The organism is Ktedonobacteraceae bacterium (assembly GCA_035653615.1).
GTDB lineage: Bacteria > Chloroflexota > Ktedonobacteria > Ktedonobacterales > Ktedonobacteraceae > DASRBN01.
Map to the genome: position 1 here is coordinate 115,344 of DASRBN010000030.1, position 57,671 is coordinate 173,014.

A 57,671-nucleotide genomic window follows, 5' to 3' on the forward strand; every position below is an offset into this window, starting at 1 on the left:
AAGGATCGAGTAACTGTGGCAGCCAGATGTGTCCTGACTATAGCATGAGCTACACTTATAGCGCCGCGAATAACGGCAATACCGCGCAGACCGGTCAAATAGACCTGTCCGATGGTGGCACAATCAATTTAACGACTACTACCAGTGTCACCTTCAATCTCGTCCTCTCATTCGGACAGAATGGTGGTGGCAATTCCGCAACGACAAATGCCGAACAGACGCTGAACGGCACGTTGGGCGATAACTCGAATATGCTTGCCACCTACGTCTCACAGTGGAATACGTTCGATAACAGTCTGAATATTCCGCCCGCGGTTGGCAGTACCCAGGCGATACAGCAGGCCCGCCAGCAGGAATATTATCTGGCGGCAAACACGCTCAAGGCGGCGCAGGATAAGCAGACGGGTGCTTTTGTGGCCGGCCTGGGTACGCCGTGGGGCGAGTCGAACGGTGATAGTGATGCAGGTGGCTATCACCTGGTGTGGGAACGCGATATGTATGAATTTGCCAGCGCATTGATCCTGGCGGGTGATACCGCCGATCCGAAGCGTGCGTTACTATGGGCATTCAACAGCCAGCAGCAGTCGGATGGGCATTTCCCACAGAATAGCTATGTCAGCGGGGTTCCATACTGGAACGGCATTCAGATGGACGAGCAGGCTTTCCCCATCATCCTGGCCTGGAAACTGGGCGTTACCGACAATACCAACTACCAGAATCATATCAAGCCCGCCGCGAACTATATCGTAGAACATGGTCCGTGGACCGGTGAGGAACGATGGGAGGAGAACGGTGGCTACAGCCCATCGACCATCGCGGCTGAAATTGCCGGGCTGGTCGCCGCGGCCTCTATCGCCGGAACCAACGGCGATACGGTAAACCAGGCGCGCTACCTTAACTATGCCGATTATTATCAGGCAATGGTACCCGACTGGACGTTTACGACCAGCGGTTCGCTCGGCGGAGGCTATTACTTCGAGCGTATCGACGATGATGCTAATCCCAATGATGGGCATAACCTGACACTTGCCAACGGCGGCGGCACCTATGACGAACGCTCGATTGTCGATGCCGGTTTTCTCGAACTGGTGCGCCAGGGGGATATGCCCGCCAATTCTCCCTATGTCACGCTGTCGTTGCCCGTGATCGATTCCACTATCAGCCAGGTCGTGAACGGGAACCGTTACTGGTATCGTTACAATCACGATGGCTACGGGGAACATTCCGATGGCTCCGACTATAATGGTACGGGTATAGGGCGGCTCTGGCCGATCTTCTCAGGCGAGCGCGGCATCTATACCATCGCGACGGGTGCGAGCGCCGATGCGTATCTGACGGCCATGACGGCTGCTGAGAATGGCTCCGGCATGATACCTGAACAGGTCTGGGATAATGCAGCCCCCAGTGGCTACACGCCGGGAACGCCGACCAAATCGATGGACCCGCTCAACTGGGCCATGGGCGAGTTCATCACGCTGCTGATGTCCGCGAGCAGCAATAGCATCGCCGATGTCGCTTCTATTGTTTCGAGCCGCTACGTGACGAATGCCTACCAGCCACATGCCGGCTGGACGGTTGACTACGACAGCAGCCAGCTTTACCAGGGCAAAGCGCTCACCATCTTCTACAACGGCTACCTGAGTTCAGGCAGTCACGTTTACCTGCATTGGGGTGAAAATAACTGGCAAAATGTTGTGGCTGTTGATAAGCCGATGGTCAGGCGCGCGGATGGCTTCTGGCAGACGACGATCAGCGTGCCTACCGATGCCACGCAGATCAATTTCGCTTTTGACAACGGCTCGGGCAGTTGGGATAACAATGGGGGCGGGAACTGGAACGTCTCGATTGGCAGCGCAGGCCCATCACCGGCGCTTGCTACCCCGGTCATGAGCTTTCCCTATGTGCCGGTGCAAGGCCAGCAGGTTAAGATCATCTATAATGGCTCACTGGCGGGCAGTGCAACCAGCATGACCATGCACTGGGGCTATAATGGCTGGAACAGCCCTACCGATGTTGCCATGACGAAGCAAAACGACGGCTCATGGCTGGGCGTTGCTTTTCTGCCGCAGGCTGCTAATCAGCTAAACATGGCCTTTTATAATCAGAGCGGCGTCTGGGATAATAATGGCGGCAGTAACTATAACATGAGCGTGTCGCAAAGGTGAGCAAATAGTTGGTATCATAGGTGTTAAGATACCATGCAGAACGACCACCAGGGTATGCCTCTATCCCACACGCTCCGTATAGGGTAGGGGCGTATCCTGGTGGTCGTTCTGCATGGATGCTGTACTGAGGGACTCCCAATTTTTTTGTCGTATAATGCGCAATGTAAGACAAAGCAATAAAGATTGGTAGGTATTGATACGTGTTTTATCGCTTACTGAAACATCTGGTTGGTATCTGCTTTAACCTCCTGAATTTCGTGCTTGGCGGAAACCTGCCCCCATTAGGATGTGTGACTGTGATTGTGGAAGAGCAAGGGCGTTACCTGCTTATCAAGCGCCCCCGTGGAAAATTGTCGTTCCCGAGCGGTTTCATACGTTGGCGTGAATTGCCTATTCAGGCAGCAAGGCGGGAGTGTTTTGAAGAGACGGGCTTGCGCTTGCAGATTGAGCCTGAAGATCTTATCACCTGTTACGCGCACATTGGGCAGCACATCGATACATTGAGTACGCTAACACTTGTCTATAGTGGCAAAGTCACCGGCGGCAGGCTACGCGGAAGTATCGAGGGACAGGCTTACTGGCTGGATGAGAAGGAGATGAGGAAAGACCTGGAGAGGCGCAGCGAAATATTACTCGTAGATTATTTACAGTTTCGTGCGAGGCGTGCGGAAGCTCATAATTCCGGTGCGACCTTACAAGAATCGGTAAAGGAGAGTTCCCATGATAGCGACGTTGAAGGCCCGGTTAGGCGAGAAGGTTAGCGACGATCCGGCAATTCTGGAGTCGCATGGCAAGGATGCCAGCTATCCTAGAATGATACCGCCGCTGGCAGTAGTCTATGCCGGGTCGCTAGAAGATGTACAGGAGACGCTGGCATGGTGCCGCGAAAATCATATACCGCTCATTCCATATGGCTCCGGTAGCAGCCTTGAGGGACAGATTATTCCTCATGTTCCGGCGATCACCCTGGATTTTTCGCGTATGAAGCGCGTGCTTGAGATCCGCGCGGAAGATTTTCTGGCGGTGGTTGAGCCTGGCATTACGCGTGAGGAGCTCGAAAAGGAGTTGCAGGATACGGGCCTGTTTTTCCCGGTAGACCCGGGTGCCAATGCCTCGCTCGGTGGCATGGCGGCAACCAATGCCAGTGGCACCACTACAGTTCGCTATGGTGGCATGCGCCAGAACGTCGCGGAACTGGAGGTCGTGCTGGCAAATGGGCAGGTGCTGCGCTTAGGCCGCTCTGTGCGCAAGACCAGCAGCGGTTATGACCTCAAGGATCTGTTCATCGGCTCAGGCGGAACGCTTGGCATCATCACGCGTCTCGTCCTGCGCCTGCATCCCGTGCCGGTGTTTATCCATACCATGCGCGTCTTCTTTCCAGGGCTGGAAGAGGCGGCTCATGCGGCTTATCGTATCATGGCCAGCGCGCTGCCGGTTGCGCGACTCGAATTGCTCGACGAACTCAGCCTCAAGTTTATCAATCAGGATTTAAAGCAGCATTATCTGGAGAAACCGGCGCTCTTCCTGGAATTTCACTCTTCGGTTGCCGAGGCCATCGAGGAGGAATCGCACCTGGCCGAGAAACTGGTAAAAGCGTCAGGCGCGCTGAATATTCATGTGGCTCGCAACGCGGAGGAGCGCATGACGCAGTGGGAGGCTCGTCACCAGTTCTACTGGGCGTTCGTGCATTGCAATCCTGACCGCCTGTACTATACGACCGATGTTGCCGTACCGCTTTCTCGCGTACCTGAACTGGTGGGATATGCTCAAGAATTGTTGCGGGAAATGCACCTGGAGGGTAGTATTGTTGGTCACGTCGGCGATGGCAATTTCCATACCCTCGTCGCCACGTTGCCCGAGGGCTATCACCTGGCCGAAGAATATTCCGCGCGACTCGTCGAACGTTCTTTGGCTCTGGGCGGCACCGCAACCGGAGAACACGGGGTTGGATTAGTAAAGAAGCGGTTTATGGAGGCCGAGCATGGTCCAGCGCTTGAATGGATGCGGCAGATTAAGGTGCTCTTCGACCCCGATGGGATATTAAATCCAGGGAAGATGCTGTAGGTAATATAATTTCGATTCCCACCGGGAGGTCGTGAAAGGGTCCAGTTCCTGCCGCCTCTCCATAGGGAGGGAGCGTATCCTGCAAATCCGAGAAAGTCCGGTGGAGAGGCAATAGACAGCTTATGGTATAATCTCTGTGATATATGATTAGTGGTTTTGGCAATGCGCTCGAAGGACTATCACTCACGGGAAGCAAACGGGTTTCGTATATGCAGCGTAGTGGAGTATCTGAGAGGAAGAGAAGCATTGAAAGATTCTCCGTATTTAAGGAAAACTGTTTGTCCAGGTCTACCCCCGGCTATTCTTCACCGTGATGCACTGGTGCGTCGGCTCAGCGACGCTATTATCGGACCTGCATCCGCACCGGCGGGGAATTTTCCCTACAAACTCGTCTTGTTACATGCTCCGGCGGGCTATGGCAAAACAACGCTGCTTGCCGATTTCTCCCGGAGGAACATTCTCAGGCGCTCCCTTTACTGGCCGCGGCAGAGGAGGTCATTGCCGGTCAATTATCAGAATCTGCTGAAGGCGCGTTTCTAACCTTGCAAGCAGAAATTATGCTGCAGCGCGCACGTGTGTTGTCGCGCCGTGGTGACTATCAAGAAACACAAAAACTCTGCCAACAGGTGATCGCAGCTCTGCCGGAGGGCGAAGTGAAGCTGCAAGTAGCAGCCCATATGCGTTTAGGGGTATGCGCAGCTATATTATGTAATTTTCCCATGGCAATTTCTCATTTACAGAAGGCCCTGCAACTGGGAGATGCAGAGGCAAATCCGGGGCAGGTAGCAGATGCGCATGCCACATTAGGGAACGTCTATGGATTAATGGAGAAGCCCGCTCTTGCTGACTATCATAAGTCACGTAGTATGAGCCTGCGTCAGGGAACGAATGATGTCTGGGGGAAAATCTACGATCTGATTCGGTTGGGAGTTAGTCAGAAGGATCAGGGCATGTATGCTGACGCGGAAGCTACGCTGATGCGGACGCTGGCAGAATCCAGATCCCTGCATTTTTTAGGCGGGCAGGCTTATTCCCTGGATAACCTTGCGGAACTTTACCAGGAGCAGGGATTCTATGAGCGGGCGTTGAAGGCAGGCGAGGAAGCGGTGGCTCTTGCAAGACAGGTGAAAGACGATATGTATTTGCTCAATGGCCTGCTCTGTGATCTGGCTATGACCTATCTTTACATGGGAGACGCGGTAACAGCCAATTTGCTGATAGCCCAGGTAGAGTTGCGCAATTCTGCTCGTGAAACTTTTGGTGATGAACGGATAAACTATGAACTCGCGTATAGTACGATACTACTCTACCAGCATCGGTATGATGATGCCAGAGCCAATCTACTCACCCTTACTGCAGTGCTGGATTCAATTGGAATGAAGCGGGAGCTTCTGCTGGCACTGATTCGCCTGTCGGCCTGCTATCTGGCACAAAATCAGCCCGGCAATGTGGTACTCTATTTGAAACAGTTTGCTTCGTTACTTGCTACGAGTGAACCCTATGTGCCGCTTGTTTACAGTGAGCTGCGTCGTTTGCCACTCGTGGAGCAGGCTATCAAGACTTTCCCGGAATTGTCCCAACTGCGCACATTACTTCACCTGGAAGCTGAGACGCAAGAAGCAAAAGATACTTCCGAGACGCGCTTACCGGTGACGCAGCCACTAACCGCACCTGGTGCCCGGCAACTCCGCATCCTGGCATTAGGTGAACCGGCGGTATTCATTCGTGAAAAACCCGTTACGCGCTGGCGTATGGCACGAGCAATGGAGCTCTTCTTTTTCCTGTTCGACTGTGACCGCCCGGTGCGCAAAGAGCAGATCCTTACCGCTCTCTGGAGCGAAGTTGATGAGCAGGTAGATCGCACATTTCACTCCACGATCTATTATCTGCGCAAGGTGCTGGGCGAGTCCTGCCTTGTCTCCAAGGGTGGAAGCTATTGGCTTGACCTGGCTTCTCCATATGGAAGCGAAATCTGGTATGACGTTGCCAGGTTCCAGGAAAGCTACGAGCGTGCGAAACAGGCGCTTGCCAGGAACGATGAGGATGGAGCGCAAGAGGCATTTGAAGCCATGATAACCCTCTATCGCGGCGATTATGTGCAGTCGTTCTATAGCGATTGGTGCCGCGCCCGACGCGATGAACTACGCCGCAACTATCTCGATGCGCGACACCATCTGGCGCATATCGCCTGGCGTAGGGAACAGTATGATGCAAGCGCCGAACACTGGCGGCAAATGCTGGCCCTGGACGATTGTCTCGAAGAGGCTCACTATGGGCTGATGCGCTATTATCTGCACGCCGGCAAGCGTGGTTTAGCCTTGCGCCAGTACCAGCGCTATCGTGAAACCTTACAACAAGAACTTGGTGTCCAGCCAGGTCCGGCCATCCAGGGGCTTTATCAACGCCTCGTCACCACTTCTTAGAGCGCGGTTCACCTGCCTTGGGCAACCTACTGAGGGTAGGGGCGATCCTGGTGCTGGCGGCCGCCCAGGAATTCCATCTGCTTTAAGCCCCCATGAAATGACGCTGCCCTTCTTCGAAATCTTGCCAACTGCGAAGAACCTGCGAATTTTCCACCAAAAAAACCTCCAACTGCGAAGAATCTGCGAAATCGATGCGAATGATGCGTTGAACCATGTCATGTATGCTTCCCCCAACGGAACGGAGAGGTAACGCTCAAAAGTAACGTTTGAGTAACGGTATGTGCTCTATACTCTCCTCAAGATGAATGACAACACGAATGTGCTGAAGAATACCGGGTTATTCTTCAGCAAGGATGCGAGAAGGAGTACATGAGCGTGGATACATCCAACCTCCAGCATCGATCACACCTGTTTACAGTCCGCATCTGGCAAGAAGAGGTCGGAGCAGGTCAGACAGAACTGCGAGGCAAAGTGCAATTATTGACCAGCGGCGAAGTGCGCTACTTTCGCGAATGGAGCGCGCTGGTACCACTCCTGCACGCGATGTTGTCAGAATCTCAATCAGAAGAGCAGCAATTACATACTCACCTCTCACCTGTTCACGATGGAAATGAGTTAGTATAAACACTCGAAAAGGAAAGGTGAAGGTGTTCAGATGGCAAGCGTAAGAACAATGCAAATTGTAGGTATCGTTCTCATGGCTGCTGGATGGGGATGGGCAGGAGCGAACTTTACCCCCAGCGGCTCAGACTGGTGGAATTATTTTCTCCATACCGTCCCTATCGTGATCTTGCTGGTCTTCAGTCCTTGTCTTTTTAGCGTTTCAGATGACCCTGAAGCGCCTGGTTCGAATGGCGAATGGGCAGGCATCGGCCTGAGCATTTTTGCCGGCATCAGTCTCCTGGGTTTAAGCGTAGGCATTATCTTCGGAGCGATTAACCCGAATGGAGCCTTCGGCGTAGCCACATCCGGAGATTGGGTGGTCATTGTTGCTCTTATCCTGGGTGATCTTCTGTGGTTAACGGCGCAGTTCTCTTCTCGCCCTCATCGTGCGGAGATCGAATCAGCGAGCAACTAGCATTCATAGGAATCGTAAAGTACAGCTCCCCGGCAGGAATCCTTGTCGGGGAGAGGCAGGCAAAAAACAAGAGAAAGGTATGGAAAACATATGAAGACATTTGAATCCGAAAACGAGCAAAAATTCAATGCAGAACAAAAAGTTGTTATGGACGTGAGGGATATCACAAAAAGTCTCCCCCTCGGTCGGGAGCGAATCGAGATACTCAAAGGGATCAGCTTCCAGATTATGAGCGGGGAGTTCGTTGCCATCGTCGGCCCTTCCGGTTCGGGCAAGAGCACTTTGCTGGGGATTATCGCCGGGCTTGATAATCCCACGACTGGCCAGGTATTCATCGATGGCGTCGATATCACGCGCATGAGTGAGGGCAGGCTGGCAACGGTACGCAACAGCAAGATCGGCATGGTCTTCCAGGCGTTCAACCTCATCCCGACGCTGACGGCGCAGGAGAACGTCGAGGTTCCGCTCTATGTTGGCAGGCATAAAGGCTCTCCCTCTGCGCGGGCGCGTGAATTGCTGACCCTGGTTGGACTCTCTCACCGCTTCGATCATCGACCCAACCAGCTCTCCGGCGGCGAGCAGCAGCGCGTAGCGATTGCGCGCGCATTGGCTACCGACCCGGCCCTGGTGATTGCAGATGAGCCGACCGGCAACCTGGATGCACGCAATGGTGAAAACGTCCTCAAACTGATCGCCGATTTACGCGCCCAGACCGGCAAAACCTTTATTATCGCTACCCATGATCCGGTCGTTGCTTCACATGCCGACCGCGCCATTCGCATCGTCGATGGCAAGATCGCCGAGATCGACCCGTCTCTGGGTGTTATCACGCAATAACTTTTTCTAAAAAACGCTTGCCTGCCGGAGTACGGCCAGCAGCCAATTTACCGGCAGGCCGGTACAGCTAAATACTATAAAGGAGAAGACGAACATGAAAGCATCTGTGTTCTTAAATTACACCACACGCTCTCTGCTGCGCGGCGGACAGCGTACTCTACTGGCGGTGTTTTGTGTAACGGTGGGTGTTATGGCGGTAGTGGCCCTGCAACTGGTGGGTTACATGCTGCAAAATTCGCTTTCGGGCAGCGCGCGCGAGGCCAACGGCGGCGATATCGCGATTATGGCGCAGGGCGCTCCGCTCAAGTCCAGCGACCTGGCTTTCTTCAACAGGCTCAAGGACGATGGCACGATCACGAACTACAGCGCCATTATTCAGGAGAATGGAACACTTAACAACGCGGCCTCTTCGGTGCAGTCTTTCAACATCGAGGCCGTCGATCCCAACAACTATCCATTGGTCTCATCGCCATCGTTTGTCGCGCCTTCCAATGGGAGTGTTGCCGGGCTGCTGGCCAATGACCAGGTGATTGTCACGCAGAATTTTCTCTCGACCTACCATAAGCAATTGGGTGATACCTTCAACGTGTACGTCAAAACGTACACGGGTACGGGCCAGACGATACCGGTAAAAATTGCCGGGGTAGTGGCTAATACAGGTCTGTTCGCGCAGGCCGGCAATCTATTGCTCATCTCGGCGTCCGACTACCTGGCATCTGCCCCCGCTTCACCGGCGGTCTATACGCTCGTAGATGTCACAACGGCGGATCAGGCTCATACTGATATGGCGGTCAAGGCTATCAGCGCGCAATTCTCGCTCGTTGGCATTCAGACGGCTACAGATGTGCTCAAGTCTCAGCAGTCTACGATTGACCTGGTTAGCAAATTCCTGAAGATCACAGGTTTGCTCGCGCTACTGATTGGCGGAGCTGGCATCATCAATACCATGCAGGTGCTGCTCTCACGGCGCAAGACCGAGATCGCGATGCTCAAGACGGCAGGCTATCATCGCCGGGACCTCTACTTGCTCTTCGGACTGGAAGCTGGACTACTGGGACTGGTTGGCGGCATTATCGGAGCTATTGCCGCTATAGGCGTCAGCTACCTTGTTCGCATCGTGGTACAAAACACCGGCACCAACATACCTTTCGTACTCAATCCGGGCCTGATACTCGGCGGCGTAGCAATCGGCTGCGTAACGGCGCTGATCTTCGGACTTCTGCCCATCGCCCAGGCGGCCAATATTCGCCCATTGAGCGTGCTGCGCGAGCTTGAGAATAAGAGCGCGGGCGGGCGCATTATGACGGTCATCTTGCTGGTGTTGTGTTCGATCCTCTTCTGCCTGCTGGCAATCGTCATTCTGGATAACAATATCGTGCTTGGGGTAGCGGTCACGTATGGAACGTTCGTGTTCCTGCTGCTGCTGGCCGGCATCTTCGGTCTGATTGTACTGGCCGTGAGCAAATTGCCGGTTCCTGAACATGTACACTTTATCCAGGTGCTGCCGTTGCTGTTGGGCATAGGCGTCTCGGTGCTGTTGTACCAGTTCGTGCCAATATTCGGCATTGTCCTGCTGCTTCTCACATTGCTGGGCGTTGGCCTGGTATTCCTGCCGAAGCGTCAGAAGGTCAATGTGAAGATGGCCCTGCGCAACCTTGGACGGCGGCGAGCGCGCACAACGGCAACCCTGCTGGCTATGTTTATCGGCATCTATGGTATTGGCTTAACCGTGGGTATCGGCCAGGACCTCAGGTCGGTGATCATTGACACGCTGAAACAGTATACGCCATATAATCTTGTGGCGACGACTACCGGCAACGATACGAAAGCTCTTGCAGCGCACTTAAACAGCATTCCGGGACTCGATGGGAGCCGCGAGGATCCGTTCACCGCGACTATTCCGGTTGCGATCAACGGCCAGCCCGTTCAGCAGGCGCTTCCAAAGGGTATAAATGGTCAGCAAGATCTCAGTATGCTGGGTGGAATTGAGGGCTATGACCTGGCGCATACCGTTCCCGCGCAGCAGATTGTCAGAGGTCGCAACCTGAATGCCGGCGATGCCAATAGCAACAATGTGCTGGTCAGCCAGATCATGACCAACCAGGGCTGGGCGCAGATGAACCTCAAAGTTGGCGATACCGTGACGCTGATGAGCCTTGACGGCAAGGTGCGCAAGACGGTGACAATCGTCGGCATCGTCTCGATCCCGACCAGTTTTGAGACCCTGGGAGAAGTGCTGGCTCCGGCATCGCTCGTAAACGAGCTCAGCCCGGCAAGCGCATCGAAGACGACCGTATTCTACCTGAAGGTTGCGCCGGAGCAGTTCGACGCGGCGTTGAACGAGCTGAATCGCATCGCGCCCAACGCCTCGGTGCAAAATCTGAGCGATGCCGGTGTCTCTTTCTTGCAGAACGTGACGAGTTTCCTGGATGTGGTGATAGCGGTTTCCCTGCTCTCACTACTCGCCGGAGTGATCATCATCGCCAATGCGGTAGCCCTGGCAATGCTGGAACGCAGGCGCGAACTGGGTATCCTCAAATCGGTCGGCTACACCAGCGGCACAATTATGAGCCAGGTGCTGATTGAGTTCGGCATCACCGGAAGTATTGGCGCGATCATCGCGACGCTGCTATCTGCCGGCGGTGTGACGATAAGCAGCAAGATATTCTCGCAGAATAACCTGACGCTCAACATGCAGCCCATCGTTATCGTCAGCATGATTGTCGGCCCGCTGCTGCTGGCAGTGATCACTGCGGCGCTGGTTGCCTGGAACGCGGTGAGGGTGAGGCCGCTGATGGTGCTGAGGTATGAGTAGGACTGGTGTGTGGTAGTGATTGGGGATAGGATAGGGTATAATCAGGTCGGTAAAGAACATATGCAGGCAGAAGAACTCTTCAATCAAAACATTGAAGAGTTCTTCTGCCGATATTGCGAGGAGAAATTAACTATGGCACAAGATTTGCTTTCTCCCTGGGCCTACTATCGAGGCTGGGATGTCTACAATGATCATCTCGTCAAAGCTATCGAACCGCTGACTTCGGAGCAACTGGCACTCACAATCTCCCCCAATTTGCGTTCCGTTGGCTCGCTGGCACGACATATTGTACACATACGCGCTAGCTGGCTATACAATCTGATGGGCGAGGGCGGTCCAGAAGTAAAGGCCATCGCTGATTGGGGCTACGAGGGCGATGTGCCACCGGCAGACGAACTGGTGCGCGGTTTGACGGTTACCTTTCGGGCCTGGAAAGAATGCCTGGAGCGCTGGACGCCAGAAGATCTGGAATATGTCTTCAGGGGGGACCGGTGGGGCCGGCCATACGAACTTTCGCGCCAGTGGGTGATCTGGCATGTCATTGAACACGATCTTCACCATGGTGGCGAACTCTCATTTTCACTCGGCGCCCATGGTCTCGCTGCGCCCGATATCTAGAGCCTGTTCGAGAAGTTCGGAAACCTCTGATGCTACAGCTGTTTTCCCGACACCTGGAGGGCCGGTAATGATCAGAATTGGAACCTTCATTTCCATCTAACGATTCCTCTTGTTGTTGTTATCTCTTTGCTGATAATTCAGAGGCGGCAAGAGGTGAAGGAGTTTAATCAGGAAGGTCATAAATACCCCATCTGCTCAGCAAGAGGCGCTGCCTGTTGGAGTATCTCTTGTGCCTCTGCCTCCTGCCCGGCATCCCATGCTTTCAAGGCTGATTCGAGGAGCGTTCTCAACTCTTCGGAAGGTGGTTGCTGCGTGGAATCGAGGAGCATCCGCACGTAATCTATCGCTTCTGTAAAATTTCCCCTGGTAGTTGCCACACCAGCAAGGGGCCAGATAGCTACCCATTGAAACGAATTGGTCGGCTGGCGGCCTTGCCTGTTCTCCAATGACGTCTTTCCGCAGGCCTCGGCGCCTGTCAGATTGCCGTCACGCCAGGCTAACCAGGCTTGATGGCCCTGAATAATCGCGCTATTCCGCGCCTCCGGCATAGCCAGTGAGCGTGCGACCACTTGCCGCACCTCTTCGACTTTTCCTCGTCGTCGTAGGATGATGGCCAGAAAGGTCAGGCACCGTACCAGCAGGGGAGTGCTTCCAATCTCTTCGGCTAGCTTCATTGCCATGCGCATCTGTTCTTCGGCCTCTTCGAGTTGTTCAGAGAATAGCAGGCCGTTTGCGAGCACAAAGTGGCCGAATCCTATCAAATCCTTATTGCCTGTTTCTAGAACGGTCGCCAACCCTTGACGGCGATACGCGAGCGATTGTTCTGATCCCATGTAGCGATTGCGCCTGCTATCGCGTGCTATCACTGCCTGAAAGAAACGCCCGCGCTGCTCTGCTGTACCATGTTTTTCCACAATGTCCTGGGCTTTTTCGATGATAGCCGTCATTTCATCCACGGAACCACGCAGTGGAAGAAGCTGGTCGATCTGAAGATCAATCCACTCGTTCAACCACTCACTGCTGGATTTATCTTCTGCCTGATCTAAGACTCGCTCTGCTTCTTGAAATATTTGACGTGCATTGTCATTGAACGTATCCAGAGGGTTGTCGGAAGCAAGTTTCCAGGCGACTGCTATCCTGCGTAAGAGGCGGGCTTGCCAGATGTACTCATGCGCCGGTATCCAGTTCATGGCATGTGCATAGGCCTGCCTTGCCTCCTCCTGCCGTCCCGTTATCGCGAAGATTTCCCCCATGGACTTATATATCCAGGCTGCCGTTTCCCAGTACTTCTTCCTCCAGGAATTTCCTATTGTACCTGCTTCAAGTAGGGCAGTGGCTCGTTCAAATGCTGCTAGAGCTTCGGCATTCGCATAAATGCCCATACTATACTCACCGGCACGTCGATAATAAGGAATGGCTCGTTCTGGAAGCCCTGCCTGTTCATAGTGAAATGCAACCTGGCCGCTGACGCCATCCACTTCTTCTTCGAATACTGCTTCAAGCGCTTCCGCGACGCGGCGATGCAGGAGACGCCTGTGGGCCGGACTTAATGCATCATAAGCCTGCTTGCGCAGCTTATCGTGACTAAAGTCATAGGCCTGGTCCATGCTACCACCCTGTTCGCGCACGATATGCCGCTGCCATAATTCATCCAGTCCGTGTACCACCGCGTCCTCGCTCTCCCCGCTCGCTTTTACGAGAACATCGAATGTAAAGGCGCGCCCGATAACGGCTGCGACATTTGCTATTTCACGGGCAAGTGGGGAAAGTTGCGCGAGTCGAGCTGCCAGCACACTCTGGACGGTGGGTGGAAGCGTTGAAGCTGCCTGTGAAAGAAGTGCGAGTGAACTTCTGGCGCTAGATTGTTCTTTTTCATTTTGTTCCAATGTCCCTGCTCGCGCCATTTCCACCACGAACAAGGGATTGCCTTCCGTCTCAGCGTAGAGTTGATTGATCATAGCGGGTTCAAGTGGGTGACCCAGGACATGTTCAGCTAGGGAGGTCGTCTCGGTAGTATCAAGTGGCCCGAGTGCGATTTCTGTGACCATGCCGTCTCGCTGCAATGTTCCCAGAAATGCTTCCAGGGGATGGCCGGGCATGATTTCCTCGGCGCGTACCGTGCTCATGAGGAGCAATCGCGCACTCTTGTCGAAGCGCAACAGATAATGGAGCCATTCCAGAGTCTCGTTGTCGCACCATTGCAAGTCATCAAGCAGGAGCAACAAGGGCTGGCGGGCATTCAATACAGCGCGAGCAAGCGCTTCAAAGAAATGCCGGCGTTGCCATCCCTCGGTCATAGCAGCGGGACGAGCGAGTTTAGGCCGTGTAGCAAGTATCTCTGGTACCAGCCGTGCAATCTCAGTGAGCCAGGCAGGGTCAAGGGCTGGTAGACCGGATTGGATCTCATTCGTTTGCAGCCACGTGGTGACAGGGGCGTAAGCCAGTTGTCCAATTGCTGGGTAGCAGCGAGCGCTTGCCGCCGTCATGCCCTGCCGGCTGACCCATGCCACCATCTCCTCGGCCAGTCGTGTCTTGCCGATGCCCGCCTCCCCTGAGAGAATCACAACATGCGGATGTCCACGTGCGGCCTTGCGCCAGACCTCCTGAATCTGGCGCCACTCCGACTTCCGGCCAAGTAATGGTGCCTCCGTTCCTCTTGAAGCGAGCGAGCCTGTAGGCACTCTAAGAGAGTTCTCCGATTCCAGTAGCGACTCATAGAGCGCGCGCGTTACCTGGCCCGGCTCGGTTCCGAGTTCGCGTTCCAGTACCTGGGCGCAGGTATGGTAGACACGCAGCGCGGCGGCGCGATCACCACGCAGAGCATGAAGGCGCATAAGCTGCCGGTAGGTCGCCTCATGCAAAGAGTCCAGCCGCAGCAGTTGCTGAGCGACCTGGATCGCCGCATCATAATCGCGTTCCTCCTCAAGAAGAGCTAGCAGGCGTTCTGCTGCTGAAAAAAACAATTGGCGGAGACGATCACGTTCGGGCAAAATCCACTCGTCGTAGCAGCTAGGCAATAGATCGCCGCGGTAAAGGCTAACGGCGTGTTCTAGCGCGTGCCGCATCAAGGTCATATCTTTGCGCTGTTCTGCCTGCGCAAGTTGTTGTTCAAAATCCTGCACATCCAGCGTCCAGTTTGCCCCTTCTGCTGGCCGCCAGTAGAGGCTTTGCCTATCTGCGTCTAGAAAAGAATCGATATCGGGCAGAGCCTGGCGCAACTGATGCAACAACTTGCGCAGGCTGGAGTGCGCTCGTTCCTCAGTCGAATCCGGCCACATAAGAAAGGCCAGGTGCGACCGGTCCTGGGGTGCGTTACGATGCAGCACCAGGTAGGCGAGTAATGATTGCAATTTGGGGCTATTGATGGTCAGCACGGGCGTGTCTTCCGAGAGCAGCAGGAAGTCACCCAGCAGGTGGATATGAAGAGTAGGCATCACCGTAAGCTTCAAATCCTTTCTCAAGCCCAATAGTCGGCGTATTTGGGTTACTTGATAAGCTAGCGCCAGTATATCACATTTTCTTGATGTTAGTTAACCCTGCATGTTATGCCGGAATCGTATGTTCCTTGCCATCATATGACCAAACATCGGATTCACTCCCGGCGCATCTTCTGAATCTTCAGGTATTACCGCTGTGTTTGCAGTAAGCATCTGCTCGCGCAGCTTTCCAACCTGCTCGGCCATATTTATGTACGAGAAGGAGGAAGAAAAGTTGTAAGGCAGGGTTTTTAGGGTGAGGTGTCATTGGTAGACAATAACGATTGAGGTAGGCTATACTATTCCAGCAATGATTTCCAGCGTGAAAAAAACTGACCATCCGGCAGACTGATATTTGTTGGATGAATCTGTGGATGTTTTTTATAAAGAAGGATATACATGCCAGTTGATTGCGATGTTTTGATTGTTGGCGGTGGTCCGGCAGGACTGGCGGCTGCTGAGACTGCCGCTAAGCAGGGTGCGCGAACGATCGTATTGGAACGCCAGAACGAAATCGGTTATCCCGTCCATACGAGTGGAGGGAGCTGGGTGAGCGATATGAAGGCGCTCGGCATCCCGGAACACCTCTATCATCCAGTAACGAATGTTACTTTTGTCTCCCCGCGTCGTGAAGTGAAGTTGCACTATGATCCCGCGGTTGCCTGCGTTCTGGATGTGCGGGGCGTCTACCAGCACCTCGCGGGCCGTGCTGTTGCTGCCGGAGCTACGTTGCGAGTCCGGCACACCGTCGAGCAGACGATTCTGGAAAATGGCAGTGTCGCGGGGGTGACGGCGAAGAACCACGTGGGTGAACGAATCACCATGCGAGCGCCAGTCACTATTGATGCTAGTGGCTTCTCGCGGCATATAGGCGTGCGAACCGAGATGGGTAAGGCATTTCATCGTTATGGTTATGGTGCCGAATATGATCTCTACGCGCCGAACTATCCGCAAGATGAATTATATTTGATTATGGGCAGTCAGTTCGCACCGCGTGGTTACGCCTGGGCTTTCCCTCGTGGCAACGGGCGCGTCCGATTAGGAGTGGGCGTGCTGCACCCTGATTGTGAAGAGGATGCGCGTGGCTACCTGGATAGCATCATGCGCGATTTACCGCAGCTGGTCGATAAATTTCGCGATGCCAGCCCGATTGAGTATCATACGGGGTTGTTCCCATCGGAGGGGCCGCTCGAACGATTCTCGCGCGATGGCTTGCTGCTGGCCGGTGATGCCGCCGGGCATGGTTCTACACTCGTAGGCGAGGGCATTCGTTTTGCGATTTATTCGGGGCAGATGGCGGGGGCCGTGGCCGCCGAAGCGATAAGGGCAAACGATACCTCGGCTGCTTTTCTGGAACGCTTCGATAAGCAGTGGCGAGCGCGCTTTGGCCGCGATATGGATATTGCCTACATGATTAATAAGCGCATCGCCAATTATAGTGATGATCAATGGGATGGCGCGCTCGACCTGATGCGCCGGCTCACCCCATCGCAGATGGCGCAGGCCTTACGTGGTGATTTTAGCGCCGGCCTGGTAATGGGGGTACTCGCGCGCAACCCTGGTCTTGTCGCCACGGGTAGCAAAAAGTTCCTTGATTTGATGCTTGAGCGCATCAACAAGCCTGCCGGGAATATCTCCCGCTAATAGCTTGTTTGAATAAGTAGATGGACAACCATATCTCAAGCAATGCTCACTTCAAGGAGTTATTTGTGCAGAACGCGACAACAAACCCGTCAACCAACGAAAACACCGAAAAGAAGATCAAGGTGTATGCCACCACGTGGTGTGGAGATTGCCGGATGGCAAAGCGCTGGTTCGACTCTCATGGTATTGCCTATGAATATATCAATATCGAAGAGGACGCCGGAGCCGCCGAATATGTCCGGCGTGTGAACGGCGGCTATCAAAGCGTGCCGACGATTATCTTTCCCGATGGCTCTATCCTGGTGGAACCCTCTCCTCGCCAGCTTGCCGCAAAGTTTCAGGATGATGATCCGGAGAGCAAAAGGAAAGATATGATCTTCTTTTAGCATGTAAAAGCGAACCGATAAAGAGGCTGACTGCAATGGTCAGCCTCTTTTCATATTTTTGTGCTAAACTGTGGGAAATTGGCACACACGGTCTCGAATGAAAGGAAAGCAGCATGGAAACTTCTCTCACCAAAGCTCAACTCCTCGCCGAATTGCGCAATGAACAGGCGGCCTGGGAAGCCTTGCTCGCCGAGATTGGGGAAGCTCATATGACGCAGCCAGAGGTCGCCGGTGGCTGGTCGATCAAGGATATCGTGGCTCACTTAACGGGCTGGCGCCGCCGCTCGGTTCGGCGCTTCCAGGCGCTTCTGAATCATGCGCCAGACTTTTCACCGCCCTGGCCGCCGGAACTGCGGGAAGACGATGAAATCAATGCCTGGATTTACGAGTCCAATCGCAACCGCCCCCTGGCAGATGTTCTCAGCGATTCGCGGGAAGTCTTCCAGCAACTGATAGATACCCTTGATGCCTTTCCTGAGGGTGAACTGCAGGACCTGCGGCGCAGGCTGGGGCTGGAAGAAGAGCAGCTCCGTGGCAGCATGCTCTTCGCTCATTTCCACCAGGAACACGAGCCAGATATGCGCGCCTGGCTGGAGAAGGTGAAAAAAGAACAGTAACTTATCAGCAAGCGATATACTTTAATCCAGGTTAAAAATCGCTAGAAGGAAGATAGCTTTATGGAAGAACGCGCTTATCTTGACCTGGCCCAGCAGGCTTCGAACACGGGGGATATGGACCCGGAATCATTTCGTGCATATGGACATCAGATAGTCGATTGGATCGCGGATTACCTGGCGCATGTGGGAGAGTATCCCGTCCTGGCGGAGACCGCGCCGGGTGATATTCGTCATGCGCTGCCCGGTCAGCCGCCGAAGGAACCGGAGGCGATGGAGACCATCCTGGCAGATTTTGAAAGGGTGTTGATGCCCGGCATTACACACTGGAATTCGCCCGGTTTCCTGGCTTATTTCGGCGTCACCGGCTCAGGCCCCGGTATTCTTGGCGAAATGCTTGCCGCTGCCTTGAATGTCAATGCTATGCTCTGGCGCACCTCGCCGGCGGCGACGGAATTGGAGCAGGTCACGCTCGATTGGCTGAGACAAATGCTCGGCCTGCCCAATCCCCTCTTTGGTGTGATTAACGATACGGCCTCCTCCGGCGTGCTCTATGCGCTGGCCGCGGCACGTGAAGCTATCCCCGGTCTGCATATACGCCAGCAGGGGATGTCGGGCCGGCCTGATGTGCCGCGCCTGCGTTATTATGCCTCGCAGGAGGCCCATTCATCGGTTGAGAAAGCCGGAATTGTGCTGGGCATTGGACAGGCCGGTTTGCGCAAAATCGGTGTTGATAGCGAGTTTCGTATGGATGTTGCGCAATTAGAACAGGCCATCCAGGAGGATATTGCCGAGGGTTGGCTACCGTTTGCGGTTGTTGCCACGGTCGGCACTACCTCTACCACGAGCGTTGACCCCGTACCGCAGATTGCGAACATTTGCGAACGGTACGGTTTGTGGCTGCACGTCGACGGCGCGTATGGTGGTTCTGCCGCCATTGATCCGTCGATGCGCTGGGTACTGGCCGGCTGCGAGCGCGCCGATACAATTATCGTCAATCCCCACAAGTGGCTCTTCACGCCGATTGATTGCAGCGTTTTCTTCACACGCAAGCCGGACGTGGTGAAAGCAGCGTTCAGCCTGGTTCCCGAGTATTTACGCAACAGCGAGAGCGCTGGCGACGAAGTGCCCAATCTCATGGATTATGGAACGTCGCTTGGTCGGCGCTTCCGCTCGCTGAAACTCTGGATGATTATGCGCTACTTTGGCCAGGAGGGGCTGGCGGCGCGCATTTCCGAGCATAACCGCCTGGGTCAACTTGTCGCCGGGTGGATCGACGAGTCGCAGGATTTTGAGCGTATGGCCCCCACACCTTTCAGCACCGTCTGTTTTCGCGCCCATCCACGGGGCATGGATGATGAAGAGCAGCTAGATGTCCTGAATGAGCGCATCATGAACCGTATTAACACTGCCGGTCACTTCTTTCTGTCGCACACGAAGTTGCATGGTAAATTTACCATCCGTATCGCCATAGGCAATATGCGTACCACGGAGCAGCATATCCTGCAATTATGGGGAGAATTGCAGGAGGCGCTTACACAGGAGATGGCGAAATGATCCCGAAGCCGCGCCATCTTGAGCCAGAGTACGGCGCTCAATTTCAGGACCGCAGCATTGTAGATGCCTACCAGTATCGCCCGCCCTACCCTACCGAAACATTCAAAATATTGGCGGGTCTGATGAGCGGCGAGTCGCGTGTGGTACTCGATGTTGGATGCGGGCGAGGAGATATCGCGCGCGAACTGGTACATTTTGTAGAACGGGTCGATGCAGTGGATTTCTCCGCCAATATGATCGAAACGGGAAAGAAGCTTCCGGGCGGTGATAATCCAAAGCTCAACTGGATTTGTGGGCCGGTTGAAGAGGTGCCGCTGGCGCCACCTTATGCACTGGTAACTGCCGGCGCCAGCCTGCACTGGATGGATTGGTATGTGGTGATGCCGCGCTTTCGCGAGATGCTTTTGCCGGACGCATTTGTGGCAATAGTGGGAACGAAAGCATCATCCGAATGGTGGGATGGTAAGATTGGGCCCATCATAAGCCGTTACTCGACGAATCGCCACTTTCAGCCTTATGACTTGATAGAGGAACTGGAAAAACGCGGCCTCTTTCAGAAAGCTGGTGAGAAAGAGACGGCTCCGGTGCTATTCGTCCAGTCCGTAGACGATTATATTGAGTCGTACCATTCCAGGAACGGCCTGTCGCGAGAACGCATGGGCGAGGAGAATGCCGCTGCTTTTGATAGGGAGGTCAGAGAAGTGGTGACTCCCATGGCGAAGGATGGCATGCTGGAATTTCAAATTTCCGGGCACGTGATATGGGGACTTCCCCAGCAGTTTGTAGGAAAGTAGAAAAGAGCTATCGCTATGAAGATGCATCCAGGCCTGCAAGACGGGCCTATCTATCTCGACTACAATGCCACCACGCCCGTTGATCCGGCGGTTGTTGAGGCCATGCTGCCCTACCTGGCCATCCATTTTGGCAATCCATCAAGCACACATGCATATGGGCACGCGACACGTGAGGCCGTGGATGCCGCGAGAAAGCAGGTTGCCAGCCTGTTGAACTGCTCGCCCGCGGAGATCGCCTTCACGGGCGGAGGTTCTGAAAGCGATAATCTTGCCATTCGTGGCGCAGCGCTGGCGCGGCGGCATTTCGGTAACCATATTATCACGCAAGCGACAGAGCACCCGGCGGTAATCAATACCTGCCATGCCCTGGAGCGGCTGCATGGTTTTCGTGTCACGTATCTGCCAGTGGACAAGTACGGGCAGGTCGATCCGGCGCAGGTTGAAGCCACAATCGATGACAGGACGGTGCTGGTTACCATTATGCATGCTAACAATGAAACCGGCACATTGCAGCCCATCAAACAGATTGCGGAGATCGCCCACCGTCATAGAGCACTCATGCATAGCGATGCCTCTCAGTCGGTTGGCAAGATTCCCACGCTCGTTGATGAGCTGGGTGTTGATTTGCTGACCGTTGCCGGCCACAAAGTTTACGCGCCCAAGGGAATCGGTGCGCTTTACATCCGGCAAGGACTCCATCTGGAACCCGCCATCTATGGCGGAGGGCAGGAGAGTGGACGCAGGGCGGGAACTGAGAACGTCGCCTATATCGTGGCGCTGGGTACAGCATGCATGATTGCGCAAGAACAACTCGCCGAGAGCCGGGACCGTATGCGGAGGCTGCGCGACCGCTTGCAGCAGCGACTGGAACAATATGTTCCAACGCGTGTATTCCTGAATGGTCACGTGACCGAGCGCCTGCCCAATACGCTCAATGTGAGCATAGAGGGTGTAGTGGGTGAAGAGGTTCTGGCCGCTACGCCTGAAATCGCCAGTTCGACGGGTTCGGCCTGTCACGAGGGCAGTACTGATCCATCTCCCGTACTGGTGGCAATGGGAATGTCACGCGCGAGAGCGCTTGGCGCCTTGCGCCTGACGTTGGGGCGCTGGACAACGGAAGATGATGTTGAGAGGGCCGCGAGTTTGCTGGCGAGAACTATAGATTCTCTCTCCAGTAAGGGGTACAATAGAGAGTAATCTGCCTACTCCGTGTAGGCAGTGCAGGCGAACCGGTTCAAGTGTTGTTGAACCTGCCATGCGAAAGGTTCCTCATAGAAGTTGCAAAGGAGCACATCTACGATGACAATAAGCGAATCTAGTAAGTATTTCCCCGCCCCAGGTGCCATTGAACATCCAGAACTGCTGAAGTATCGCTCAGAATTTCCCATTTTGCAGCGCAAAACATATTTGAATAGTTGTTCGTTGGGCGCTCTTTCGGATCGCTCCATGCAAGGACTGGCACAGTTTCAGGAAATGTGGAACGAATGGGGCGCACACGCGTGGTACGAAATCTGGATGGGAGAAATTGCCAAAGTTCGGGAAAAATTTGCCTCGATTATTGGCGCGCAGGTGAATGAAGTCGCGATTGCTCCCAGCGTCTCCTCTGCCATCAGTTCAATTGCTACCGCCCTGGATTATAGTAAGCGCAACCAGGTGGTGCTGGCCGATATGGACTTTCCCACGCTGGCCTATCAATGGCTCGTAAAAGAACGCCTGGGGGTAGAATGTCGCTTTGTTGAAAGTCCTGACCGTATTTATACGCCGCCCGAGTTGTTTGAAAAGGAGGTAAACAGCAAGACGGCGCTGGTCGCTACCTCGCGCGTCTTCTTTACCAGCGGCTATATTCAGGATGTGAAAGCGGTTGCCGATATTGCCCATAAAAATGGCGCGTATATCCTGATTGATGATTACCAGGGAACCGGTCAGATTCCTATTGATGTTCATGCCCTGGATATTGACTTCCTGGTAACGGGCACGCTCAAATGGCTGATGGGCGGCCCAGGGTTAGCGCTCGTCTATATTCGCGAGGGGTTGATACCCCAGTTGCAGCCAACCATCACAGGCTGGTTTGGACATAGAGAGCAGTTCAAGTTCAAAACGCGCGAATTCGAGTTTCGTGACGATGCGGCGCGAGTTGAGATGGGTACTCCTGCCGTCCCGACCATTTACACGGCCAATGGAGGTCTCGATATCGTGAGGGAAATCGGCGTCGAGCATATCTGTGAGAGGACGCGTTACCTCACAAATGACCTGGTTGATCGCGCGCGCGAACGTGGTTGGAATGTGCGCGCGCCCCAGCAGCCGGAACGCCGCAGTTCGATTGTGATGCTCCAGTTCGAGCGCCCTGAAGAGATTGTCGAAGCGCTGCTGGCTCGCGACATTATTACCGATTCCCGTCCAGGGTTGTTGCGAGTCTCGCCATACTTTTATAATACGATTGATGAGAATGCAATTGTAATCGACGCAATTGCAGAGATATTAGAAAAAAGGAAATAGCTACGCTGGAGAATGCCTTGAATCTTAGAGGAGGAAGTGAAGTGCTTTGCCCAAATTGTAATGCAAATAATTCGGCTGACGATCAGTTTTGCCACGAATGTGGAACTGAACTTACCAGGCCATCAACGAGCCTGGTTACCACCCGTTCTAACCTGCCCGCTATTCTGAGCAATCCACAGTTGCCGCGTGTAGCTGCCGGTGTTGGCGCTGTGGCTTTTGGGTTTGGCCTGGAATTAGTGCGCCGCAGTTTGCTGGCGCGTATGACGCGAGGATCGCGTAAGGCTACGAAATTGTTGCCAGCGCTCACCCCTGCTAACCTGCGCGAAATTTTGACGCAGCAGGATAACAGGCCGGTGAAGCTGCCCAGGGGCTATGAGATACATGAGACAGTCGTGTATATGAGCCGGGTAATTCGCCGCGAGGACTGACGTTTGATATGGGGAAGCATCCATGGCCGGTTTTATGAAAAGGGTTCGCAATAGTCGTTTGCTGCTGTTATTGCCGCTGCTTGTCCTGCTTTCGGCATGTGGTACCACTGTGGGCATTTTTGCCGGAGGTACATGGCAGGCAAGCGGGTTGCAGAATCAAAATATCCGTACCCTTACTGTGAATCCCAACAATTTGCAGGATATCTACGCGGGTGATGCGCAAGATGGGGTATTCAGCAGTAGCAATGCCGGCCAGAACTGGGTGCAGAATAATACGGGTCTGCCTGTACCAACCGGCGTTCATGCCCTTGCTTTCGATAATGCCGGGAAAAAGCTCTATGCCGCGACCGATGCTGGACTGTATGTAAGCGTGGGTGGAACTCAGCATTGGAGTAGCATTGCCGGCCCCAGTACCGGCCTGCCAACAGACAGTTTCACGGCCATTGCTTTTGATCCCAATACTGCCAGCGTCATTTATGTAGGAACGGCACATCAAGGTGTGTTCAAAAGTGCAAATAATGGAACGAGCTGGTCGAGTATCAGCGCCGGTCTGCCCACCGGAGACACGATCAATGACCTGGTCTATGACCCAAATACGCATCAGTTATGGGCTGCTACGGATATGGGTGTGTACCGGTCAGGCAATGGAGGATCGGGCTGGCAGCTGTTGAATAATGGCATTCCGGCGAGCGATATCATCAATGCCATACTCCCGGCGGATGTCAGTGGAGGGACTGCCGGGTTGATCTACGCGGGCACAAATCATGGCTTTTACCTCTCAACCGATTCTGGTGCGCGCTGGTCACAGAGCAAGGATTCGCTTGCTGGGATAGGCGTTCATGCAATTCTCACCGATTACTCCCAGGCCACCACCGTCTATATCGCGACGGATATAGGAGTATTGCGAAGTGCGGATAGCGGGCAAACGTGGGGTGGGATCGCATCCGGTATCCCCACAGACCAGGCTGTGTATGGATTGGCGCAAGGGGCAAGCGGTTATAGTCAACTGTATGCTGCATCCAGGGGCATATATATTTATCCGGGGAGCAGTGGCCCTTTCAGCATTGATCGTCTCATCCCCATCCTGGTGATTTTATTGTTCTTCTACCTGCTCTTTATGCTGATCTCACGGGGGCGACGACGCTCACGAAACATGCTCAAGCCGGAACGTATCGTTGAAAGACCCCCTGAACCGCTTGAACAATATAGAGCCGTGCCTGAAGATACGATTCAGTCGAAAAATGGGCACGTGGTTTCGCCAGGCTTAGAGGTCGGTGAGGACGGAAATGAGCATAGGGATGCGGGTGAAATAGACGACTAGCCCATCAACCACTCCGTAATGGCGCGGATGTTGTCCTCGTGAACCTGCTCGTAAAATGTGCGATCTACTGGCGCAGTTACTCCTGCAATTACTTCATCAAATGGATAGTTGATCAATTTGGATGGGTGCGCAAGATCCGCCGCCTCTGGGCGCTGGGTCTGGATCACGGCGTGGCAGCGTTGTTCGATCTCGCGCAGATAGCTCAGGTTGTCTTGCATAAGCTGTGGGTTGGTCGTCTTGCCGTGCGAACAAAGGACAACGTGTGGTTGCAAGGCGATCAGGCTCTCCAATGTGGCGAACATATAGGGCGCACCAGCGGCATTCTCTATCGAAGGAATAGGCATTTCCACGGCATCGAATGCCAGCAGCAAAGACAATTCGGGTACCCACGCAGCAACATGATCGAGGCGATGTCCCGGCGCGGGAAGAAGCTGGATGGTCAGATTACCACCGTGAATTGTGAGACCCTGGATGAACGTGATGGCCGGTGGTACAAGAGCAACACTGGCGAAGATGGGATAGCGCTTCTGGAAGTCGGCCAGTTCGTTTCTGGCCTCTGCCGATTGCAGACGCGCGCGGCAGTGTTCATGAGCAATAATTGGCGCTGCGTGCATGCCCGTGAAATAGCTGTTGCCATAGACATGATCCCAGTCGGCATGACTATTGACGCACAATACCTGGCGTCCTCTCAGTTCTTCCTGGAGCGATTGCATCATCACCGCAACATCGTCGGGGAAGAGCATCGTATCAAGAACAACCACATAGCGGTCGGTGATGATAGCGTAAGCATCGACCTCGAACCCCTCGAACTCTTCGAGCGCGGATAAACTGCGACGAAAAACGCGCACCCTTGCATCAGGACTCATCTCAGGGACAAGGAAAACCCCATCGCCATCAGGCATAGCATTGCTCACTTTCTTGCATGTTAATGGTGCGCGCCGATATAGGCTACCACGAGATAAAGTGCGAAGAGCAAGATGCAGACCAGCAAGAATGTGCCATAGCAGGTAAGAGTCCAGGCCCGTTTTGTGTTGAGTGCCTGGCGCAGTTGCTCGCTCATATCCGGCGGATCAAGCTGTAAATCAGGTATGAGCTCAACCAGGTGCGGTATCATCGCGCGAAAATCTTTAGCGTTGGTCATGCCTTCGACCAGGATGATGGTCGTGTCGTCATCCAGGTCTGCCATCAGCACTAATTTGGCCGGATTGGGGTCGCCAGGCATCAGAATCAGGCGTTTAATAGCAGAAAGTTGTACGTGTATCTCCTGGTCTTCCTCAGGCCCCGTTACAACCAGCTCGTCAAGATAAAGCTGTATCTCTTTTCCTATCCCAAACCGCACGACGCTAACTGGTATTTTTTTTACATTGTTGTCTTCAATCATTCACTATTCCAGCCCATTTTCTAGAAGGATAGTACACCGGTTCGTGCATCTTGATTGTACAGCAGATAGGCTCAGACGTCGAGAGAGTAATTTGCGGAGCTCAAATTCGCTCATCAGTACCCAAAGAGTACCAGTACCGCTTGACAGGTTACCAGTTTAAATTTTACAATTTGGACGTTAAGGTTATCAATCACAAATGAGGAGCAATTAGTCTAGTATGGCCAGGGTCGGTCTGCTGGAAGATAATGACCGGGTAGCGAAGCTCTGTGCGACAATGCTGAACTTTGCCGGTCACCAGGTTACGATTTACGGGCATCCCAGGGAATGCTTACAGGCGTTATTTGCTGGGAGGATGCAGCATAGCGAGAAACAGGCGGCGCAAGAATCGACAAAAGTATCGGTATTGCCGGTTGAAGTGCTGATTCTTGATCTTCACCTGCCCGATATTACCGGTTTAGAGGTCCTTCATCATCTACAATCTCACCCTCAAACTCGTTCTCTTCCGCTCATTTTTTGCACCGCTGCGACCGATAGTGAGGTGGCGAGTGCGCTGAAAATTGCCCCACGCGCCGGCCTGGTTCCCAAGCCTTTTAAATTGCAGACGCTGGTTTCGGCGATTTCTAACGTCTTGCAGACGGCTTAGCAATAGTTTGCCTCAAGCTATTTCTTGCTAACCGTTACGCTCGTATTCTGCTGGCAGTCCCCTGTTGAACCCTCCGGTAGAGGTTGTCAAGCAAGGGAGTAGTGAGCCAAAAAGTACTAGATGAAAAATTATTCATACAAACTTCAGGGCGCAAGTTCGTCTTTCACTGTGGAAAACACAAGAATGACGGGCAAGTCCACAGAAAACGTGGTAATGCAAGGAAGATTAGTATGTCAAAGGATTTCGGCTCTCCACAGAACTCATCTGGCTTAACAGGTTCAAGCCTCTCGTCTGAAACGCAGCAGATCATACTTGGCCGCTACCGTCTCTTGCAGCGCATCGGGCGGGGTGGTATGGGCGAGGTCTGGCTGGCGGAAGATCCACGACTGCACCGCCAGGTTGCCATCAAGACTCTGCCGGTACACAGTCAGAGCGACCAGGAATTTTTACAGCGATTCGAACGCGAAGCGCGTGCGGCTGCTGCACTTAATCATCCCCATATCCTGCCGGTACATGATTTCGGTGAGCAACCGCTAGCGGATGGGCAATCCATTACCTACCTGGTGATGCCGTTTGTGCAGGGCGGTTCGCTTGCTGACCGTATACGATGGCTCATGAATAATCGTGCCAGCATGTCGCAGCAAGAGGCCGTTCAGTTTCTAGCGCAGGCAGCTGACGCCATCGACTATGCCCACGCGCAGGGCGTCATCCATCGTGACATCAAACCTGCCAACATGCTGTTGCGAGCGGATAACTGGCTACTGCTGGCAGACTTCGGTATTGCGCGCATACTGACCGATCAGAATCGCCTGACACAGACGGGCATAGGCGTCGGCACTCCCGAATACATGGCTCCCGAGCAGGCGCAGGGACAGGCAAGTGAGGCCAGCGACAACTATAGCCTGGCTGTAATTGCCTATGAGCTCTTCACCGGACGTGTCCCGTTCCGTGCCGAAACGCCCTATGCCACAACGATTCAACATATCATGATGCCTCCACCACCACCTCGTCAGATCAATCCATATCTCTCGCTCGCCGTCGAGCAAGTGCTGCTGCAAGGGCTGGAAAAGGACCCCACGCGACGACCTCCTTCGGCGCGTGCTTTCGTAGGTATGCTGCAACAGGCTATCTCCAGTTCACCACATGAGGCAACTTATTTCATACAGGCACAGCCTCCCACAAGTGGTACACCATTTAGCAGCACAGTGCCTGCTTTCAATTCAGCCCTGGCCAGTTCGCCAAATGTGTTCACTGGCACGAATAGTGCCACGGTGCCGTCGAGCAGCGCACAGGGGAGCAGCGAGCAGGCACGCATCTCGCGGCGTAAGGTATTGATTGGTGGCGCAGCGGCACTGCTGGCAGTGGCCGGCGTAGGCGTGGGTACGTGGGAGTTTGTCTCACATCACAATTCGACAGGAAGATCGCCTGTTGTGACCGGAGCCACACACCCGAATGCGCGTTCCTCGCCAACGAGGAGCGCGGGAAGCAATGCGAAGAATCCAGATTTCGTCCTGCTCGGCCATAATAAGACCGTCTGTGGGCTGGCCTGGTCGCCGTCGCAACAGGCGACAATGGCCCTGGCCTCGGTTGGTCTTGACGGGCAGGTCATTCGCTGGACTATTCCCACGCTCTCAGGCTCTATGGTCAGTGTGCAGCCCCTTGCTACGCAGTCACCGGGCGCGCTTGATATCCTGCTGACGCTTTGCTGGTCGCCTGATGGCTCGGCTATCGCGGTAGGTAATGTACTCCCTGGCAATGGCAGCGTCGATTTCACGAATACCTATATCTCGGTCTATAAAAGCGACCTGAGCGCGAACGCTTTCGGCCTCGGCACTCCGCTCAAGGTCAGCGGTAGCAACATTATCGCCGGTATGGCCTGGGCGGGTCGCTACCTGGTAACGGGTGTGAATATTACCAGCTCGAATCCCAACAATACCCAGCTCACCTCACAATACGAACTCTTTGACCCTACAATGAGTGCTAGCGCGCTGGGAATATCCACTCTGACAGGTTATATCAACAATCCAATCCTTGATCCCTGTGTTCCGATGGTTGCTTCGCCTTTTGATAGCTCACTGCTGGCTTTCGCCTCAAACGGCGCCGATCCCAACAACGTTACTGAAGCTGTCACGATAGCAAGAATACAAGCCGGTAGGACACCAGGTTTGAAATTTGTGACGAATACATCGGCTCTGACCGGAGTATCCGGTGTCACGTGGTCAAACGATGGAGCTTTTGTCGCGGCATACAGCGATGACCACACGCTCAATGCAAGCTCTATCGCCATCTGGAACGCGAAGGACAACTATAGCCAGGTGGCGCCGCCTCAACTGCCGAATAATGTTAACACTAACCTGCGCGGATTAGCCTGGTCGCCCTCGACCAACCACCTGCTCGCGGCAGGTGATGACCGGGGCAGCATCTACATCTGGAAATTTTATCCGGGCAGCTCCGGCAATGCTTTTCCGCTGGCAACCATTCCTGGTACGCTCAAGGATGCGAAGCAGGGCAGCGCTGAGGTAACTGCCCTGGCATGGTCCAATGATGGGCAATGGCTGGCCGCGGGATACAATGACCTCAATGCGAGCATTTACGTCTGGAATAGCTCGCGCTGGCTAGGATGATGAGAAGAAGATGAGCATGTTTTCTCTAAGAGATTTGCAGGGCCGGTTGATTGGCCGCTACCGGCTCATACGCCTGTTGGGACGAGGTGGTATGGGTGAGGTCTGGCTGGCCGAAGACAGCCAGTTGCGCCGCCAGGTCGCCCTGAAGTTGCTGCCTGTCGATGTGGCAAACGGGCGCGTCTTCCTGGAAGATTTCGAACGCGAAGCGCGTGCTGCTGCCGCGTTGGAACATCCCAACATCCTACAAGTACACGATTTTGGCGAGCAACAGATCGATGCGAATACCATCATTGCCTATCTCGTCATGCCCAACATCGTAGGCGGCTCGCTACGTGATCGTATTCTCTCCGTTAACGGGCCGCTTCCACCCGGTGAGGCGTTGTCATACTTGCGCCAGGCGGCCAGTGCCATCGACTACGCGCACAGTAAGCAGGTCTTGCACCGCGACATCAAACCCGCCAATATGCTGCTGCAACAGAACTGGCTGTTCCTGGCCGATTTTGGCATCGCCAAGCTGCTCTCCAGTCCTACCTTCGCCGGTCGCACGCATAGCGGGGCAGGCACGCCCGAATATATGGCTCCCGAACAGGCGCAGGGACATGCCGTGCCAGCCAGCGATATTTACAGCCTGGCAATGACCGCTTACCTGCTTTTGACGGGCCATTTGCCTTTCCAGGGGGATACACTCACCGTACTGCGCAAGCAGGTCGAGGAGGAGCCACCCCGCCCACGTCAGTTCAATCCTGCTATACCGCTTGTGGTCGAGCAGGCGCTGCTGTGGGGGCTGGCGAAGCGACCAATCGATCGCCCTGCTTCCTGCGTCCAGCTGGTCGATGCACTGGAAGGTAAATGGCAAGGCCCGCATGCCATCACCGATGCCGAAGGAACCATTCTCGCGCCGTGGAGCAAACATTATACCGGTCGGGTCCCACTTACCTATTCCGGCCCAACCAATATGACGAATACAGTAGCTGTTGCTCAGGAAGGTGCTGCCCCGTTTATTGTGCAGACGCAGAAGGCCCCGGCTTCGCCTGTAGTATCTGGTACAGCAACAAGTAAAGCGGGTAAGAAGATATCGCGTCGCTCGCTGCTCATAGGTTCTACAGGCGCGGCGGTTGTAGCAATTGGAGCGGGCAGCGCGCTCTTCTACTACCTGCATTCGCATTCAGGCATCATGACAACGCATACTATTACTTCCGGTAAGCGTACAGTACCCGGGCCTACTCCGACTCCCATTCCTGGGCCGCAGAAGCTCATTCCAGGTATTCCCTTGCTCTCGCTGGTGGCGCACAAGGATGCCGTGGCGCAGGTAGCCTGGGATAAGACGGGACGTTACCTGGCGAGCGGAGGTAGAGACTCATCTATCTTCCTTTGGGATATCGGCACACTGCTTCCTACCGTTACCAGCCAGCGGACGCTTCTCATGCCCACACGCAGCTGGAAGCTGCCAGGCCAGGTGCTTCCCAACGCTCTTTCCTGGTCGAACGATGGGCGTATGATCGCTGCTGTAGTGCTTGATCAAAATGTCTATGTTATCAATACCAACAGCGACGCCGAGCCGCAGATTTATACGGATAGCAGCCAGTCCAACAATATTTTCACCCCCAAATATGATCTGGTCGCATGGTCACCGGTCAGTAATATATTTGCCACGCATGATTTCAACTCACCGGGCATCAAATGCTCGCTCTGGCAAGCTGGTCATCTCAACGGTCCGCAGAGTACGCTGAACTATTTCGACCCAACCGTCAGTAACAATGCTGGCTTCCTCGACGCCTTAAGCTGGTCGGTTGATGGCTCAAAGCTGGCGGGCCATACTGATTACAGCAAGGAGGTTATCTGGAATGTGGCGAGCGGGAACGTCTTGCAGACCTTCACGATGGTCAACCGGCCACAATTTGGTAGCAATGTCATCATCAATAATGAGTGCCAGGCCTGGTCGCCCACTGCTCCCGGTGTACTCGCGACCTCCGATCTTGACCTGATCTATATCTGGGACGTGACGAGTAATAAACAGTTGCTCACGCTGCAAATCAATGAGCCGCTGCTAAAGAACGATATTCATCCACCCTACGTCTGGTCAATGTCGTGGTCGCCGAACGGTCGTTATCTGGCAGTATCCTTGCCGCGTTCGCCGCGTATCTATATCTGGGATATCCAGATGGCGCTGCAAAAGTACACAGCTAAAACCTACATCAACCAGACGCTACTATTCCCACAGCACAACATCAGCAACGGTTCCGCCATCAATCTTGCCTGGTCGCCGGACGGGCGCTACATCGCCGTTGGCTATGATGATACAACGGTGATCGTCTGGAAGGTGGATGGAGCGTAGAGCGCCTTTCCACTCGTATTCACCTGTTCTTGCTAGAAAATTGCTATTTTTTTGAGCATAGTGTGTCGTTTTGTCCATCCACAAAAGTAGCGGTTTTGAGGCGCATGTGATACAATCTCTAGCAATCTCATTGAGTCGTCGCCTCGCACGCACGCCATAGAGAATGGGTTCCACGGGAAAGTACTACGCACATGATGAGTACAAATGAGAAGGATGCAGAGGCTTTAGATGCCTATTCTAACGCGGTAACCTCTGCTGCCGAAAGAGTTGGGCCTGCAGTTGTACGTATTGATATAGAACGCGAGGGCGGACGCTATGGACAGTATTATGCTCCTCGCCCGGAATATGGTGGTGGATTAGGTTCCGGCTTCATTTTCGCCTCGGATGGTCAGATTTTGACCAATGCCCATGTTGTTGCCAATGCGCGGCGTATTCGTGTGACCCTGGCCGATGGACGTACTTTTGATGCTGGACTGGTTGGCAGCGACCCCGAAGTTGATGTAGCAGTGCTGCGTATTGGCGCAGATCACCTGCCGGTCGCTGAACTGGGCCGCACACCTTTAAGAGTAGGTCAACTGGTGATTGCCGTCGGGAATCCCTATGGATTGAACTGGACTGTTACAGCAGGCGTAATAAGCGCGCTGGGTCGCACGCTTGAAGGTGCGGGCGCGCGCGGCAGAATGACCAACCTGATTCAGACAGATACCTCCATCAATCCGGGAAATTCTGGTGGGCCTCTTGTCGATAGCCAGGGGCGTGTGATCGGCATCACGACGGCCATGATGCCGATGGCGCAAGGCCTGGGTTTCTCAATCCCGCTGGATACTGTAAAAGCCGCGATTGCCCGTATTAATCAGCGGCGCGAAGCCAGACCCGGCAGCGTATCTATGGGCGTTGGCGGAATGCGCGTGCAGCTGGATGCCAGGCTGCGGCAAAGCCTCAATCTGACGCAGCAATATGGCATGGAGGTTCTCGAAGTGCGCGGTGATGGCCCCGCCGATCTCGCAGAACTGAAGCGCATGGACATCATTATTGCTGCCGATGGTGAACCTGTCACCGAACCGAAGGATTTACAGCGCATCGTGCGCCACCATCGAGCCGGCGAAAAAGTGATCGTTAGTTTCTTAAGAGGGGGTAAACAGCGTAAAGTTACGGTTGTGTTATAATCCTTTTCCTTTTCAATATCAAGGTGCCTGTGATTCCATCGAAACTCAAAGCATCTTGATTTGATAAATCAAAATGTGCTACGTCTTATACATTGAAAGGGACGTGACACAGGATCGGGTAATTGGTCCCGCCCGTAGAACAAGGAAAAGGCTATGGCACAATTAGTTTTCCTATTCATCTTTGTAGGAGTGCCGGTAGCGCTGATAGTTATAGGCACGAAGTTGAATATGTTCCTCTTTTCCCGGGGAGTGCTGGGGCCAAGTCGATATGCCCGTGTTCATCCCATTGGATCGCTTGCAGCGCGAGCTGAGCGCCCGTCGGCTGAACAGCGGTTTTACAGCAGCCTGGGTAAGGAAGAGGATGAGAGTACCCGTTATGCGCGTCACGGGATAGCGCTCATAGCTGTTGTCGCGGCTGTAGTTGTTCTGGCGGCATTTTCTCTGCTGGCTGCGGTGCATTAGTAGCATCGGATACCAGTGGAAGAGGTAATACAGGATTGTAGCTTTGCAATAAAACCAGAATGCCTGGTCTTTTCTATAGAAGACCAGGCATCTTTCATCAGATGTAATTTACCTGTCGTTGAGACGGCGTATCCAGCTATCAATACACCCCGCCTAATTTCCGGTGATCCCATGAGATGATCTCCACCGGTTCCACAAAGACCAGTACGCGTTTTGGAACCTGGGCTGCAATCATCTGGCGCGTAGCATCATTCAGGGGACCGCCGGTGTAACGTTCGAAAATCTTCTCAGCTATGCGTTGAATAGTTTCGCGGTCATCGTTGAGTATTGCTCGCCCTTTGATCTGAACACCTCGTAGTTCTTCATAGCGTACACCTGTCTCAACCAGGCAGGTAAGCCGCGGATCTCGCCGCAAGTTGAGCGCTTTTTGCGATTTGGCATAGGTCCAGAAAACGAGCTGTCCATCGATCAGCACATACCACATCGCAACGAGGTGCGGCCATCCATCGTGATCAATAGTCGCCACCTCTAAGGTACGTTGCTCTTCAAGGAAAGCAAGTATTTCCTCGTCAGTCATGCGAATCTGGTCTCGACGACTCATGTATTTCCCTCCAAATTTCAAAGCTTTCCGGCCAGAAACATTCCAACTTCGGCTAGCGCCGCCATGGCCCGGCACGTAATCTCGATGGACTCGTAATAGGGCACGTTCTCCTGTCGCAAAATGTGCAGCGCGGGGATATCATGGCGGGCATAAACAGTCTGCAACAAGACCGGTTTTTGGTACTGCCTGACGAGCGTGCCCAGTTCATGCGCCGCGGCTTCCTCGCGCGCGCCAAATTCTTCTGAGAGGAGCTGGCGATATCCGCCAAAGAGACCCGTGACAATCACGCCATCGACCTGCGGGTCTTTCAAGCAGATCTCCGTCAACCAGGCGAATGACATGGGATCTTCATCTGCCGCTCCTGCCACATCGACCGGATTCGTAGATGTGGCTCGATCTGGCATAAGTTTGCGCAATGCTCGCTGCGTTTCTGTTGAGAGTATAGGTACCTGCAGCCCTGCACGTATGGCTGCATCGCCCGTAGCGATGCAACTGCCGCCTCCATCGCCGATAATCGCGATGCGACGTCCTCCGCCAGGTGTAGGTGGTTGCATCGCGAGCGCCTGGGCTACCGGAAAAAGTTCGTCTGAACGCAGGATGCGCACTACGCCGCTACCAAGCAGGCTGGCATCGTTGTCCGGTCGCACCCTGGCTACCGTTCCTGTATGGGCGAGCGAGGCGCGCACACCCACCTCTGTAGCGCCGCTCAGCAGGATGACGACGGGCTTATAGCATCCGCGTTCCCGCATCTCTTGCGTGACCTGGCGCAACGTTTCCTCCGAGACCGCTTCGACGTACCCGGCGATCACGCTGGTTTCTGGATCGTTCGCCAGGTATTGCACGCATTCGGGGAATGTCACGTCTGCGGCGTTGCCAATGCTTAAAAAGGTGGTGAAACCGAGGCCGTCTAAATTGGCCTGGGCGTAAAAGTACATGCCGAGGTTGCCACTCTGCGATACCAATCCTATGGGGCCGGCAGGCAAGGGAAATACCATGCCCAGCGCGTTGAGATGCGAGCGGCGAACATAAATTCCCATGCAGTTGCTGCCGATGATACGAATGCCATGGTCGCGACATCGTGCCACCATCTGCTGTTCCAGGACGCGACCCTCGGTGCCGGTTTCGCTGAATCCTGCTGTAATGAGAACAATACCCTTGACGCCGTGAGCAATGCAGTCATCGATTGCCTGGGCAACATGGTTAAAAGAGGTGGCAATGACTGCCAGATCGACGGGGCCAGGTACATCACGCAGGTTAGCGTAGGTTGCGCGTCCCAGCACCTCGCGAATTGTGGGGTTGATGAGATAAATAGCGCCGGGAAATCCACCGGCAATCAGCTGCCTGGCTGCCACATTCCCCCATTTGTGGGGAGAACGTGAAACGCCAATGATAGCCACGGAACGAGGATGCAGCACTTCCTCGAGCGTATATGTAGTGCCGCTCATGCATCGCCCTCGTCATTTTTTTGCTGGTTATTTTCACGTTCCTTGCGCAGAAGTTCTTCGACGCTGCGAATCAGGGTATCGGCGCTGGGTAATGGGCCTGTGCTTATTGGTTTGTCGGGATTGACAATCAACTCGTCGTCCTCGCTCTCTTCATCCTCATCCTCCTCATCGAGCAGGTCAGAAGCCTGCTCTTCCAATCTGCGCACGTATGCGCTGGCCTCCGGGTCTCGCGCTACCAGCGCTGTTATTTGCTCCTCGAAGCGCACGGCATCGGCCTGTATATCACTCAAGTCAAGGCCGAATGAGAGGAATATGTTCATATACGTAAGTAGCGCGGCGGTTACCTTAATATTCGGAGTTGCGGCAAGATAGTGTGGCGCTGCTGCCCAGAGACTTGAAACGGGGATGCCAGCGTTACGCAAGCTATCGTGAAGCACTCCAACCATGCCGGTTGGGCCGGAATAGCTCGAACTGCGCACATCCAACTCGCGCAATCGCTCTAACAATTCGGGACTGGATGAAAAGCCAGAAATGGGTACATCCATAGAATGTGGAATATCGACCAGAAATGCTCCGAGTAGTAAGGCCTCAGAGACGTTAAAACCCTTGCATACATCCATAAATGTTTTCGTAAATGTTTTCCATTTCAGTTGCGGCTCAGCTCCAAGATAGATAAGGATATCGTGATCCAGGTAGGGGGCTGAGTATGACAAAAACTGATTGCTAGGCCAGATAATCGTATTCTGTATACCCTTGTTAGATTGGACTAAAGGGCGAGTTTCCGTAAAAACGAAGAATTCCTCAGGATCGATTTCCGCAAGCTTCGTTGGTTTCCAACGCTCAATGAGAAACTTTACGGCGGTTGTTGCGGCATCGGCTGCGTCATTCCAGCCCGCAAATGCTGCTATGAGCAGGGGGTTGCGCAGTTCGGGCTGCTTAAAATATTGTACGTAATCCATAATATAACCTCGACATTTACCTGCGGGTGTCAGGTATCCTTTGAGTTTTGTAGCCTCTATTGTACCACGATTGAAAAGGGATAGATAAATATGAAGGTGGAGCATAGGAACCAGGGGATCGTGTTCGTAGCGAAATCGTCTAATCGTGTTGAAAGAACAGAATCTATATGAATAGAAGCATGGATATTTCTTATAGCCATGAACTATTGACCAAAATTAGAGGGGCCACTATACTCTAAGCATGAAACTCGATGCTTTCTCTGTGATTTACCAGGATCATCACCTGCTAATCGTGAACAAACCGGCGGGCCTGGTCATTCATCCCACGTACAAACATGCTGATGGGACGATGTGGGATGCAATTTTGGCGTACCTGGAGCAGTGGGGAGGAGATGATTGGCAGCCGCCAGAACTGCCCGATGAGCCCGCATGGGCCAAGGCGCCGGCACATGTGCGCGAGATGCTGCGAGAGAAGCGCGCTCAATGGTATTGGGAAAAGGAAGGATTGCTGAATCGTCCGTGTTTGCTGCATCGCCTCGATAAAGATACGTCTGGCGTCGTTGCGCTTGCCCGTACAGAGCGCTGTTGTCGCCACATTATTCGCCAGTTTGAGCGACACACCATTGTCAAACGTTACCTTGCTGTCGTGCAAAAGGGCGCGCCGGAATGGGCAAGGCCGCGGGCGGGGTTAAGAATGGCACGGTTATTTGATGGCAAACCTGAGCAAGATTTCGATTTGCCTTTTGATCTTTTAAGTATGGGACAGCAAGATGTTATGGTTGAAGGGGCCTTGATGCGCGACCCGGCTGATCGACGCCGCTGCATTGTTGGCGCTGAGGGACAACACGCAGCGACGATGCTGAAAGTGCTGGCAGTTGAGGGCGATTTTGGCCTGGTGGAAGCGCGTCCTGTCACTGGTCGCACGCATCAGATTCGTGCGCACCTGGCAGTGTTGGGTTATGCTATTGTCGGAGATCAGACCTACGCGCCGCCTGCTATGCTTGGAACGCCGGGAGCAGGCCTGGGCCGTCAATTCCTGCATGCCTTTAGCCTTGAACTGCGGCGCTATCCCGATAATGTGTTATGCACGTTTGTCGCCCCGCTGGCCGGTGACCTGGTAGCCTGGCAGGAGCAATACTTCCCGCAGTGGTCAGGAGTTCTCGATGCAAGCAAAACAGTACCCGCAGAATAGCGGCCCTTATGCCAGTTTGAGCGAGGAAGCAAAGAAAAAACGCCTTGATGCCATGGTCAGAATCTGGCAGAGCGATACGGAACGCCGCATCGAGAGCGAGGGCTACCGTGCCTTTATAAAGAGCGCCGGGCTTGATGAATATCGTTACTCCGTCTGGATGCGTTTTCCTGAGTGGGAGCGTTCGGCTGTGATCGGGCAGGTGCTTACGCTACAGCGCTCGCAAAGTGGGGCGCCCGAAGATCCCGCGCTCTTCACGAACTGGAGACATGATCCCCTTTTGAAAACCATGCCGGATTGGAAAATCCACCTGCCTAATGAGAATGTGTTCAATATTTCGGTTCGTATTACACCGGGTGGCCTGGGCGAAGGCACTCGCTGGGCAATCGTGATGCCCAGCGAAATGATTCCTCGCTATAAGCCAGGCTGGCCGAGGCAGCAAGAATGGGTCGCGTGGACGCGCTCATTCGATTGGTTATCCGTGGCCGTGAAGTTTATCCGGGCGATGCTCGATACTATCTCAGATTGATTATTTTGTCTCGGCAGGTTCAGGTTCCTCAAGGCGGAACATGCCACGATCTTCGTTGAAGGAGAATAGTTCGGCATAGCGTCCCCAGTTAATCGCGGTCTGAAGTTGAGCCTGAGCCTCTTCTTCGCTAAAGTGCTTTTCCAGGATGCTCAGGAAGAATTCCTCCGGCAAGGTATGCCCCGGCGCCGACTCTAAATCATGTACGATCTGGCGCAGAATGCTGACGTGAGCGAGCGCCTGTTCGCGGAACACCTGTTTTTCTTCCAGTACACCTGCCTCGGCAAAATGTATGCCGGGTTTCGTTAGTACAAGGTCGCCCTCCTGGGTTTCGGCCAGGTCAAGTACATCTGCTGCTTCCACCAGCGGCAGCAGATCGTCTAACTCGAGGTGCAGGTGCCGCCCAAGCTGGTAGAGATCATCTCGATCTCCCTTTGTATGCACCAGCTCAATAAGCCCTGTAACATCGCCAATAGAGACATGCGGCAAGACCTGGTAAGGCCGGGTTGAGCGAACAAGGGGTCCTGTTTGAGCCTGTGGTGTTCGTGTCGCCAATAAACTCGCTATATCCTCCTGCGGGCTGGTCATGATGCGATAGATCAGGTCTACCAATGCCGTATGCGAATCGCCCTGGATGGTTCGTTGTTCAACCGGCAGTCCCGGTAGTTCAACTCGAATATGCCCTGGATTGGCGCCCATGATCAGGATACGGTCGGCCATGCTCACGGCTTCGTCGATATTATGCGTCACCATCAGGATTGCGCGAGTCGGCATGCTTTGCGCGCGCCACAGGCCCAGTAGTTCCTTGCGCAGGTTGGTAGCTGTCAGGACATCGAGGGCGCTGAAAGGCTCATCCATGAACAATAATTCTGGTTCAACGACCAGGGCGCGGGCAAATCCCACCCGCTGCCGCATCCCTCCAGAAAGTTCCTTGGGATAAGCATCTTCAAAGCCATCCAGGCCAATGAGATCGATGGCGGCCAGCGCTTTCTTTAGGCGCTGGGTAGAGGTCATTGGGCGCGATTCCAGGCCAAGCTCTACATTTTGTAAAACAGTGAGCCAGGGAAAGAGGGCAAATGATTGAAACACAATGGCTACATGTGGATTCGGGCCATATTGTGGTTCTCCCTTAAAGAGGACCTGGCCCTCGGTAGGCTGGATCAGCCCCGCAAGGATACGTAAGAGCGTTGATTTTCCCGACCCGGACGGCCCGAGTAAAGCAACAAATTCACCGGCATGAATCTTTAACTGCACGCAGTCGAGTACTAAATGTGAGGGAGTATCTTTTGTATGCCTGTCTTCAGCCTGGTACGTTTTACTGCACATGCGTGCCTCTAGCAGCACCTCTTTTGGCTCGGTGGCGTCATCTTGTTGGGCGAGTTGGCCAAATTGTGTCATGCTTTCTTACCTCCAATCTATCCTAATGTATAGCGGCGCTCTGCCAGGGTATACAGGCGTTTCCAGAGCAGGCGGTTAATAATAACGACGATAATAGCCATCAAAAGGGTGGCTGCCAGCAGGACAGGGAAGTTTCCCGTAGCTGCGGCAGCGGCAATGCTTGCCCCAAGACCTATTGTGCTGGAGATGTGATTGTTGAATACAACATATTCTGAAACAATACTGGCATTCCACGCGCCACCGCTGGCGGTTAGCATGCCCGTCACCAGGTAAGGAAAGATGGCAGGCAGTATCAGCGTGCGCCACCTGCGCCAGCCACTTACGTGATAGACCGTTGAGGCTTCGCGCAGGTCGCTGGGAATGGCCATTGCTCCGGCGATGACATTGAAGAGTATATACCACTGTGTTCCCAATAGCATTAGCACAATGGCGGCAAGCGAAAGCCCACCGGGCAGGTCTACAAGGACTAGCAGCAGAACGGGGAAGACCGCCGTTGCCGGAATAGAGGCAATCACCTGTACGACCGGCTGCAGGCGACGTGACCAGCGCGGTGATAGCCCGATGGCAACCCCAAGCGGCACAGTCCAGGCGATGCCAATCGCGAGCGCCGCGACCGTGCGCAGCCATGTGGCAATGCCGGCAAGCAGCAACTCTCCCCAGGTGGCGAGATTTACCTGAAAAAGGAGACGTATTGCAAACCATAGGCCAACAATGATTATCACCAATGCTAATGCTGCTATCAACCATCCAATAACACGCCGTATGGAAAAGGTGTTTTCCTTTTGAGCAGTTACGGATGCTCTATGCTCCCGGTCTGGTAACGGTTGGAGCCAGTTCAGGAACATGGCGAGCAGGTGCCCGGCAGGTCGAAAGATGTGCCGGTTCAAAAAGGCAATGATTGCTGAGCGGCGCAGCGCATCAAGGATCGGGGAGTGGGGCGCTTCCCCTTCGGTGCTCAATTCCAGTTTGAACTTGTCGGCCCAGGCTACCAACGGACGCCAGAAGAGCAGATCGAGCAGAACGATTACTATAATGAGCGTCGCAAGGCCGAGCAGGATGGCTTCAGTATTGCCGGTGTTCGCGGCAGCCTGGAGATAAGAACCCAACCCTGGTAGTTGAAAAGAATGGCTGCCCAGGGTAAATTGCTCGGAAGCCATCAAGAAAAACCAGCCACCGGCCCAGCTCATCATACTGTTCCAGATCAGGCCAATCATCGATGATGGTACTTCTAGCTTAAGAAAGCGCTGCCAGGGGCGCATGCGCGCAATTGTGGCCACCTCCTGCAATTCGGTAGGGACAGTGCGTGCCGAATGATAGTAGCTGAAGGTCATGTTCCAGGCCTGGCTGGTAAAGATCAGTATAACGCTTGCCAGTTCAAGACCGATATTGGAGTGCGGAAATGCGGCGACCAATGCCAGGATGACAGCCGGCATGAACGAGAGAATAGGAATGCTCTGCAGGATATCGAGTATTGGAATCATCACGATACTTGCTCGCCGGTTGGTGGCCGCGATATGTCCATAGACCAGGGTAAAAATGAGCGAGAGGATGTAACCCAGGATCATACGCAGCAGCGAATAGCCAGCATACAGCGGCAGCACCTGGGGATTCAGGTCAATAGAGACGCTGGGTGTCAGCGGAGCTGTCCAACGTTGGGCGGCTATGATGAGAAAGGCTATAGCAGCAAGTATGCCCAGCGCAACCAGGAGATCAACGCCACCCAAACGACGTGCCGCCTTTGAACGGCGCTCTTGAGTGTAAGTCGTTTCTTTTTTCGTGCTTGCCCCCGTGAGTTGCTCACGCTCGCGGGGGTTATCGGGAATGAAAACTTGAGCCACCTGGTACCTCCATACATCTTTTGAGTTCAGGCAGCATGGAGGAACCTGATTGGTAGCTATCTCGTGCCAGCGGGGGCATTCCTATGCCAGAGAGGAGAATGGCGCGATGTACCTGCAGAGCTTCTCCGTGCTGCATGAAGGGACAGAAAACACTGTGACGGTAATTGAAAATCGTTGTTCAGGATCGGCTTTCACGCCATCTCACCTCCTTCGAAAACAACGGCATAAAAAAACCACCAGCACTTTCCTGGTGGCAGGCTCGCTTGACGAGGAACAGGCATTATTTTGCCGGGATGGACCTGTTTTTCCTCCACAAGGATCGGAATGCCACAGAATAGTGAGCAACAAAAATTCCTGGTTGTTCGTTGGCAATGTAAAGATTGCCGGGAACGCGCTTTATTACATGCCGTTGATGTGAACAGCTATGTTCACTATCCATTTATGAACTCACTTCCCACAAAGACAAAACCCAAAAAGACTATACCGCAGCCAGAAGAGCTATGTCAAGCTGAAACGCTCTTTCGCAAATCCTCCCGTATTTTGTATGCTTTCTCCGCATCATCCAAAATAGAGGTATCTACGACAAAGTAGCGCATCTCTTCCTCGTTATGCTCCATTGTTCCGAGAGAGCCCTTGAAAGGAACGGTAACTTGTGATTGGCCGATCAGCGTTCCCGTGTTGCCCTCGTAATTCAATCGTCCGGCAGCATTGGTGTAAACCAGCACGATCTCGTTTTCGAACGCTCTTGTCACGCACAAAGCATTGACCAGCTTGATCTCGGAGTTCTCGTCGTACTTCATGCCCTCGCCGGCATCTTCAAGGCACCAGTAGCTTGGGCAGATCACCATCTCCACGCCTTCACGCGCCATTGCTCGGAAAATCTCAGGAAAGATCAAATCCCAGCAGATAATCAGCCCAACTTTGCCAAAGCGCGTTTGAAAAACGCAGCTTTCAGTGCCGGGAGTATTATAGGCTCTTTCGGGTATCCACAGGTTCACTTTTCTGTACTTACCCAGAATGTTTCCACCGCGATCAATATAGCAGGTCGTATTATAGATGCCTGTCTCTGTGCCCTCCGGGATTGAGCCGGGAACAATGTCAATCGTGTATTTAGCAGCCAGGTGTTGGAAATGCCTGAAATAACGCCCGTCGTAATCGGCAAACTGTCTTCTACCAATCAGCGGCCCGACGACAAAATCTTCAGGAAAGACAATCAGCTGTGCCTGCGATGAGGCCATTTCAATGAACTGCTCGGCCCTTATGAGATTCTTTTCCGGGGCAAATTGGTTGATAGTGCATTGTACTACGGCTATCTTTATTTCCATGAATTGCCTCTCCTATCTCTGAGCTTTGGTGTGTCATGGTTCTTTCGTCTGTAAGATACGGCGCAAAAGGAAGACGAATGGTATTCCCACTACAATGATAACCAGTCCGATAATCAATGGGATGACGCTATTCTTCCCGAAGATCTCCAGTTGATCGGTTACCTGCACAACGACGCCCGCTGTTAATAGGGTGAAAGCAATGCCCATCGAAGTGCTGAAACGTCTGGTACGCATGCCGGTATTACCTCTTTGCCCAATCGCTCAAGAGTGCCTGTGCCGCGTTGTGGCCCGGCGCACCCATCACTCCACCACCGGGATGCGAGCCGGAGCCGCAGAGGTACAGTCCCTCGATAGGAGTGCGATAGCGCGCGCATTCAGGTGTAGGTCTGAGCGAGAAAAGCTGGTCTGGCGTGATCTCGCCCTGGAAGATATTGCCGTTGGGCAGGCCATAGCGTTGTTCGATATCGAGGGGACTGAGCACCTGGCGATCAATCACTGCGTCTGCAAAGTTGGGCGCGAATTCGGTCATGGTAGCGATGATGCGGTCGGCCATCTCGTTTTTCACCGCATCAGACCATTCGCGGCCCTTTAAATGATAAGGAGCATACTGGCAGAACATCGAGATTGTATGATAACCGGCGGGCGCGACTGTAGGATCGGTTGCCGACTGCATGTAGGCCTCGATATAGGGTTTGCGCGAGAGTTCGCCGCGTTCCGCATCCTCGAATGCTTCCTGCACCCAATCAGGTGTCGGGGTGATATCGCAGGAACCGGCATGTTGCAGGCCTGGCGTCGTTCCGGGAATGCACTTGAAACTGGGCAACTCTTTCAGCGCGATGTTCAGCTTGATAACGGCGCTCTCGGTTTTGATGTGTGAGATGCGTTTGAGGAAGCTCTTATCCAGGCCCACGCCGGCGCAGAACTGCAAAAAGGTGCGTTTGGGGTCGGCATTTGAGAGCACCGCGGCGGCGCGCAATTCTTCTCCATTCTCCAGTCGCACGCCCTCTGCGCGTCCATTATGCACGAGGATTTTCGCGACGGGAGCATTCGTGCGAATGACTGCGCCATGAGCCTCGGCGGACGCGGCCATGGCAAAGCTGATGCGTCCCATGCCGCCTCGCACATATCCCCACATGCCATGCTCGCCGTTAACTTCGCCAAACATATGGTGCCACATCACATACACTGATCCTGGAGTTTTAGGGCCGATAAAAGAACCAATGACGCCCTGCCCTGCGAATGCTGCGCGTAAATAATCGGACTCGAAATAATCAGCCAGCATGTCGTAGAGGTTGCCGAACATCAAATAGCGGTAGATTTCTTCGTCCTCACCGCGGAAGCGAGCGGCCAGGTCGGCTATCGATGGAGGCTCTTCGAGCAGGATGGGGGTGAGTATCTCGGAAGCGCGGTCAAAGAAACGCAGGAATTTGGGATAGGCTTCGGCATCATGGGGCGAAAGACGGCGGATGCCTTCGACCGTTTTCTCGGTGCTGGCGCGGAAAAATAGATAGTTGCCATCCAGGAATGGTACAAACATTTGCGGGTCTTTGACATAAGCATCAAAACCATACCGGTGCAATTCTAGATCGCGAATGATCTCAGGACGCAGCAGGCTTACAACATAAGCGCACGGCGACATGGTGAAACCGGGAAAAGGCTCTTCGAGTGTACATGCGCCACCTACTCGATCGCGTTTTTCCAGCACCAGCACTTTTTTACCCGCGCGAGCTAAATAGCCTGCTGCAACGAGTCCATTGTGTCCTGCTCCAATAATGATAACGTCGAATTGATCGGTTGATTGTGCCATGTGGTCTTGCTCTCCTGGAATGAAATGGTAGGATAGACAAATCCTGGTTGGGAATAGTATAACACATGGTTGAGGCCAGCCGTCTCTGGAGAAGAAATACTAAAGGAGAAGGCTGCTAAACCAACCTTCTCCTGCTTTTGCGTAACAGCTATTGCTTAATGTATTTGTGTTTGGCTTTCGCGAGTTTGACTACTATCCTTCCCTCATGAAGAAGCGGCAGGAGCCAGACTCTTCCTGATTGGGGATTGCAACTATCGTGACTCAACGGTTACCTGTTGCCCCTGGGTCTGCCCCTTGTTTACATTGATCTTCCTGGGGCGGCTGGTCTCGCTCAAGGGAATGTTGAGCGTAAGGATGCCATTCTGGTAGCTCGACTCGATCTTGTCTGCATCAATGGGCTGGGGTAGCGTGATGGTGCGCTCGAAAGTGCCGGAGCCTATTTCCCGCATAAGCCAGTTGTGGGTTTCACCACGCTGCTGGCCCTGTTGGATCTGCCCCTGCATCTGGGCAGTTTGCTGGCCCTGGCGCTGCGGCTGATTCTGTTCATGCTGGTGCCGGTAGTTGAACGTTCCTTTAATGTCAATGGTGTTCTGATGCACCGTCACATCGATGTCCTGCGGGTTCACTCCAGGTAGGGCAACATTCACCTCGTAACCATTGTCTGTCTGGCAAACATCCATAGGAGCCATCATGGTCTGTGTGCGACTCCAACCCCAGCTAGGATTGACAAAGCTCTGTGCCAGGAGCTGGTCCATGGCATTACGCAGCGATAAGGCTTCGCTGTAAGGGTCGTAACGTGTAATTCCTGCCATACTGAGTAACCTCCTTTTATATTCACTACTGGAACTTTCAAAGAACACTTTAATGCTCGGAAGTATATCAGACGCGTCTCTATTTATATGGGACCTCGTCTTCACGTCAATCATTATAACATAACCTAACGTAATTTGTCAAGTGACATGCTTAATTATTAACACATAAATTTAATAAATTATGTTAATATAGTTCGCTTGCTATGTTAAGTAAGAACATCTTTCCTGGATCTCCCAAAGTGCTATACTAATCAGAGGACAACGTTATTCTTCTCAATGAGGTGTGTTCCTATGCAAATACGCCCCTATGGTGACACTGCCAATGATGGTATTGTACAGCTTTCATTCACTCTACCCCTGGCATTGAATGCTCGCGCGCGAGAGGCTGCCCGGCGCTATGCCATGCTCATGGGCATTAGCAATCCCCTGGTTGCCCATGCCGAGGCCATGGATAAGGAATTCTCTTTTTTCGTGATCTATGGCGCATGTTCGCATACGCTTGATCCTGATCAGATTTCGGTGGACGAACTGGCGCATGACGAACTGGATTTCCATGAGATCAACGAACTGGTTGAAAAGAGGTTAGGCCGCCGGATAACTGTTGTTGGCGCGGCTATCGAAAGTGATGCGCATACGGTTGGCATCGATGCGATCTTCAATGCCAAGGGATATGCCGGAAATTATGGATTGGAACGCTTTCCCGCCTTTCGCGCTATAAATCTAGGCGCTCAAGTATCATGCGAAGCCCTGTTAAGGTGTGCTGCCGAGGAGGGAGCCGAGGCAATCCTGGTATCGCAGGTAGTGACGCAAAAGAATGTGCATATTCATAACCTGACGAAATTGATCGAGCTGGCAGAGGCAGAGGAGGTGCGCGAACGCTATCTGTTCATCGTTGGAGGGCCGCGTATTTCTCATGCCTTCGCCAAGGAGCTAGGGTATGATGCCGGTTTTGGGCCGGGTTCAAACGCGATGATGGTTGCAAGCTATATTGCCCAGGAATTGATCGCCAGGTCAGAATACGCATGATATTGCATCCCTGTAGTTTAAGCCGCTCCCGTCTCCAGGAAAGAATATACCACGCTGATCTTGATCCTCAAGGATTGTTTTTGCAAGAAGGATATGCTATCTTGGAGGGAGAAGAACTTCGTATTTAATGTTCACCAAAACCGCCCTCGTTGCGGATAGTCGGGACGCTCGTCTTGTTCTTGCCTGCTGCGCTCCCAATGGGGATGTGATGTACGCCAGAGTGCAGCGTCGATCCTCGTCCTTTCAGCGTAAAGGGCGAGGGCACTTGTCTCCCCCGCCTCCTGCTATTGTGTGCGCAGCATATTGCAGGATCAAAAAGCTACTTCTGGTATTTTTTTACCGTTTGCTTTAATAGACAGAGACGCCTATGTTATTATCATTCCAGAAGCCTGGTCTTCTTATCTTGTGAGGTTCTGCTTTGAACAAAGTTGATTTTATACGACTGGTAGAGTTCATAGTATGTGGAGATTCTTTTCTGTCGCATAAGCCACGGAAGACAAAACAATCCGCTCGATGGGCCTTCAGCAGCTCTATCATCATCCTGTGTTGTGTATTGCTCCTGCTCTCCGGTTGTTCCAATTTGCTGGGCAGCGCGAGTTCTCAAAGTCCGCAGCAAGTAACCCCTACTGCTAGCAGGCCTTCACCTACTTCCACTCATTCGACAAGGACAGATATCTCTGCTGAAAGTGCGCTCAAAGTGGAACTGGAAAAAGTGCAGCAAATAATGGCCGGCATGACGCTGGATCAAAAATTGGGCCAGCTTATCATAGTGGAGTATCTTGGAAATGATTACTCGGCAAGCGGCTTACAATATATGGTTTCGCAGCAATATGTTGGCGGTTTTCTCTACCAGGAGAGCAATCATAATTTTGATCCGCCTTACGATCAGATAAGCAATGCCGCGGCATTCTCCCAGCAAGCCATGAAAGATGCCAGAGTTCCTTTATTAATCGGCACCGACCAGGAGGGTGGGCTGGTCAATCGGCTCTACGTCTTTCATGGATACCTGCCCTCGGCGGCTGAGATGGCGGCGACAGGCAATCCGAACTATGCCTACCAGCAGGGGGCGCAGGCCGCAAAGTGGATGTTACAGTTAGGCATTAATGCCGATCTTGCTCCGGTTGTCGATGTGCATACTGTGGACCCACCTGTACTGGAGACGCGCATGTTTGGCAGCGATCCGCAAACTGTGGCGAAGTATGCAGGCGCATATCTCGATGGCCTGCAACAAAATGAGGTGGCGGGATGCCTCAAACACTTTCCGGGACTGGGCGCAATTACCTCCGATCCCCATACCGGCCTCCCGACCGTCAATCGCAGCTTACCCGATCTGGAAAAGATCGATCTTGCTCCCTATAAATTGTTGATCGCTTCGAAGCAACCGGCAATGATCATGTCCACCGACGTATTAATGCCCGCGATTGATCCGAACCTGCCGGCTGAGCTTTCGCCCAAGACGATTACGGGCGTTCTGAGAAATCAACTTGGTTACAATGGTGTTGTGATTACCGATGGCCTCTATATGCAGGGCATCAGCGATCAATGGACGTTGAGCCAGGCCGCAGTGCTCTCTATCATTGCTGGTGACGACCTTGTGGAGGGGCCTTATACACCTGACCAGGTGGCCGCCGTTGTGACTGCCCTCAAGCAAGCTATTCAGCAGGGTAAATTGACCATCGACCGCATTAATCAGTCTGTACAGCGCATATTACTGATGAAGCTGCAATATGGAATAATTAAATAGCTGCAAGGTTTGGCCACATATATTGATGCGTTAGCAGTTGTGAGACACCATATCACAAAATAGTCACAATTTTTTCTTATCCCTGTTACACAGAAATATCTCGTTGCGCGTTAGAAGTGCCATATTATATGATGGACGGTGGCAATTCGCATGTTCTTAGTTCGGCCCTCGTAAAACAATGTTAATGTAGAGATGCTTGTAGTGGGCGATCTTATTTCTGTTGGCAGATTTCACACGTCCTCATAAAACGATGTCGATGTAGAGATGCTTGTAGTGCGGAGAAGTTACTCAGGCTACCCCTGGATGCTATTCGACTTATCAATGGGGATACCGGCTACAACCTGGCTGCGCCCATCTGCTATGACGAGCCTTGTCAAGATTGAAGTAGGCGATTTTGGTAGAGATTCTTCGCTTCTCTCAGAATGACATGCACAATCATGTCATTCTGAGCCTTTAGCCCTGAGCGGAGCGAACGGGAAAAAGCCGAAGCCCTGAGCGAAGCGAAGGGGAAGAATCTTTGCAACTTCTTGCGAATGAAAGGAAAAGGAAGGAGCGGATATGCAAGAACTCATCAGTTTACGGGCCGGCGTGCATATCGAGGAATATACCATGCTCACTTTTGTCCGATCCATGCTCTCACAGGCCGGGCATCTCTCCCTACTTACTAGTCCAGGCCTGGACTCTTTAGCTGTCTACCTTCAGACCGTCCTTGATCAGTTGCAGCAGGCTCCTTCGTCTCCATATGATCTGCTGATTCTTGGTGGAGTGCCTGTGGAGGCACTCACTGAAATCCCTGTTCTCTTAACGCTTGAACACTTATTTGCTCTCAAACCTCTTCCGATTATGCTGATTACGAATGCCAATAGCGAGCAGTTGCGAACATGGCAGACATTTCCTAATCTGGTCATACTTCCAGAGAGCCACCTCACAATGCAGAGTTTCTTCCAGGCGCTTGGCCGTCTCACCGGGACTTTCTCCGGTATCCCCAATCCCACTTATGGGTACCTGAATCCGCGCGTATCAGGGCTCAATGATCAACTTATTGAAGGGGAACGAAGCCGCATAAAAGTACGTCATGTATGGTTAGATCAGAGGCAAGAATGGTTGGAGCAGAGAAAAACGTGGTTAGATCAGAGGCAAGCGTGGCTGGAGGCGCGAGAGAAAGAACAAGACCCCCAGCATGAATGGTTCTTAGAGCAACAAGTCTGGCTGGAACAGCAGAGGCAAGAAGTCGAGGATCAAGAGAAGAGGGTGCATGATCTGCGCACGTGGCTCAATTTCTGCCTACAAAGGCTCAATGAGGGGCAAGCACATCACGAATGCTCAGCATAATCCACCAGGGCGACCGCTAGAGTCACTTCCCCCTCGATGGGTCGCTCCATGCAGGTGAACCGCGCTCTAGAAGAAAAAACAGTTCATCCGATAGCGTGGTTGCTGCTATGGAGACCAGGTATGCGCGGGAAGTGGCAAGGAGACAAAGAAGGTGGAACCCTGGTGTTCGACCGACTCGAACCAGATATGCCCGCCGTGTCGTTCAATGTATTCGCGGCATAAATAGAGTCCCAGGCCTGCTCCAATGATGCCTTGCGTGTTATCGGCGCGTATAAAACGTTGAAACAATAGCGATTGTTGATGCTCAGGGATACCGATGCCGTGATCGCGTATAGAGATAATTGCCTCGCGCCCCTGTTGATCCAGGCGAATGTCGATCTCAATCACTCCGCCGCCCGGGCTGTACTTGACGGCATTGCTCAACAGATTAAAGAAGACCTGATCAATGCGCAGGGCGTCGATTGGAACCAGGAAAGTCTCAGCCGTTGTATGCAGGCATAGCGTATGCTGCTGCGTGCTAGCCTGTACGCGCTGCACAACTTTCTGGAGAAGGTCAACCAGGTCTGTGTATCTCACATTCAGTATGAGACGTCCGGCTTGAATGCGCGTGACATCCAGCAGGGCTTCTGAGAATTCCATGAGTCGGCTGGTGGCTACCTGTATTTCTGCCAGGGCCTCGTCCTGCCAGTCTGCCAGCGCCGGGCCTTTGCCGCGCTGCGTTTGAAGGACCAGCATCTCGACAAACCCTTTTAACGCCGCCAGGGGTGTGCGTAATTCATGGGCGGCCAGGCCGATGAATTCATCTTTCATCTGCTCCACAGCCTTGAGAGGCGTGATATCCTGCATGATGACAAGTACTCCTCCGCTCTGAACATCGGTCGCCAGCAGGTCCTGAAGATATTCCGGCGCGAACGCGACTGCATTGAACAGAATGGGAAGGCGTGTGCCATCGGCGTGCCGGATCACTTCCTGGTACTGGAGAATGGGCTGGCCGGTTCGAATGGCACGGGTGATGGCGAACTGGTCGTAAGCCAGCTCTCGCTCATTGCTATCAAGGACCTGAATATGGTGCGTCTGTAAAAAATCTTGCAAGGGCTGCCCTGGAATCCAGGTTGCGCCCCAGATCTTAGAGACCGCGCGATTAGCAACTATTAGTTCCGCCTCTTTCCCCTGCACGAGATAGACGCCGCTCGGCAGCGCATCAATGACTGCCTGTAATAACGTGAGATGGGTATGGGCAGCCTGTTCCAGCCGTCGACGCCCGGTGATATCGCGAATACTGCTGATGATGAAGAGTCCGGCAATGGTTTGCATGGGGCTTAAGCTGACATCAATCGGAAACTCGCTGCCATCCTTGCGCCGGCCATAGAGCTCCAGTCCTGGACCCATTGGACGTACCGCAGGGTCCTGCAAATAAGTGTATCTGTGCTGAAGATGCTGCGTGCGAAATCGCTCTGGAAACAGGTATTCTAAATCCAGGCCAAGGAATTCCTGGCGCGAGTAGCCAAAGAGTTGCTCGGCTTGATGATTGACCAGGACAATCTTCCCCTGTTCATCAATGAGCAGCAAGGCATCGGGAACTGCTTCGATCAGAGACCGAAGCTCGACGCGAACCGGTAAAGCTTGCATATGTCCCTTCTTTGATTGCTGTACTTCTACTACACTTGTGGAAGAGAGCGATGGTTGTGACATACTTCCTCCCGTACTCCTTGCTCTTTCAACCCTCCGGTAATAGCATAGCCAGAGCTATAGAACTATAGAGCTCTCCCAGGACTATAGTGCGGATAATCTCTTCTTGGATTATCTATCTGAAGCGCTTCTCGAATATACCCTGGTGAAAAGTATACTAAACTTTTGGAAAAAAGTCTATTCATCACTGTACTTTTGGAAATTTCCGACTTCTTCCAAAGATTGTGATGAAAAGGGCTTCTTTGTGACGTATTTGTGATATGAAATTGGATTTCCCTTTTGCATTCATTGCAAGGGATTCAAAAGTATGTGATAGGTTCGTGGTGGTAAAATGTTATAGAGTGATAACTTCGTGATGTTCTGTCTGGTTCTACGTTCTTCTTTAGAAGTTGCTCTCTATTACCTATCACGATAGCAGAAATTTGAGATGAGCACATGGCTGATCAAAGCACATCCTTAAGCAGCCGTAACCTGGTGGTGATTGGGTCCTCGGCAGGCGGTATCGAAGCACTACTGGTCATAGTGAGCAGCCTGCCGGAAAACTTTCCTGCGCCGGTTGTACTGGCGCAGCATCTCGACCCCAATCGAGCCAGTAATTTAAGCACGATTTTCCAGAGGCGCACTTCCTTGCCTGTGATAGAAATAACAGCCCATACCTATCTCGAGGTAGGCAAGATTTACGTGGCCCCGGCAAATTGCCATGTGACGATCAATGATGGGTATATTGAGACACAAGAGGATACGGTGGGGCGTCCAAAACCTTCGGTAGATCTGCTGCTTTCCAGCGCCGCAAAGGTGTATGGCGAACGCCTGGTTGCTGTGATTCTCACCGGCACCGGTTCAGATGGCTCGGCAGGAGCCATTGAAGTGAAGCACTCCGGTGGAGTGGTCATCATTCAAAACCCGCAAACGGCTCGCTTCCCAGGGATGCCTTTAGCACTTCCTCCGACCATCGTGGATCTTCAGGTGGATCTAGAACGCATTGGCCCGATACTCTACAAACTATTAACAGGGATCTCTTTACCACCTGACGAGCAACAAGGACAGGTACTCGGCGAACTCCTCGAATTCTTGAAAGATCAGTTACATATCAATATCAGTATCTACAAGGCTTCGGCATTGCTGCGCTGTATGGGATATCGTATGCTCGTAACCAATACCTCTGCGATGGGTGATTACCTCAATTACGTGAAGTCGGTACCGACAGAGGCGGTGGAACTGGTGAAATCACTGCTTGCCACTTCTCCGCAATTCTTTCGCGATCCCGACGCATTCGCCTCTCTCAGGAGCACTGTATTGCCAGAGTTGGTGGCGCGAGGATATGACCGGCATCGCGTCCTACGCTGCTGGTCAGCGGGATGCGCTACCGGAGAGGATGCCTACTCACTCGCGATGCTTCTCACTGACATGCTTGGGGCGGAACTGCCTCAGTGGACGATCAAGATTTTTGCGACCGATTTGAATGCGGCCGCGATCACTTTTGCGCGGCGCGGATTATATCCTGAGAACGTGCTGCAAGGATTGCCACCGGGATACAAGGAACGATTCTTCGATAGAGCCGACCACGGCCATCATGTGAAGAAAATGCTGCGTCAAATGGTTGTTTTTGGAGCATATGACCTGGCTTCCAGTACGCCATTCCCCGCTATCGACCTGATCATGTGCAGGAATGTGCTGGGTTATTTTACACCCGAGACGCAGGAGCGTATCCTGGCACAGTTTGCTTTCTCGCTCTTTCCAGGTGGGTACCTGCTGCTGGACAAGACTGAGGCGATACGTCCTTCTTCACGGCTCTATACAGGCGTGAAGAAGAACATGAACGTGTATCGCTGCGTCAGCAAGGCTCTGCTCGAGACACACTTGTCCGGTACTCTCGAGTTGACAAAGCTATCTTTCCAGGGGCGCCTGAGTAGCCACGCGTTGCTCGCTCTCGGAAAGCAGCATGAGGAGGTACAGGTGTCACGATCAGGCTTTGATCTTGGGCAATTGCGGCACTTCAATGAGTTGTTGTTCCGTTCCTTGCCCATTGGTATTGTGGTGATAGATCGCAGCTACCGTATTGTGACCGCGAACACTATCTCGCGGCGGTTGCTGCGCTTGAGTAGCGATGGCGGCGAGCAAGATTTTCTTCATTCCGCCTCAGGCATTCCCTATGCGGAAGTGCGTGTCGCTATAGATAGGGCCTTTGAGGAGGGTAAAGTGATCGCGTTGCGGGAAGTTGGGCTTGATGCCAGTGTGGGAGGTAGCGGACATTATGTTGAACTGACTATAAATCCCATAGGATCGGGAATGGCCGTAGCTCCAGAACTGGCGGTGATCAGTATCATCGATATGACCGAACAGGTGCGCATGCTGCGGCGAATGGAAGCGCTTCGATCCGAACAAACGCAGCTGGTGAAAGAACTTGGAGCTTCCAATGAGCGCCTGGATGAAGTGAATAAAGCGCTAGTAGAGGCGAATGAGAGGCTACAGGCGACGAATGAAGATATGATCCTGATCCAGGAAGACCTGCAGGCCAGGCTAGAGGAGTTGGAGACGACGAATGAGGAATCGCAAGCGAACCTGGAGGAGGTGGAGGCCAATAATGAAGAATTTCAGAGTGCATATGAGGCATTACAGAAAACGATAGAAGAATTGCAGGAACAGAATGCTATCCTGACAGTTACACAGGCACATCTGGCGGAGATCATTGCGCATATTCCTTGCATCATCCTGGTGCTGAGTGGGCCAGAACTGCTGGTGGAGAGCTTTCACGTACCGAATGGAGAGTGGCTGCGAGAAGAAACAATTATCGGTCGGCCATTGGAGCATATCTCCAGGCTCATTTGGGAGGATGGCTTGCAGGTTGAACGCCTGGCAAGAAGGGTCTATAATCAAGATGTATCACAGATACTTCCCACTATGCATGCCCTGCAAACATTGGGTGTAACCGGTAAGCTGTTATTTATGCTCGTGCCTTCTCATCACCCTGACGGAAGTGTCTCCGGTGTGATCATCTACGGAATAAACGGAACGGAACTGGCGGAAAAAAAGTCCGAGGTGCAATCGATCGATACCGCTTCATGAGCTGAATAATTGAATTCTTACGTGTCATGCTGCACTTACAGAGCAAGCTGGAGTTGCTGGAATGCATGCTGAAGAACTGAGAGAAGCCCTCTGGTAGTTTCTGCATAAAGTCCTGGCGAGGCAGCGGCGCGTTCCTCCATCAGGGAGATGCTGCGCTGGTAGAGCAGAAAGAGGTAGCCTGGTTCGAGTTCTCCTTTTTTGAGCGCGGAGCGAGCCAGCGAAAGTGCTGCCTCGAAGAACTGATCGGCTTGAACATAGCAATCGTGAGCATAGTCCGACACGGTAGCAGTGCGTCCAAGCTCCTCGGCAACTTCCCCGGCAGCAAAATAGACCTCAACCAGGCTCGTCAGACTACGAGGTGCATCCACAGTGGATTCAGCAAGCTGGTCGTTGAGGTGAGGTAGAGTTGGGGAACGATATTCCATTGTTTCTGCCGATGAATTCACCACTTGCGCAATCACAGGCCAGGGAAGTGAGGGGATTGCAAGTGTATTGAGTATTTCTTGACACCAATAGGCGGCAAAAGCCCTTTCACGATAGGCAACGTCAAGGCCTTTTTCTTCCCGGCGTGCGAGCATGGCGCGATGGACCGGGATGCGAATGATGCAAGCAAGCGTTCTATAGAGAAGAGTATCCAGCCGATTTCTCTCCTGAGCGGCTCCATCGAGCGATTCTATCCAGAGCGGGGTTTGCCTCAGCCCTATTTCGCCTGGCAAGTCATCACATTCAGGCGGAGTAGGTGAGATTGGCGAGACCCTTGGAGTAGCCAGGGAAGGTGAAGAGGGGTGGAATGAGCCAGCTTCGTCACCTGAGCCTGGTGTGAGCCAGCTAAGAAGCACCTGCCGGCATTGCTCATACGCGTCAGCGAGCATGGATGCACAGTCTGTATAGGATGCTTTCTTGTCGGTAATCCTGGCTCTTTCCTGGGACTGGCAGCGCCATGTGCTAAAGTCGAGCAGGACGCGAGCCACCAGGAGGCGAACATTCGATTCGCCGAGGCGTTCATTCGCGGCATGATAAAAATTCCTGCTCTGCAACAAAATGTTAATGGCATGCTGGAACTTATGCTCTTTCCGCACTGTTGCTTCTTGCCCTGCCGCGGAGTTTGAAGATGTGTCGGAGGTGTATGCCGCGGCGTAGAGGCAGTAGCCCAATCCGCAGTACAATCTGGCAGTATTGGCCAGATCATCGGCCGCACTCAAGTGTTTGCGGGCCGCTTCATAATAGATAATGGCCTGTTGATACCCGCCTAAGGCGCGATAGGCTTCCCCACAATGAAGCTCAATCTTCGACTGCTGTGCAGTAGAGGCGGAATCGCCAGGCTCTTGCGACAGCAAATGGAGTGCATGCAGATAATGCCCTAGCGCCGTGAGATAGTCCTGCTGCAAGAAGTAACAGCTTCCTATTTCGTCAAGGATCATGGCATGCTGCTGAGAAGATGCGAGTGTCAGGGCGGTTTCAAATGACCGTAGCGCAGCAGGAAAATCTCGCCTTTCCCTGGCCTGCAGTGCGAGTAAGAAGTAGTAACGCATCTGCATAGGCTGGGGAAGGGATGTAAGAGTTTCAGTTGGTGGTATTGGCAAGGCATGATGCGGTGAAAAACCTTGCGATTCTACCTGTTCCAGCATGGTAGAGAGGATGTTGAAAGCAGGATGCTGCTTCATTTGACTGTTATTTCGTCCATGAGGAGCCGTATCGAGGATGAATCCATCGTTTTCGTCGTCAAACTGTTGAAGCAAGGCCGCAAAATTGCCATCCTGTTGTCCCAGTCTCTCCGCAAGATAGCGGAGTGCAGCCGGGGATGGCGTAATACGATTGTGTTCGACAGCGCTCAGATAGGATTTTGAGAAACGCTCCCCGGCAACATCTTTCTGAGTAAGGTGGCGCAGTTTCCGTATCTTACGTATGATATCTCCAACCGGCTGCTGCATAGCGCTCACATCCTCAACAGGCTACCTTTCCCCATCTGTTCACGAACAAACTTTTAGCGGCAAGCAATCACATTCCTCTCCATACCTGCTTGCTGCTATTGTACCTGAAATCGCGCCAGATTGAAACAATTTGCGCTACCAGCGTAGTTTTGTGATAGCTCTGTGATAGTTTTGCAATATCGCTTTGTTGGAGAGCCAGGTGATGAAGGCTTTAGAGAGCCAGCCTCACCTGGTACTGTTTGAGCCACTCGTTTAGCTGGATGATACACTCGTAGAGGGAAACAAGGGCCATTGCTGGCAGTGGCTCCTTATTTTCCACCACCGTTCGCACCATCTGTACATTGAGGAGCGGCAGGATAGGGGCGCTGGCATCGTTCAGGATATGCTGGGCCCAGATTCGCGTCGCCTCCTGGTATGCTGGACTCTGGAATGTTGGATAGGCGCTCTTTTTCCTGCTCAATACATCATCAGGTAACACACCGGCAAGGGCACGGCGCAGGATACCCTTTTCCCTGTTATCGATCGTCTTCATCTGCCACGGGATGTTCCATACATATTCTACCAGGCGGTAATCACAGAAAGGCACACGTGCTTCAAATCCGGTTGCCATGCTCATACGATCTTTTCGCTCTAACAAAAAGGGCAGAAAGTGTGTCTGGTTCAGGTAAAACATCTCGCGCCTTCTTGCCTCAAGCGCCTCTTCTCCTTCCAATTTGGGAACCTCGGCAATTGTCATGTGGTATTGCTGCTCGATGTGTTGTTCCGGGCGCATCCTCTGTACGAGGTCAGCAGATAGCCACGAGCGAGCAGACTCTCCCGGACCGATGAAGGCAGAGAGCCAGGGAAAAGTTTGCGCCTTGAGCATGGTGTCATTGTGGAACCAGGGATAGCCGCCAAAGACTTCGTCGGCTGACTCACCTGACAATGTGACGGTCGCATCTTGTTTCATCGCTTTAAACAGCAGGTAGAGTGAAGTGGTCATCTGGCCTGCCGTTGGGAAGTCATGGGCAAAGAGCGGGACCAGCAGGTTTTCAATCATTGTAGACGAATCCACGGTCACGGTATGATGCTGCGAGCCAACATGATCGGAAACACGCCTGGCCCATGGGGCATCCAGGGAAACATGCAGGGGTGTGGCATGGAAATGTGTTGAGCTATCCACGAAGTCAATCGAATAGGTATGGAGCGTTTTGCCTTCTCGTTTGAATTCCCGGGCGGCAAGGGCCGTCAATGCGCTGGAATCTAGCCCGCCGGAGAGCATACTTACGACCGGAACATCGGCAATTAACTGGCGCTTGACCGTATCTGTCAGCAGCGAAAGGATATACGCAGTTGTTGTATCGAGATCGTCAGTGTGTGGGGCACTCTGCAGTGACCAGTACCTGCTGATGCGTATGCCCTGTTCGCGACAGATGGCGATATGGCCGGGGCGTAATGCATGCACATCGCGATAGATTCCCGAATCCGGAATGCGCACGAAAGTCAAAATTTCGGCCAGACCACTGGCATCGACCTCAGCTTTGACAAGCGGATGTGCCAGCAACGCCTTCAATTCTGAGCTGAAAAGAAGTGTATTTCCGCGCTGTGCGTAGAAGAGGGGCTTGACACCGATATGGTCGCGTGCGAGCAGGAGTTGCTGCTGTTGCTCATCCCACA

At 53.2% G+C, this 57,671-nt stretch carries 46 protein-coding genes (2 of these 46 cut by a window edge); 31 read left to right on the forward strand and 15 right to left on the reverse strand.

All coding sequences use genetic code 11. The annotated features are described in order from the left end of the window. The 10 genes from VFA09_15510 to VFA09_15555 all read left to right on the forward strand — a co-directional run. A protein-coding gene (locus VFA09_15510) for a glycoside hydrolase family 15 protein (protein ID HZU68684.1) crosses the window boundary here: on the forward strand, positions 1–2,165 show its 3' portion. Its footprint begins 712 nt before the window's first position; the window shows 2,165 of its 2,877 coding nt (coding positions 713–2,877); the start codon falls outside the window, past its left edge; it ends in the stop codon at positions 2,163–2,165. A gap of 200 nt (positions 2,166–2,365) precedes the next feature. Further along, positions 2,366–2,926 carry an NUDIX hydrolase gene (locus VFA09_15515; protein ID HZU68685.1) on the forward strand — a complete coding sequence of 187 codons (561 nt, stop codon included), beginning with the start codon at positions 2,366–2,368 and terminating at the stop codon, positions 2,924–2,926. Then, on the forward strand, positions 2,886–4,229 hold the full coding sequence (locus VFA09_15520) for an FAD-binding oxidoreductase (GenBank protein ID HZU68686.1): 1,344 nt from the start codon (positions 2,886–2,888) through the stop codon (positions 4,227–4,229). The genes VFA09_15515 and VFA09_15520 overlap by 41 nt, the downstream gene beginning before the upstream one ends. Positions 4,230–4,475: 246 nt before the next feature. Beyond that, the gene (locus VFA09_15525) at positions 4,476–4,769 is read left to right on the forward strand and encodes a hypothetical protein (GenBank protein ID HZU68687.1); all 294 of its coding nucleotides are present in this window, start codon (positions 4,476–4,478) and stop codon (positions 4,767–4,769) included. Positions 4,770–4,786: 17 nt separating this feature from the next. Beyond that, positions 4,787–6,652 (forward strand): BTAD domain-containing putative transcriptional regulator, encoded by a 1,866-nt coding sequence (locus VFA09_15530; GenBank protein ID HZU68688.1) that lies wholly within the window; start codon positions 4,787–4,789, stop codon positions 6,650–6,652. Between the two features lie 375 nt (positions 6,653–7,027). Then, a complete protein-coding gene (locus VFA09_15535) occupies positions 7,028–7,276 on the forward strand; it encodes a hypothetical protein (protein HZU68689.1) in 249 nt (82 codons plus the stop codon). A gap of 31 nt (positions 7,277–7,307) precedes the next feature. Further along, entirely contained in the window at positions 7,308–7,730 is a 423-nt protein-coding gene (locus VFA09_15540; protein ID HZU68690.1) for a hypothetical protein, read from the forward strand. A 90-nt stretch (positions 7,731–7,820) separates the two neighbouring features. Further along, entirely contained in the window at positions 7,821–8,567 is a 747-nt protein-coding gene (locus VFA09_15545) for an ABC transporter ATP-binding protein (GenBank protein ID HZU68691.1), read from the forward strand. A gap of 94 nt (positions 8,568–8,661) precedes the next feature. Next, entirely contained in the window at positions 8,662–11,382 is a 2,721-nt protein-coding gene (locus tag VFA09_15550) for an FtsX-like permease family protein (protein HZU68692.1), read from the forward strand. A 132-nt stretch (positions 11,383–11,514) separates the two neighbouring features. Further along, positions 11,515–12,000 (forward strand): DinB family protein, encoded by a 486-nt coding sequence (locus tag VFA09_15555; protein HZU68693.1) that lies wholly within the window; start codon positions 11,515–11,517, stop codon positions 11,998–12,000. A 176-nt stretch (positions 12,001–12,176) separates the two neighbouring features. Here VFA09_15555 and VFA09_15560 read toward each other — a convergent pair whose 3' ends face one another. Beyond that, the gene (locus VFA09_15560) at positions 12,177–15,434 is read right to left on the reverse strand and encodes an AAA family ATPase (GenBank protein ID HZU68694.1); all 3,258 of its coding nucleotides are present in this window, start codon (positions 15,432–15,434) and stop codon (positions 12,177–12,179) included. 441 nt (positions 15,435–15,875) lie between these two features. Here VFA09_15560 and VFA09_15565 point away from each other — a divergent pair, with 441 nt between their 5' ends. From VFA09_15565 to VFA09_15605, 9 genes are all read left to right on the forward strand, one after another. Continuing rightward, positions 15,876–17,120, forward strand: coding sequence for an NAD(P)/FAD-dependent oxidoreductase (locus VFA09_15565; GenBank protein ID HZU68695.1), 1,245 nt, complete (start codon positions 15,876–15,878; stop codon positions 17,118–17,120). A gap of 65 nt (positions 17,121–17,185) precedes the next feature. Next, positions 17,186–17,506, forward strand: a complete 321-nt coding sequence (locus tag VFA09_15570) for a mycoredoxin (protein HZU68696.1) — start codon at positions 17,186–17,188, stop codon at positions 17,504–17,506. Between the two features lie 113 nt (positions 17,507–17,619). Continuing rightward, positions 17,620–18,123: a DinB family protein gene (locus tag VFA09_15575; GenBank protein ID HZU68697.1), complete on the forward strand. Its 504-nt coding sequence runs from the start codon at positions 17,620–17,622 to the stop codon at positions 18,121–18,123. Positions 18,124–18,183: 60 nt separating this feature from the next. Beyond that, positions 18,184–19,677 (forward strand): pyridoxal-dependent decarboxylase, encoded by a 1,494-nt coding sequence (locus VFA09_15580; GenBank protein ID HZU68698.1) that lies wholly within the window; start codon positions 18,184–18,186, stop codon positions 19,675–19,677. After that, positions 19,674–20,471 (forward strand): class I SAM-dependent methyltransferase, encoded by a 798-nt coding sequence (locus VFA09_15585; protein HZU68699.1) that lies wholly within the window; start codon positions 19,674–19,676, stop codon positions 20,469–20,471. The genes VFA09_15580 and VFA09_15585 overlap by 4 nt, the downstream gene beginning before the upstream one ends. A 15-nt stretch (positions 20,472–20,486) precedes the next feature. Then, positions 20,487–21,668, forward strand: a complete 1,182-nt coding sequence (locus tag VFA09_15590; protein ID HZU68700.1) for a cysteine desulfurase family protein — start codon at positions 20,487–20,489, stop codon at positions 21,666–21,668. Between the two features lie 102 nt (positions 21,669–21,770). Then, a complete protein-coding gene (locus VFA09_15595) occupies positions 21,771–22,967 on the forward strand; it encodes an aminotransferase class V-fold PLP-dependent enzyme (GenBank protein ID HZU68701.1) in 1,197 nt (398 codons plus the stop codon). A gap of 41 nt (positions 22,968–23,008) precedes the next feature. Next, positions 23,009–23,395, forward strand: a complete 387-nt coding sequence (locus tag VFA09_15600; GenBank protein ID HZU68702.1) for a zinc ribbon domain-containing protein — start codon at positions 23,009–23,011, stop codon at positions 23,393–23,395. 22 nt (positions 23,396–23,417) lie between these two features. Continuing rightward, positions 23,418–24,716 carry a hypothetical protein gene (locus VFA09_15605; protein ID HZU68703.1) on the forward strand — a complete coding sequence of 433 codons (1,299 nt, stop codon included), beginning with the start codon at positions 23,418–23,420 and terminating at the stop codon, positions 24,714–24,716. Here VFA09_15605 and VFA09_15610 read toward each other — a convergent pair. After that, entirely contained in the window at positions 24,713–25,618 is a 906-nt protein-coding gene (locus VFA09_15610; protein ID HZU68704.1) for an MBL fold metallo-hydrolase, read from the reverse strand. The genes VFA09_15605 and VFA09_15610 overlap by 4 nt on opposite strands. Before the next feature lie 23 nt (positions 25,619–25,641). Beyond that, complete coding sequence (locus VFA09_15615) at positions 25,642–26,097, reverse strand: hypothetical protein (GenBank protein ID HZU68705.1); 456 nt, start codon at positions 26,095–26,097, stop codon at positions 25,642–25,644. A 217-nt stretch (positions 26,098–26,314) separates the two neighbouring features. Here VFA09_15615 and VFA09_15620 point away from each other — a divergent pair, with 217 nt between their 5' ends. From VFA09_15620 to VFA09_15640, 5 genes are all read left to right on the forward strand, one after another. Then, entirely contained in the window at positions 26,315–26,740 is a 426-nt protein-coding gene (locus tag VFA09_15620; protein ID HZU68706.1) for a response regulator, read from the forward strand. A 230-nt stretch (positions 26,741–26,970) separates the two neighbouring features. Further along, complete coding sequence (locus VFA09_15625) at positions 26,971–29,364, forward strand: serine/threonine-protein kinase (GenBank protein HZU68707.1); 2,394 nt, start codon at positions 26,971–26,973, stop codon at positions 29,362–29,364. Positions 29,365–29,380: 16 nt separating this feature from the next. Next, positions 29,381–31,699, forward strand: coding sequence for a serine/threonine-protein kinase (locus VFA09_15630; protein HZU68708.1), 2,319 nt, complete (start codon positions 29,381–29,383; stop codon positions 31,697–31,699). Between the two features lie 191 nt (positions 31,700–31,890). After that, the gene (locus VFA09_15635) at positions 31,891–32,865 is read left to right on the forward strand and encodes a trypsin-like peptidase domain-containing protein (GenBank protein HZU68709.1); all 975 of its coding nucleotides are present in this window, start codon (positions 31,891–31,893) and stop codon (positions 32,863–32,865) included. 153 nt (positions 32,866–33,018) lie between these two features. Then, positions 33,019–33,327 carry a hypothetical protein gene (locus tag VFA09_15640; GenBank protein HZU68710.1) on the forward strand — a complete coding sequence of 103 codons (309 nt, stop codon included), beginning with the start codon at positions 33,019–33,021 and terminating at the stop codon, positions 33,325–33,327. A gap of 139 nt (positions 33,328–33,466) precedes the next feature. On the opposite strand, the gene VFA09_15645 is transcribed toward VFA09_15640, so the two are convergent. From VFA09_15645 to VFA09_15655, 3 genes are read right to left on the reverse strand one after another with little or no spacing between them, the layout of a single operon-like run. Beyond that, positions 33,467–33,928, reverse strand: coding sequence for a TIGR03618 family F420-dependent PPOX class oxidoreductase (locus VFA09_15645; GenBank protein ID HZU68711.1), 462 nt, complete (start codon positions 33,926–33,928; stop codon positions 33,467–33,469). Between the two features lie 17 nt (positions 33,929–33,945). Next, positions 33,946–35,373, reverse strand: coding sequence for a CoA-binding protein (locus VFA09_15650; GenBank protein ID HZU68712.1), 1,428 nt, complete (start codon positions 35,371–35,373; stop codon positions 33,946–33,948). Continuing rightward, entirely contained in the window at positions 35,370–36,332 is a 963-nt protein-coding gene (locus VFA09_15655; GenBank protein ID HZU68713.1) for a PAC2 family protein, read from the reverse strand. Before VFA09_15655 ends, VFA09_15650 begins: the two co-directional genes overlap by 4 nt. Before the next feature lie 241 nt (positions 36,333–36,573). Here VFA09_15655 and VFA09_15660 point away from each other — a divergent pair, with 241 nt between their 5' ends. Both VFA09_15660 and VFA09_15665 read left to right on the forward strand, forming a co-directional pair. Continuing rightward, entirely contained in the window at positions 36,574–37,524 is a 951-nt protein-coding gene (locus tag VFA09_15660) for an RluA family pseudouridine synthase (protein ID HZU68714.1), read from the forward strand. Then, the gene (locus VFA09_15665; protein HZU68715.1) at positions 37,496–38,050 is read left to right on the forward strand and encodes a hypothetical protein; all 555 of its coding nucleotides are present in this window, start codon (positions 37,496–37,498) and stop codon (positions 38,048–38,050) included. The genes VFA09_15660 and VFA09_15665 overlap by 29 nt, the downstream gene beginning before the upstream one ends. On the opposite strand, the gene VFA09_15670 is transcribed toward VFA09_15665, so the two are convergent. Next, positions 38,051–39,445: a nitrate/sulfonate/bicarbonate ABC transporter ATP-binding protein gene (locus tag VFA09_15670; GenBank protein ID HZU68716.1), complete on the reverse strand. Its 1,395-nt coding sequence runs from the start codon at positions 39,443–39,445 to the stop codon at positions 38,051–38,053. 17 nt (positions 39,446–39,462) lie between these two features. After that, complete coding sequence (locus tag VFA09_15675; GenBank protein HZU68717.1) at positions 39,463–41,283, reverse strand: ABC transporter permease subunit; 1,821 nt, start codon at positions 41,281–41,283, stop codon at positions 39,463–39,465. 106 nt (positions 41,284–41,389) lie between these two features. Between VFA09_15675 and VFA09_15680 the strand changes: the two genes are divergently transcribed. After that, positions 41,390–41,701 (forward strand): hypothetical protein, encoded by a 312-nt coding sequence (locus VFA09_15680; GenBank protein HZU68718.1) that lies wholly within the window; start codon positions 41,390–41,392, stop codon positions 41,699–41,701. An 85-nt stretch (positions 41,702–41,786) separates the two neighbouring features. On the opposite strand, the gene VFA09_15685 is transcribed toward VFA09_15680, so the two are convergent. The 4 genes from VFA09_15685 to VFA09_15700 form a co-directional block, all read right to left on the reverse strand. After that, positions 41,787–42,608: a carbon-nitrogen hydrolase family protein gene (locus VFA09_15685; protein HZU68719.1), complete on the reverse strand. Its 822-nt coding sequence runs from the start codon at positions 42,606–42,608 to the stop codon at positions 41,787–41,789. A gap of 33 nt (positions 42,609–42,641) precedes the next feature. Continuing rightward, positions 42,642–42,842 carry a hypothetical protein gene (locus tag VFA09_15690; protein ID HZU68720.1) on the reverse strand — a complete coding sequence of 67 codons (201 nt, stop codon included), beginning with the start codon at positions 42,840–42,842 and terminating at the stop codon, positions 42,642–42,644. A 7-nt stretch (positions 42,843–42,849) separates the two neighbouring features. Then, on the reverse strand, positions 42,850–44,415 hold the full coding sequence (locus tag VFA09_15695; GenBank protein HZU68721.1) for an NAD(P)/FAD-dependent oxidoreductase: 1,566 nt from the start codon (positions 44,413–44,415) through the stop codon (positions 42,850–42,852). Positions 44,416–44,666: 251 nt separating this feature from the next. Beyond that, complete coding sequence (locus VFA09_15700; protein ID HZU68722.1) at positions 44,667–45,227, reverse strand: Hsp20/alpha crystallin family protein; 561 nt, start codon at positions 45,225–45,227, stop codon at positions 44,667–44,669. Positions 45,228–45,518: 291 nt separating this feature from the next. Here VFA09_15700 and VFA09_15705 point away from each other — a divergent pair, with 291 nt between their 5' ends. From VFA09_15705 to VFA09_15715, 3 genes are all read left to right on the forward strand, one after another. Beyond that, positions 45,519–46,253 (forward strand): OAM dimerization domain-containing protein, encoded by a 735-nt coding sequence (locus VFA09_15705; protein ID HZU68723.1) that lies wholly within the window; start codon positions 45,519–45,521, stop codon positions 46,251–46,253. A gap of 697 nt (positions 46,254–46,950) precedes the next feature. Beyond that, positions 46,951–47,997 carry a glycoside hydrolase family 3 N-terminal domain-containing protein gene (locus VFA09_15710; GenBank protein ID HZU68724.1) on the forward strand — a complete coding sequence of 349 codons (1,047 nt, stop codon included), beginning with the start codon at positions 46,951–46,953 and terminating at the stop codon, positions 47,995–47,997. Positions 47,998–48,555: 558 nt separating this feature from the next. Then, positions 48,556–49,329, forward strand: coding sequence for a hypothetical protein (locus tag VFA09_15715; protein HZU68725.1), 774 nt, complete (start codon positions 48,556–48,558; stop codon positions 49,327–49,329). Between the two features lie 105 nt (positions 49,330–49,434). On the opposite strand, the gene VFA09_15720 is transcribed toward VFA09_15715, so the two are convergent. Continuing rightward, positions 49,435–51,021 (reverse strand): ATP-binding protein, encoded by a 1,587-nt coding sequence (locus VFA09_15720; GenBank protein HZU68726.1) that lies wholly within the window; start codon positions 51,019–51,021, stop codon positions 49,435–49,437. A 432-nt stretch (positions 51,022–51,453) separates the two neighbouring features. Between VFA09_15720 and VFA09_15725 the strand changes: the two genes are divergently transcribed. Beyond that, positions 51,454–54,084, forward strand: a complete 2,631-nt coding sequence (locus tag VFA09_15725; GenBank protein HZU68727.1) for a CheR family methyltransferase — start codon at positions 51,454–51,456, stop codon at positions 54,082–54,084. Positions 54,085–54,119: 35 nt separating this feature from the next. On the opposite strand, the gene VFA09_15730 is transcribed toward VFA09_15725, so the two are convergent. Next, positions 54,120–56,015: a transcriptional regulator gene (locus VFA09_15730; protein HZU68728.1), complete on the reverse strand. Its 1,896-nt coding sequence runs from the start codon at positions 56,013–56,015 to the stop codon at positions 54,120–54,122. A 211-nt stretch (positions 56,016–56,226) separates the two neighbouring features. Beyond that, on the reverse strand, positions 56,227–57,671 hold the 3' portion of the coding sequence (gene asnB / locus VFA09_15735; GenBank protein HZU68729.1) for an asparagine synthase (glutamine-hydrolyzing). It continues 385 nt past the right edge of the window; the window shows 1,445 of its 1,830 coding nt (coding positions 386–1,830); its start codon lies off the right edge, out of view; it ends in the stop codon at positions 56,227–56,229.

Coding starts and splice junctions, on each gene's coding strand:
- VFA09_15520 (HZU68686.1), top strand. CDS start 2,886: ATGATAGCGACGTTGAAGGCCCGGTTAGGCGAGAAGGTTAGCGACGAT.
- VFA09_15530 (HZU68688.1), top strand. CDS start 4,787: ATGCTGCAGCGCGCACGTGTGTTGTCGCGCCGTGGTGACTATCAAGAA.
- VFA09_15540 (HZU68690.1), top strand. CDS start 7,308: ATGGCAAGCGTAAGAACAATGCAAATTGTAGGTATCGTTCTCATGGCT.
- VFA09_15545 (HZU68691.1), top strand. CDS start 7,821: ATGAAGACATTTGAATCCGAAAACGAGCAAAAATTCAATGCAGAACAA.
- VFA09_15550 (HZU68692.1), top strand. CDS start 8,662: ATGAAAGCATCTGTGTTCTTAAATTACACCACACGCTCTCTGCTGCGC.
- VFA09_15555 (HZU68693.1), top strand. CDS start 11,515: ATGGCACAAGATTTGCTTTCTCCCTGGGCCTACTATCGAGGCTGGGAT.
- VFA09_15560 (HZU68694.1), bottom strand. CDS start 15,434: ATGCCTACTCTTCATATCCACCTGCTGGGTGACTTCCTGCTGCTCTCG.
- VFA09_15565 (HZU68695.1), top strand. CDS start 15,876: ATGCCAGTTGATTGCGATGTTTTGATTGTTGGCGGTGGTCCGGCAGGA.
- VFA09_15575 (HZU68697.1), top strand. CDS start 17,620: ATGGAAACTTCTCTCACCAAAGCTCAACTCCTCGCCGAATTGCGCAAT.
- VFA09_15580 (HZU68698.1), top strand. CDS start 18,184: ATGGAAGAACGCGCTTATCTTGACCTGGCCCAGCAGGCTTCGAACACG.
- VFA09_15585 (HZU68699.1), top strand. CDS start 19,674: ATGATCCCGAAGCCGCGCCATCTTGAGCCAGAGTACGGCGCTCAATTT.
- VFA09_15590 (HZU68700.1), top strand. CDS start 20,487: ATGAAGATGCATCCAGGCCTGCAAGACGGGCCTATCTATCTCGACTAC.
- VFA09_15595 (HZU68701.1), top strand. CDS start 21,771: ATGACAATAAGCGAATCTAGTAAGTATTTCCCCGCCCCAGGTGCCATT.
- VFA09_15605 (HZU68703.1), top strand. CDS start 23,418: ATGGCCGGTTTTATGAAAAGGGTTCGCAATAGTCGTTTGCTGCTGTTA.
- VFA09_15610 (HZU68704.1), bottom strand. CDS start 25,618: ATGCCTGATGGCGATGGGGTTTTCCTTGTCCCTGAGATGAGTCCTGAT.
- VFA09_15615 (HZU68705.1), bottom strand. CDS start 26,097: ATGATTGAAGACAACAATGTAAAAAAAATACCAGTTAGCGTCGTGCGG.
- VFA09_15620 (HZU68706.1), top strand. CDS start 26,315: ATGGCCAGGGTCGGTCTGCTGGAAGATAATGACCGGGTAGCGAAGCTC.
- VFA09_15625 (HZU68707.1), top strand. CDS start 26,971: ATGTCAAAGGATTTCGGCTCTCCACAGAACTCATCTGGCTTAACAGGT.
- VFA09_15630 (HZU68708.1), top strand. CDS start 29,381: ATGTTTTCTCTAAGAGATTTGCAGGGCCGGTTGATTGGCCGCTACCGG.
- VFA09_15635 (HZU68709.1), top strand. CDS start 31,891: ATGATGAGTACAAATGAGAAGGATGCAGAGGCTTTAGATGCCTATTCT.
- VFA09_15640 (HZU68710.1), top strand. CDS start 33,019: ATGGCACAATTAGTTTTCCTATTCATCTTTGTAGGAGTGCCGGTAGCG.
- VFA09_15645 (HZU68711.1), bottom strand. CDS start 33,928: ATGAGTCGTCGAGACCAGATTCGCATGACTGACGAGGAAATACTTGCT.
- VFA09_15650 (HZU68712.1), bottom strand. CDS start 35,373: ATGAGCGGCACTACATATACGCTCGAGGAAGTGCTGCATCCTCGTTCC.
- VFA09_15655 (HZU68713.1), bottom strand. CDS start 36,332: ATGGATTACGTACAATATTTTAAGCAGCCCGAACTGCGCAACCCCCTG.
- VFA09_15660 (HZU68714.1), top strand. CDS start 36,574: ATGAAACTCGATGCTTTCTCTGTGATTTACCAGGATCATCACCTGCTA.
- VFA09_15665 (HZU68715.1), top strand. CDS start 37,496: ATGCAAGCAAAACAGTACCCGCAGAATAGCGGCCCTTATGCCAGTTTG.
- VFA09_15670 (HZU68716.1), bottom strand. CDS start 39,445: ATGACACAATTTGGCCAACTCGCCCAACAAGATGACGCCACCGAGCCA.
- VFA09_15680 (HZU68718.1), top strand. CDS start 41,390: ATGTACCTGCAGAGCTTCTCCGTGCTGCATGAAGGGACAGAAAACACT.
- VFA09_15685 (HZU68719.1), bottom strand. CDS start 42,608: ATGGAAATAAAGATAGCCGTAGTACAATGCACTATCAACCAATTTGCC.
- VFA09_15690 (HZU68720.1), bottom strand. CDS start 42,842: ATGCGTACCAGACGTTTCAGCACTTCGATGGGCATTGCTTTCACCCTA.
- VFA09_15695 (HZU68721.1), bottom strand. CDS start 44,415: ATGGCACAATCAACCGATCAATTCGACGTTATCATTATTGGAGCAGGA.
- VFA09_15700 (HZU68722.1), bottom strand. CDS start 45,227: ATGGCAGGAATTACACGTTACGACCCTTACAGCGAAGCCTTATCGCTG.
- VFA09_15705 (HZU68723.1), top strand. CDS start 45,519: ATGCAAATACGCCCCTATGGTGACACTGCCAATGATGGTATTGTACAG.
- VFA09_15715 (HZU68725.1), top strand. CDS start 48,556: ATGCAAGAACTCATCAGTTTACGGGCCGGCGTGCATATCGAGGAATAT.
- VFA09_15720 (HZU68726.1), bottom strand. CDS start 51,021: ATGTCACAACCATCGCTCTCTTCCACAAGTGTAGTAGAAGTACAGCAA.
- VFA09_15725 (HZU68727.1), top strand. CDS start 51,454: ATGGCTGATCAAAGCACATCCTTAAGCAGCCGTAACCTGGTGGTGATT.
- VFA09_15730 (HZU68728.1), bottom strand. CDS start 56,015: ATGCAGCAGCCGGTTGGAGATATCATACGTAAGATACGGAAACTGCGC.